General features: G+C 43.3%; 46 protein-coding genes (2 of these 46 running past the window's edge). 42 read left to right on the top strand and 4 right to left on the bottom strand.

Annotated elements, in window-relative coordinates:
- The 20 genes from NSQ58_RS02370 to metK form a co-directional block, all read left to right on the top strand.
- Positions 1 to 22 carry the 3' portion of a M23 family metallopeptidase gene (locus NSQ58_RS02370; RefSeq protein ID WP_341056832.1) on the top strand. 719 nt of this gene lie to the left of the window's left edge, so 22 of the gene's 741 nt are visible here — the last part of the coding sequence; its start codon lies beyond the left edge, outside the window; it ends in the stop codon at positions 20 to 22.
- A gap of 201 nt (positions 23 to 223) precedes the next feature.
- Complete coding sequence (gene spoIIID / locus NSQ58_RS02365) at positions 224 to 511, top strand: sporulation transcriptional regulator SpoIIID (protein WP_007432737.1); 288 nt, start codon at positions 224 to 226, stop codon at positions 509 to 511.
- Positions 512 to 682: 171 nt separating this feature from the next.
- Positions 683 to 1,681, top strand: a complete 999-nt coding sequence (locus NSQ58_RS02360) for a rod shape-determining protein (protein ID WP_013312317.1) — start codon at positions 683 to 685, stop codon at positions 1,679 to 1,681.
- A 121-nt stretch (positions 1,682 to 1,802) separates the two neighbouring features.
- Positions 1,803 to 2,687: a flagellar hook-basal body protein gene (locus NSQ58_RS02355; protein ID WP_023990702.1), complete on the top strand. Its 885-nt coding sequence runs from the start codon at positions 1,803 to 1,805 to the stop codon at positions 2,685 to 2,687.
- Between the two features lie 13 nt (positions 2,688 to 2,700).
- On the top strand, positions 2,701 to 3,528 hold the full coding sequence (locus NSQ58_RS02350; RefSeq protein ID WP_341056831.1) for a flagellar hook-basal body protein: 828 nt from the start codon (positions 2,701 to 2,703) through the stop codon (positions 3,526 to 3,528).
- A gap of 10 nt (positions 3,529 to 3,538) precedes the next feature.
- Positions 3,539 to 3,751 carry a DNA-directed RNA polymerase subunit beta gene (locus NSQ58_RS02345; protein ID WP_341056829.1) on the top strand — a complete coding sequence of 71 codons (213 nt, stop codon included), beginning with the start codon at positions 3,539 to 3,541 and terminating at the stop codon, positions 3,749 to 3,751.
- Positions 3,752 to 4,654: 903 nt separating this feature from the next.
- Positions 4,655 to 5,101, top strand: a complete 447-nt coding sequence (gene fabZ, locus NSQ58_RS02340; protein WP_013312312.1) for a 3-hydroxyacyl-ACP dehydratase FabZ — start codon at positions 4,655 to 4,657, stop codon at positions 5,099 to 5,101.
- Positions 5,102 to 5,199: 98 nt separating this feature from the next.
- On the top strand, positions 5,200 to 6,918 hold the full coding sequence (locus NSQ58_RS02335; protein WP_160788471.1) for a phospho-sugar mutase: 1,719 nt from the start codon (positions 5,200 to 5,202) through the stop codon (positions 6,916 to 6,918).
- Between the two features lie 259 nt (positions 6,919 to 7,177).
- A complete protein-coding gene (locus tag NSQ58_RS02330; protein ID WP_025724240.1) occupies positions 7,178 to 9,193 on the top strand; it encodes a DUF5693 family protein in 2,016 nt (671 codons plus the stop codon).
- On the top strand, positions 9,169 to 10,305 hold the full coding sequence (gene csaB / locus NSQ58_RS02325) for a polysaccharide pyruvyl transferase CsaB (protein WP_028542170.1): 1,137 nt from the start codon (positions 9,169 to 9,171) through the stop codon (positions 10,303 to 10,305). Before NSQ58_RS02330 ends, csaB begins: the two co-directional genes overlap by 25 nt.
- An 8-nt stretch (positions 10,306 to 10,313) precedes the next feature.
- Positions 10,314 to 11,075: a WecB/TagA/CpsF family glycosyltransferase gene (locus tag NSQ58_RS02320; protein ID WP_025724242.1), complete on the top strand. Its 762-nt coding sequence runs from the start codon at positions 10,314 to 10,316 to the stop codon at positions 11,073 to 11,075.
- Positions 11,076 to 11,212: 137 nt separating this feature from the next.
- Positions 11,213 to 12,343 carry a glycosyltransferase family 4 protein gene (locus NSQ58_RS02315; protein ID WP_013312307.1) on the top strand — a complete coding sequence of 377 codons (1,131 nt, stop codon included), beginning with the start codon at positions 11,213 to 11,215 and terminating at the stop codon, positions 12,341 to 12,343.
- A gap of 190 nt (positions 12,344 to 12,533) precedes the next feature.
- Entirely contained in the window at positions 12,534 to 16,553 is a 4,020-nt protein-coding gene (locus NSQ58_RS02310; RefSeq protein WP_341056826.1) for an S-layer homology domain-containing protein, read from the top strand.
- 352 nt (positions 16,554 to 16,905) lie between these two features.
- Positions 16,906 to 20,043: an efflux RND transporter permease subunit gene (locus NSQ58_RS02305; protein WP_023990691.1), complete on the top strand. Its 3,138-nt coding sequence runs from the start codon at positions 16,906 to 16,908 to the stop codon at positions 20,041 to 20,043.
- Positions 20,044 to 20,062: 19 nt separating this feature from the next.
- Positions 20,063 to 21,409, top strand: coding sequence for an efflux RND transporter periplasmic adaptor subunit (locus NSQ58_RS02300; RefSeq protein ID WP_341056825.1), 1,347 nt, complete (start codon positions 20,063 to 20,065; stop codon positions 21,407 to 21,409).
- A 543-nt stretch (positions 21,410 to 21,952) separates the two neighbouring features.
- The gene (locus tag NSQ58_RS02295) at positions 21,953 to 24,346 is read left to right on the top strand and encodes a copper amine oxidase N-terminal domain-containing protein (RefSeq protein WP_341056824.1); all 2,394 of its coding nucleotides are present in this window, start codon (positions 21,953 to 21,955) and stop codon (positions 24,344 to 24,346) included.
- A gap of 99 nt (positions 24,347 to 24,445) precedes the next feature.
- Positions 24,446 to 25,984 carry a stalk domain-containing protein gene (locus NSQ58_RS02290; protein WP_341056823.1) on the top strand — a complete coding sequence of 513 codons (1,539 nt, stop codon included), beginning with the start codon at positions 24,446 to 24,448 and terminating at the stop codon, positions 25,982 to 25,984.
- Positions 25,985 to 26,030: 46 nt separating this feature from the next.
- Positions 26,031 to 26,609, top strand: coding sequence for a hypothetical protein (locus NSQ58_RS02285; RefSeq protein ID WP_264454449.1), 579 nt, complete (start codon positions 26,031 to 26,033; stop codon positions 26,607 to 26,609).
- Positions 26,610 to 26,750: 141 nt separating this feature from the next.
- Positions 26,751 to 27,041, top strand: coding sequence for an alpha/beta-type small acid-soluble spore protein (locus NSQ58_RS02280; RefSeq protein WP_023990686.1), 291 nt, complete (start codon positions 26,751 to 26,753; stop codon positions 27,039 to 27,041).
- Positions 27,042 to 27,374: 333 nt separating this feature from the next.
- Complete coding sequence (metK, locus tag NSQ58_RS02275; protein ID WP_013312298.1) at positions 27,375 to 28,577, top strand: methionine adenosyltransferase; 1,203 nt, start codon at positions 27,375 to 27,377, stop codon at positions 28,575 to 28,577.
- Positions 28,578 to 28,706: 129 nt separating this feature from the next.
- On the opposite strand, the gene NSQ58_RS02270 is transcribed toward metK, so the two are convergent.
- The 3 genes from NSQ58_RS02270 to NSQ58_RS02260 are packed head-to-tail and all read right to left on the bottom strand — an operon-like array spanning position 28,707 to position 34,188.
- A complete protein-coding gene (locus tag NSQ58_RS02270) occupies positions 28,707 to 29,609 on the bottom strand; it encodes a TetR/AcrR family transcriptional regulator (RefSeq protein WP_028542162.1) in 903 nt (300 codons plus the stop codon).
- Positions 29,610 to 29,665: 56 nt separating this feature from the next.
- Positions 29,666 to 32,782 carry an efflux RND transporter permease subunit gene (locus NSQ58_RS02265; protein WP_341056822.1) on the bottom strand — a complete coding sequence of 1,039 codons (3,117 nt, stop codon included), beginning with the start codon at positions 32,780 to 32,782 and terminating at the stop codon, positions 29,666 to 29,668.
- Complete coding sequence (locus NSQ58_RS02260) at positions 32,779 to 34,188, bottom strand: efflux RND transporter periplasmic adaptor subunit (RefSeq protein ID WP_076295816.1); 1,410 nt, start codon at positions 34,186 to 34,188, stop codon at positions 32,779 to 32,781. The genes NSQ58_RS02265 and NSQ58_RS02260 overlap by 4 nt, the downstream gene beginning before the upstream one ends.
- 266 nt (positions 34,189 to 34,454) lie before the next feature.
- Between NSQ58_RS02260 and NSQ58_RS02255 the strand changes: the two genes are divergently transcribed.
- The 14 genes from NSQ58_RS02255 to csrA all read left to right on the top strand — a co-directional run bounded on the left by NSQ58_RS02255 (position 34,455) and on the right by csrA (position 49,219).
- Entirely contained in the window at positions 34,455 to 37,172 is a 2,718-nt protein-coding gene (locus NSQ58_RS02255; RefSeq protein ID WP_076264496.1) for a stalk domain-containing protein, read from the top strand.
- Between the two features lie 47 nt (positions 37,173 to 37,219).
- Entirely contained in the window at positions 37,220 to 38,380 is a 1,161-nt protein-coding gene (locus NSQ58_RS02250; protein ID WP_013312293.1) for a sensor histidine kinase, read from the top strand.
- Between the two features lie 4 nt (positions 38,381 to 38,384).
- Entirely contained in the window at positions 38,385 to 39,107 is a 723-nt protein-coding gene (locus NSQ58_RS02245; RefSeq protein ID WP_007432713.1) for a response regulator, read from the top strand.
- A gap of 169 nt (positions 39,108 to 39,276) precedes the next feature.
- On the top strand, positions 39,277 to 39,717 hold the full coding sequence (locus NSQ58_RS02240; protein ID WP_025719114.1) for a hypothetical protein: 441 nt from the start codon (positions 39,277 to 39,279) through the stop codon (positions 39,715 to 39,717).
- Positions 39,718 to 39,917: 200 nt separating this feature from the next.
- On the top strand, positions 39,918 to 42,032 hold the full coding sequence (locus tag NSQ58_RS02235) for a helicase-related protein (protein ID WP_341056821.1): 2,115 nt from the start codon (positions 39,918 to 39,920) through the stop codon (positions 42,030 to 42,032).
- A gap of 86 nt (positions 42,033 to 42,118) precedes the next feature.
- Positions 42,119 to 42,946: a ComF family protein gene (locus tag NSQ58_RS02230; RefSeq protein WP_341056818.1), complete on the top strand. Its 828-nt coding sequence runs from the start codon at positions 42,119 to 42,121 to the stop codon at positions 42,944 to 42,946.
- A gap of 382 nt (positions 42,947 to 43,328) precedes the next feature.
- Positions 43,329 to 43,796 carry a LysM peptidoglycan-binding domain-containing protein gene (locus NSQ58_RS02225; RefSeq protein WP_341056817.1) on the top strand — a complete coding sequence of 156 codons (468 nt, stop codon included), beginning with the start codon at positions 43,329 to 43,331 and terminating at the stop codon, positions 43,794 to 43,796.
- A 733-nt stretch (positions 43,797 to 44,529) separates the two neighbouring features.
- Positions 44,530 to 44,940: a TIGR03826 family flagellar region protein gene (locus tag NSQ58_RS02220; RefSeq protein ID WP_341056816.1), complete on the top strand. Its 411-nt coding sequence runs from the start codon at positions 44,530 to 44,532 to the stop codon at positions 44,938 to 44,940.
- Positions 44,941 to 45,136: 196 nt separating this feature from the next.
- The gene (gene flgM / locus NSQ58_RS02215; protein WP_013312286.1) at positions 45,137 to 45,412 is read left to right on the top strand and encodes a flagellar biosynthesis anti-sigma factor FlgM; all 276 of its coding nucleotides are present in this window, start codon (positions 45,137 to 45,139) and stop codon (positions 45,410 to 45,412) included.
- Between the two features lie 10 nt (positions 45,413 to 45,422).
- Positions 45,423 to 45,920 (top strand): flagellar protein FlgN, encoded by a 498-nt coding sequence (locus tag NSQ58_RS02210; RefSeq protein WP_341056815.1) that lies wholly within the window; start codon positions 45,423 to 45,425, stop codon positions 45,918 to 45,920.
- 15 nt (positions 45,921 to 45,935) lie between these two features.
- A complete protein-coding gene (gene flgK, locus NSQ58_RS02205) occupies positions 45,936 to 47,516 on the top strand; it encodes a flagellar hook-associated protein FlgK (protein ID WP_160788488.1) in 1,581 nt (526 codons plus the stop codon).
- A gap of 23 nt (positions 47,517 to 47,539) precedes the next feature.
- Entirely contained in the window at positions 47,540 to 48,448 is a 909-nt protein-coding gene (flgL, locus tag NSQ58_RS02200) for a flagellar hook-associated protein FlgL (RefSeq protein ID WP_160788489.1), read from the top strand.
- A gap of 79 nt (positions 48,449 to 48,527) precedes the next feature.
- Complete coding sequence (gene fliW / locus NSQ58_RS02195; RefSeq protein ID WP_160788490.1) at positions 48,528 to 48,977, top strand: flagellar assembly protein FliW; 450 nt, start codon at positions 48,528 to 48,530, stop codon at positions 48,975 to 48,977.
- Positions 48,977 to 49,219, top strand: a complete 243-nt coding sequence (gene csrA, locus NSQ58_RS02190; protein ID WP_160788491.1) for a carbon storage regulator CsrA — start codon at positions 48,977 to 48,979, stop codon at positions 49,217 to 49,219. The genes fliW and csrA overlap by 1 nt, the downstream gene beginning before the upstream one ends.
- A gap of 112 nt (positions 49,220 to 49,331) precedes the next feature.
- Here the strand turns inward: csrA and NSQ58_RS02185 are convergent, their stop codons facing one another.
- On the bottom strand, positions 49,332 to 50,732 hold the full coding sequence (locus NSQ58_RS02185; protein ID WP_160788492.1) for a carboxypeptidase-like regulatory domain-containing protein: 1,401 nt from the start codon (positions 50,730 to 50,732) through the stop codon (positions 49,332 to 49,334).
- Positions 50,733 to 51,004: 272 nt separating this feature from the next.
- On the opposite strand from NSQ58_RS02185, the gene NSQ58_RS02180 reads away from it, so the two are divergent.
- The 8 genes from NSQ58_RS02180 to NSQ58_RS02145 all read left to right on the top strand — a co-directional run.
- Positions 51,005 to 51,772: a flagellin N-terminal helical domain-containing protein gene (locus tag NSQ58_RS02180; RefSeq protein ID WP_341056812.1), complete on the top strand. Its 768-nt coding sequence runs from the start codon at positions 51,005 to 51,007 to the stop codon at positions 51,770 to 51,772.
- Positions 51,773 to 51,951: 179 nt separating this feature from the next.
- A complete protein-coding gene (locus tag NSQ58_RS02175; RefSeq protein ID WP_160788494.1) occupies positions 51,952 to 52,323 on the top strand; it encodes a flagellar protein FlaG in 372 nt (123 codons plus the stop codon).
- Between the two features lie 12 nt (positions 52,324 to 52,335).
- Positions 52,336 to 53,850 (top strand): flagellar filament capping protein FliD, encoded by a 1,515-nt coding sequence (fliD, locus tag NSQ58_RS02170; protein WP_160788495.1) that lies wholly within the window; start codon positions 52,336 to 52,338, stop codon positions 53,848 to 53,850.
- Between the two features lie 17 nt (positions 53,851 to 53,867).
- Entirely contained in the window at positions 53,868 to 54,251 is a 384-nt protein-coding gene (fliS, locus tag NSQ58_RS02165; protein WP_160788496.1) for a flagellar export chaperone FliS, read from the top strand.
- Positions 54,251 to 54,595, top strand: coding sequence for a hypothetical protein (locus NSQ58_RS02160; protein ID WP_160788497.1), 345 nt, complete (start codon positions 54,251 to 54,253; stop codon positions 54,593 to 54,595). Before fliS ends, NSQ58_RS02160 begins: the two co-directional genes overlap by 1 nt.
- 114 nt (positions 54,596 to 54,709) lie before the next feature.
- Complete coding sequence (locus tag NSQ58_RS02155) at positions 54,710 to 56,500, top strand: motility associated factor glycosyltransferase family protein (RefSeq protein ID WP_341057732.1); 1,791 nt, start codon at positions 54,710 to 54,712, stop codon at positions 56,498 to 56,500.
- 21 nt (positions 56,501 to 56,521) lie between these two features.
- A complete protein-coding gene (locus tag NSQ58_RS02150; RefSeq protein ID WP_341056811.1) occupies positions 56,522 to 57,517 on the top strand; it encodes a UDP-N-acetylglucosamine 4,6-dehydratase family protein in 996 nt (331 codons plus the stop codon).
- Positions 57,518 to 57,543: 26 nt separating this feature from the next.
- Positions 57,544 to 57,671, top strand: the start of a protein-coding gene (locus NSQ58_RS02145) for a glycosyltransferase family protein (protein WP_341056810.1). Its footprint extends 607 nt past the window's final position; 128 of the gene's 735 nt are visible here — the first part of the coding sequence; its start codon is at positions 57,544 to 57,546; its stop codon lies beyond the right edge, outside the window.

Below are 57,671 nucleotides of genomic sequence, written 5' to 3'. Positions count from 1 at the left end.
TGGTCTGCTTCCTAAAAAATAAATTTGGTCATGGCTTTGCATGCAAAGCGGGGAATCCACATTCCCTGCTTTTTTCTTGTGTAGTTTTTGTGCATAAGGTAAACATAAGCTGCTTTTGCCAAATAAATAGGCCTTCGGAAGCATGTCTTCCCGCCAAACCGCGAATATATAGGCACGCTCCTCATATAATGTACCAAACTATCCACAGTAGGGAGGCGGGAGCGTGCACGATTACATCAAGGAACGGACCATCAAAATCGGTCGCTGTATCGTGGAAACAAGGAATACGGTCCGTACGATTGCCAAGGAATTTGGTGTCTCCAAGAGCACGGTGCATAAAGATCTGACCGAACGGCTGCCTGAAATCAACCCGGATCTTGCCGATCAGGTGAAGCACATTCTCGAATACCATAAATCCATCCGCCATCTGCGGGGAGGAGAAGCGACGAAAATTAAGTACAAAAAAACGAGTGGCAAACGAAGGGAGATTCTCGTTTCTGGCAAGTCCTAAAAATATATAGTGAATTGGCTGGCAAAGCCATTGAATCAACCCCCTGAAGTATGATATGTTAAAAGATGGTACAAGACGAAAAATGACATGTAACCGTAGGTTTATACATATATTTGCCGCTTCTTGTCGAATCTTAGCTTTTTAAAATATCACTTTGGGGGCCTTTTTAATATGTTCAGTAATGATATCGGTATCGACCTCGGTACGGCCAACGTGCTTATCCACGTCAAAGGGAAGGGGGTTGTTCTTGACGAACCTTCCGTTGTCGCGATAGAAAGCGATTCAAAAAGAGTTCTGGCTGTCGGAGAGGAAGCGCGCCGTATGGTGGGACGTACTCCTGGTAATATCATAGCCATCCGTCCATTACGTGATGGTGTCATCGCCGATTTTGAAGTAACAGAAGCGATGTTAAAATATTTTATCAATCGGGTAGGGGGAAAAAGCTGGTACAGCCACCCTCGTATTCTAATTTGTGCGCCGACGAACATTACCTCAGTGGAGCAAAAAGCGATTCGTGAAGCGGCGGAGCGTAGCGGGGCCAAGGAAGTATTTTTGGAGGAAGAGCCAAAAGCGGCTGCCATCGGAGCAGGAATGGATATTTTTGAGCCTAGCGGCAACATGGTAGTGGATATTGGTGGCGGAACGACTGACGTTGCAGTCCTCTCTATGGGGGATGTCGTAACAGCTTCTTCCATTAAAATGGCAGGGGACAAATTTGATACAGCCATCATGAAATATGTAAAAACGAAGTACAAGCTTCTGATCGGCGAACGTACGGCTGAGGATATCAAGATTGCTATCGGAACCGTGCATCCGAGCGGACGTCGTGCAGAGATGGACATCCGTGGACGGGATATGGTATCCGGATTGCCTAAAACATTAAGTATTTCTGCGGATGAAGTGCAGGATGCGCTTAGAGATCCTGTATCGGCGATTGTTGCTGCGGCCAAGTTTGTATTGGAGCAGACCCCACCGGAACTGTCAGCTGATATTATTGACCGTGGTGTTATTTTGACTGGTGGCGGTGCCTTGCTTAGCGGATTGGACGAGCTGCTTGCTGAAGAACTGCGTGTTCCAGTACTGGTTGCCGAAGATCCGATGCATTGTGTTGTTAAAGGTACAGGAATTATGCTGGATAATTTGGATCATGTGGTTAAGAAAAAGTTCTAATCTGCCGATAGTGACTATAAGAGACTCGTGTGCGGTCAGACAGGTTGCCTAGCATTTTGGCTTTCGTGCCTCCGCGCGAGCATGTGATTTTAGCAGAGTATAGGATTGGGGTGCACGATACATGTTGAGAGGTTTATATACTGCGGCCGCCGGATTGATGACACAACAACGACGCCATGACACCGTGACGCAAAATATTGCTAATATGAATACGACGGGATACAAACAGGAGAACAGTGTTCAGCGTTCTTTCCCCGAAATGCTTATTTCCATGACGGGTGGTAACCCTGATAACCCGGACCGTACGGTCGGCAAGCTCAATACTGGCGTTTTTGCTGAGGAAAGCCTCTCCCCTTACATTCAGGGAGCATTAAAGGACAGTGGACAAGCGACGGATTTTGCGATACAGTCCAATATTAATGTGAACGACCCAGCTACTGGTCAACCTATGGCTTTTGATCAGGCAGGGAAATTCATCAATGCTAACGGTGAAGTCACCTACCGTCCAGAAGCGTTTTTTACGGTGCGGGACAGTAATGGTAACGTTCGTTATACACGTGATGGACATTTTCAAGTAAATGGAGCGGGAGCATTGCTTTCATCGACTGGCTCAGCGGTGCTGGATACGAATGGAAACCCGATTCAATTGACGGGGGCTGTCTCAGAGCTTAAAGTAAATGAGCGGGGCGAATTGGTAGATAGCCAGTCCAACCAGACATTGGGGACGACGCTCGGTATTAGTGTCATTGATCGTCCGTACCAGCTCGTTCGTGAGGGCAATGGGAATTTTCGCCTGAATGATACTGACGGTGCTACAGCTAGAATGATGACTGCTAACGATGCTGTATCCGTTCGTCAAGGTTATCTGGAGGTATCTAATGTAGATGCTTCACAGTCCATGGTGGATATGATGGCTGCGTTAAGAGCGTATGAGGCGAATCAGAAGGTAATTCAATTTTATGATAAAAGCTTGGACAAGGCCGTTAATGAAGTAGGCCGTGTATAACAGGGGGTAAGTGATGAACAACTCCATGATTGGCGCAATGGTATCTATGGCCAGTGTGCAGCAGCGTTTGGATTTAATTGCCGATAATATTGCTAATATCAATACAGTGGGTTATAAGAGTAAACAGGGTTCCTTTGAAGATGTATTGGCCAATGTGCAGCAACAGCCTTCAACGTATCTCCAAAATGGACGGGCCATGCCGCTCGGCTATAATTTGGGCTACGGAGTTAAAACGGCCGCAATCATGAAAAATATGGAGCAAGGTCCGCTCAAGGAGACGGGACTTCCTACCGATCTGGCGATTCAAGGTAATGCCATGTTTGAAGTTCAGGGAAATGGGCAAAAAGCTTGGACCCGTGACGGTAGCTTTCATTTTGTTCCTGATCCGAATGATAGTGCGACGATGATGTTGACCACTGCTGAAGGTTATTCCGTGCTGGATAACAATGATGTTCCTGTGACTGCTCCAGCGGGTTCCAAGGTGGCTATTAACTCGGATGGCGAATTGCTGATTCGTGCTAATGGAACTGGGGCTCCGGCAGTTGGTCAGAGAATCAAGCTAATGGATGTACAGCGTCCAGAAGGACTGGAACAGCGGGATGATAACCTATTCGTGTTGTTGAATGGTGTAACAGAGGCAAATGTATTCGGAGCTGCAGGTGTGGCAGGTGCTGTTCCAGCGGACGTATCTTTGCGTTCCGGTTATCTTGAGGAATCTAATGTGGATTTAGCGGGCGAAATGACGGATATGATGCAAGTTCAGCGGATGTATCAAATGGCGGCACGGGCATTAACTTCTAGTGATACGATGATGAACCTGGCCAACAATCTGAGGGCTTAAGGATTTGGTGATGAAAGAAGAACAATCTGATTCCCGTCTGGTGCCTGAAAAGACGAAGTCCCGCTGGCGTACTGCTCGTTATTTCGTAGTTCCGTTGCTGCTCCTGTTCTCGCTGTTAGGCGGCTTAATTGCAGGATATGTAATTGTAGGTAAGCAAGGGTTGTCAGGCGTATTCGAATGGAAAACCTGGCAGCATGTGATTGATCTTATATTTGCGCCTTAGTTTACTTTAAATGAGTGGGGGCGGGAAAAGGTCGCTCCGCGAATGATTTGATCATACGATCGCTGTTGCAGCGGGATTTTCTTATTTGATAAATTATTCAGATGTAAAAATCCCTTTGCAAAGGCGAACGCTCGCGCTTCTCCAGATTCAAATCCTTCGCTCCGCTGCTACCCGCCATCAGGGCCACTTTTATTAAAATAACCCCCCCGCAATTTGTGTGGGGAGTATAGAATAACAAAACCCTGTGCCAGTGGCGCAGGGTTTTGTTATGCCTTCAGGCAGGAGCCTTCAAATGCAGTGACGGGCAGCTTGCAGCCATTGGACACAATCGCAGAGGCCTTCGGTTGTTTCACTGCCCTTCACGGCAAGCGAGTATTATTGAAGCGAGGCTTTCCTTTTGAGCCAAAAGTAACTCGGCGGAGGGGTTTATTTGAATCTGGAGAAGCGATAGCGTTCGCCTTTGCCCCTAAATTTTAACCTTGCAGGTATTATAAAATGAAAAAATTTAGGGGCAACAGCGATCGGAAGATCAAATAAATCACGTAGCCCTTCCCCCCCTTGGCTCAAATGAAACTTCGCTTCACCCCCATAATAGGAGCACCCAATATGGTACTTCCGCGTAATTTTCTTTTTGTATCTGATAACTGTATAATGATGGGGAAGTTTATAACACTGCGGGGTAAAACCAAGCACGGGCAAAAGGGCTTCTTCGCGCCTCAGGTTGCATAACCGGCGGAAAAAGCCCCTTATCTCAACCTCCACTTCTGCAGTAGGTGAAGGATATCTAACATTGTTGCCGCCAAGAGCTGTTTTTATGCAGCGCAGGCGGGGTAATATTATGCTTGCAGTAACTCATGACTGATACAGAGTCAAACCTGCAAGCGGGAGGAGTTATTAAGGTAAATGGACAAATTGCAATTGGATGTTAATCAAATTCAGGAGATTATCCCACATCGAGCGCCATTTTTATTGGTGGATCGTATTATTGAGCTGGAGGAAGGGAAAAGAGCAGTGGGCATTAAAAATGTAACGATGAATGAGCCTCATTTCATTGGACATTTTCCGGGGTATCCCGTTATGCCTGGTGTGTTGATCACCGAAGCACTGGCTCAAGTTGGGGCTGTCGCATTACTGCATCTAGAGAGCAATCGTGGCAAAATCGGGTTCTTGGCAGGGTTGGATGGTTTCCGTTTCCGTGGACAGGTGGTTCCTGGGGATACGCTTACGCTTGAAGTGGAAATCACTCGTTCCAAAGGCGCATTTGGCAAAGGGAAAGCTACGGCTAAAGTAGGCGATACGGTAGTAGCTGAGGGCGAAATTATGTTTGCTTTATCTGACCCTCCCCAATAAATAAAGCTCTGCCGACATAAGCACGACGTCTGAACTGAGTGCATGTGTACATAGAAATCCTGTTTTGACAACCCAAAAATGGAGAGGGGAAATTCCGTATGACGCAGTTGAGTAAAAAAGCATTAGAAGGCATTGAGAGCTGGCTGCAAGACCCTTATATTGATGAAGAGACCAAACAGGAGTTGCGCGCATTGGAAGGCAACGAGCAGGAACTGGAGGATCGCTTTTACAAAGAGCTGGAATTTGGTACAGGCGGTCTGCGTGGAGTGATCGGGGCAGGAAGTAACCGGATGAACCGTTACGTCATTGGACGTGCGACTCAAGGGCTGGCTCGCTATATTTTAGAACAGCATGCTGGTAAAGAAGGCAAACCTTCGGTTGTCATTGCACATGATTCGCGTCATTTTTCACCAGAATTTGCTCTGGATGCAGCTTTGGTGCTGGCAGGCAATGGTATCGTGGCTAAGTTGTTCCCTTCCTTGCGTCCAACGCCACAGCTTTCGTTTAGTGTACGTCATTTGGGAGCCAGTGGAGGGATCGTTGTGACAGCGAGTCACAATCCTCCTGAGTATAATGGATACAAGGTATACAACGATGAAGGGGGTCAGCTTGTTCCAGATCAGGCTGAACAGGTAATTAGTTATATCCGTGAGGTTCCTTCTTTTGCCGACATTCGCAGTCTGACACGTGAGGAAGCAGAGGCACAGGGATTGTTGGTTTGGCTTGGAGAAGAGGAAGATGAAGCGTTTGTAGATACGGTAGCCAGTGTGAGTGTGAACCGTGAGCTGATTGCAGCCGGACCAGGCAAAAACTTCAAAGTTGTGTTTACACCTCTCCATGGTACTGGAAATGAACCGGTTCGTCGTGTGCTGAAGAAGATCGGTTTTGAACAGGTGCATATAGTGCCTGAGCAAGAGCTGCCAGATGCTGAATTTTCGACTGTCAAGTCGCCAAACCCGGAAGAACGTGATGCGTTTAAACTGGCAATCGCGCTGGGTGAGAAAATTGGTGCGGATCTGTTGATCGGAACAGACCCTGATGCTGACCGTATGGGTGCAGTTGTGAAAAACCGTGATGGCGAATATGTGGTATTGTCCGGTAATCAGTCTGGCGCGATCATGGTTTACTACTTGTTGAATCAGCTGAAAGAAACAGGCAAGCTTCCGAATAATGGGGCGGTTATCAAAACCATCGTAACCAGCGAAATGGGCGCAGTCATTGCCGAACATTTTGGAGCAACTGTGTTTAACACGCTAACTGGCTTCAAGTATATTGGCGAGAAAATGAACCAGTTTGACGAAACTGGCGAGTACACCTACCTGTTTGGCTATGAAGAGAGCTATGGTTATTTGGCAGGGAATTATGCTCGCGATAAGGATGCTGTCTTGGCGGCTATGCTGATCGCTGAAGCTGCTGCTTATTACAGCACACAAGGTAAGACGCTCTATGATGTTTTACAAGAGCTGTATGAGCAGTTTGGCTACTTCCTTGAGAAGCTGGAGTCTCGTACCCTTAAGGGTAAGGATGGAGTGGCACAAATTCAGGGCAAAATGACCGATTGGCGTAGCAACGCGCCTCAAGAGATTGCAGGCGTGAAGGTAGACAAGGTACTGGACTACTCACAAGGTCTGGACGGACTTCCACAGGAAAATGTACTCAAATTTTTACTGGAGGACGGTTCGTGGTTTTGCCTGCGCCCTTCGGGAACGGAGCCAAAAATCAAAGTATACTTCGCGGTACGCGGTTCATCGCTGTCAGACGCGGAGCAAAGAATCAGCCACCTGGTCGATGCTGTTATGGCTCGCGTAGACGCTTGAGAAAAATCCCTTTATAATAGAATAGGTTAAGGTAATTGGATAAGATATAGTAATCGGTGACCTCTCACGGCAAAGGGCAGTACGCCGTGGAGGTCATTTCTGTATTGCAGAATAACCTGGAAGAGGCTTTGGGAAAATAGCCTTATTCCGGCAACGGAGGATTTTGCAAAATTCAATGAGTGACCTACCAAAAGGCTGAGTACGGCAAGGTGGGCAGCATTGAATTTTGCAAAATCCCGAATATTAAGGAGGTTCTTTGGTGTATCAGAAATGGCAGTATTGGAATACGGCTTCTCGAAAATGGTTATGGATTTTGGTGGCTGTCGGCTTGCTGGCTTCCATTCCGGTCATCGCCGATCGTGTGAAGACAGAATCCTCGAGTAAAAAAGTAGAGATTGTATTCGATTATCGGGATTTGACGGAGGCAGCCTCGTATCAGGCTCACCCGCAGGACTATCTGAATGAGCAACTTGACCGCTTACAGCAAGCGGGTGTGAACAGCATGGCTATGTATGAAAGTACGTTGGATGATTTCCGTAAAGCGGGTCGCGTCGTAACCTATACGACTCAGAACGTTGCCGATATGGAAAAACGGCTTTCACCTGCAAATGAGAATTTTACGTATATTGTTTTCGCTGATAAAGAAAATGCCGAGGCATTAAAGCCGTTAATTTTACGTACGTTTACAAGCCTGGACATCAATGTAAAACCTTGGACTTATCAGGGACAGGAAGGGTTAGTTGTGGAAACATCTCCAGAGGATGCGTATCTCAAGCCCATGCAGCCTGACCCGATTGCGATGAAGCAGCTTCGGAGCAAAGGATTTTTTATTGTTCCACGGATGAGCGACAGTCTTCCTTACAACCAGGAGTTGACGGAAGAGATGCTTGCTTCCTTTCAGCAGAATGGTGTAAAACGCATTTTGTTTGAAGGTGATTCAGTCAAAGGCTTCACTGATAACGAGAAAGAGCATAGCTTGGCGGCATTTGCTAAATTGCTGAACAAATACGATATTGGCCTAGCTGCTATCGAAAACTTAAAAAAACCGCAAGCAGGCTTCAATAAGCTCGCTTACGATATCCACTATAACGTTGTGCGTTTATACTCATTGAGCGATAAAGATTCAACGCTCGATGTGGAAACGTTGGCCGATCGTTTTGCATTGGCTACCAAGGATCGTAATATTCGCATGTTGTATCTGAATACCGCGCCTAGCCGTAGTATTGCTGAAGCCAAGGTGAAGGATTCGGTAGATAACCTAATCCACAGCTTGGACAAGCCGGGTAACGCTGTACAACGGATGGAGAAAAAGGGGTTTGAACTTGGACAGGCTGAACCGTTCCAAGTCGTCGATTCGTCCATTCAGCGCTATCTGAAAATGATTGTCGTACTGGGTGCACTGGCATTCTTCTCCATTATGGTGTCCTATTTCGTCCCGGCATTGACTTTGCTGGCATTTTCACTCGGTTTGGTAGGTTCAGCAGGACTTTATGTTTTGAACTCCAGCTTGATGGAGCAAGGTCTAGCCCTACTCGCGGCGATTAGCGGACCTACGGTTGCAATGATTATCGCCGTGCGTACGATTAGAATTAAACGTGAACAGGGGTCCGAACTTTCTGTAGGTCAGCGTTTGATTCAAACGCTTATACTGTACGTACAGACAGCGATTTTGTCGCTGGCTGCAGTGCCTTTTGTTATTGCTCTGTTGAATAGTATTGCTTACAGCCTTGTGCTGAACCAATTTAGAGGTGTAAGCTTGCTTCACATTCTGCCGATCTTCTTAGCAGCGATATATATTTTCTTTTATCGTGGTGTTTCTATACGGGAGGAAATTTCCAAGCTGCTACGTACGCCGATTACTGTATTGTGGGTGATCGCACTGGCTGTTATCGCAGCCGCAGGCTATTACTATTTGACTCGTACCGGAAATGCGGGTACGGTGTCGAACACGGAGCTGGTTTTCCGGAACTTCCTTGAAAATGCGTTTGGTGTACGTCCGCGCAATAAGGAATTTTTGATGGCTCACCCACTGTTTATTGCAGGGGCGTTCCTGGCTTTGAAATATCGCAAAGCAATCTATTTACTGATTATAGCTGCTATTGGCCAAGCCTCTATGGTGGATACCTTTGCTCACATTCACTCTCCAGCGGCACTGTCGCTTAGTCGCGGGCTGTTAGGATTGGGCTTCGGTCTGGTGCTGGGAATCATCGCAATTGTCGTGTGGCAAGTGCTGGAAGGGTGTTGGAAGAAATGGTCACCACAGCTCAAACGATAATCATCTCGGGTTATTACGGCTCTCACAATAGTGGAGATGAGGCCGTGCTTAAGTCGATTTTGACAGCTTTAGAGGAGGAGAGTCGTCAGGCGGGGATTACAATCAAGCCTGTTGTTCTGTCTTCTGACCCCGCTTGGACACAGAAAATGTACGGAGTAGAAGCTGTACCGCGGATGAGTCTGGGGGAAGTTCGTAGAGCGATTAAAAACAGCGATGGGCTAATAAGTGGCGGCGGGAGTTTGCTCCAGGATGCAACAAGCCCTAAAAGCATTCCGTATTATCTGGCAATTCTGAAACTGGCCCAATGGGCTGGAAAGCCGACGTTTGTATATGCTCAGGGCATTGGTCCGGTACAACGGAAGATATTTTATCCTATGATCCGTTCTGTGTTTCAGCGCTGTGAATATGTTTCTGTAAGAGATGAGCAGTCTGCCGCACTGCTGGGTACTATGAAACTGAAGCGCCCGGTTGTCAAAGTTGTTCCTGATCCGGTAATGGGGCTTCCATTGCCCGCGGGTTCCGAGCTGCATAAAGCAGCATTTGAGACTGATATGGATAAAATTCCAATCGTTGGCGTATCTGTACGTTACTGGGATAAAGAACGTCGCGATTTAACGGCTATTGCGGACGGCTTAAAAAGATTAGCTGCTGAGCGCCGTGTACACTTACGCTTTTTACCTTTCCATCTGCCTGATGACGAGCAGGCTTCAAGGATGGTAATGGATTTGTTGGGGGATATTAGGGGGACGGGGAGCCTTGTCAGCATGTGTGATCAAGTCACCGATCCTCAACAGATGCTTTTGGAAGTCAGCCGTTGCAGTTTGATGATCGGGATGCGATTACACAGCTTGATCTATGCAGCATCCCACCAGGTGCCTCCGTTGGGGATATCCTACGATCCTAAAATTGACCATTTCCTCAGCCGTGTCGGTAGCCAGCCTGTAGGCACTACAGAGGCACTGGATGGACAAAAACTGGCTAATGAGTCTATGCGGTTGCTAGATCAGCGAAGTCAATGGATCGAGAGCCAGGGAGCGGCCATTGCTTTGTTAAAAAGTGAGGCTCGCTTACCGGCACAGCATATCGTTAATTACTTGTGTCGCAAAGGATGATGGATACAGTGACAGTTGATAAGGTTACGAATGTGCCTACCGTCCCGATTTTCGGTGTTCCGGTATCAAGGCTTAATATGAAAGATACATTAAATGTATTAGTTCAAGCAGTGGAGTCTCGCCAGCCCCATCAAGTGATCACTGCCAATCCGATTATGGTAATGGCTGCATTGGAAGATCCAGTGTACATGAACGTGATGAAACAGGCAGAGTTGATTGTTCCGGATGGGACTGGCGTGGTCTGGGCTGCAAACTATGTAGGACATCCTGTACCTGAGCGGGTAGCGGGCTTTGACTTGTTACATGAATTACTTGCAGCTGGAGAAAACTATCATTGGAAGGTTTATTTACTGGGATCAACATCTGAGGTGATTCAAGCGACCGCAAAGCGGGTACATGAGCTTTATCCCGCAATTACGGTTTGTGGCAAGCGTGATGGTTTTTTTGGACCTAAAGAGGATGAAGCCGTGATTGCAGCCATTCGTGAAGCAAATCCTGATTTGTTGTTTGTAGCACGTGGAGCGGACACGCAGGAACCCTGGATTGGTAAATATAAGGAACAGCTGGGTGTACCGGTGATGATGGGGGTTGGCGGTAGCTTCGATGTTATATCAGGCAGAACCAAACGCGCACCTAAATTGTTTCAAAAGCTACGGGCTGAATGGTTATATAGACTCCTTAAAGAGCCAAGCCGTTACAAAAGAATGCTTGCGCTGCCGAAATTCGCCGCGAAAGTGATGCGCGAAAAAGAAAACGTCACAAAAGTGTGATAAATAGCTTGAATCTGCCTACAAAACCCGCTAATTTGCCAGAATATGAAGCTTGGTATTTATTTTTGATCAGAGTATAATTCAATGCGGTTACATCTGAAAAGGGATTGCTTTAAAATTGGGGGTCGAATGATCAAATGTTATTGATCTATATTATTGGGTTCATCATGGCACTGGGACTTGCGCTGTTACTGACACCGCTCGTCAAGAAATTCGCTGTGAAGGTTGGAGCCGTCGATGTACCGAATGCCCGAAAAGTACATACCCGAATTATGCCGCGTCTTGGCGGACTGGGGATTTTCTTGGCATTTCTGTTGTCCTTATTGGCGGTGTTACCTTTTGTGCCTGACGGAATGCTGTCCTCTCGGGATATTAACTTTATTGCAGCCTTTCTGATTGGCGGTACGCTGATTACACTGATTGGTGCTCTCGATGATCGTTTTGATCTCAATGCAAAATTGAAATTTTTGGCTCAAATTGCCGTTGCGTGTATGGTCGTGTTTGCTTTTGATATTCGTGTAGATTTTGTAAATGTACCTTTTCAGGATGCATACTCATCTTTGGAAAGCTGGATTTCCATTCCGCTTACGATTTTCTGGATCGTAGGTGTAACGAATGCCATCAATTTGATTGACGGTCTGGATGGACTGGCTGCAGGTGTCTCAGGAATTGCGATTGGAACTATCTTTGTGATGTCGGTATTGATGGGCAATTACATGGTAGCTATGCTTTGTCTTGTGCTGCTGGGCAGCATTATCGGATTTTTATTTTTCAACTTTCATCCTGCGAAAATATTCATGGGTGATACAGGGTCATTATTTTTAGGTTTCTGTCTGGCCATGCTATCCATGCTTGGTTTCAAGCAAATTGCTATCGTATCTTTTATTACGCCATTGATTATTATCGGTGTACCTTTGTCAGATACATTCTTTGCTATCATTCGTCGCAAGTTGCAGAAAAAACCGATTTTCTCTCCGGATAAAGGTCATTTGCATCACTGCTTACGCGAACTAGGTTTCAGTCACAGACAGACGGTGTTGATTATCTACGGTATTGCTGCATTTTTCGGTGTATTGGCCGTGATTCAATCGTCTGCTGCGCTTAATGAAGCGAACTGGGTCACCTTTGTCGTGATTTGTATTATGATGTTCTTCCTACAGATCGGTGCAGAGGTTATTGGTCTTGTTGGCAAGACCAAACGCCCAGTTATTAACACACTGATTCGGTTGCTGGCTAAGCCAGATTCCCAAACACGTTCGAAATTATAATTTTAATTTAAAAGTAAGCCTTCAAGCTTGGCGGTATACCGCGGGTTTGAAGGCTTTTTTGATGTTTGCTGTAAAAAAACTCCCTCCTTTTTTGAGAATTTACTAATTTTTTGTATGTTTACTACCGATAAAAAAAGTATTGAATGATTACGTACCCCAAGGTGCGACAGAATCAAAGGAGGACAATGATTTGAAACGATTGCTATCCATGTTGCTGACGGTTGGTCTCATCATTGGCTTGGTGCCGGCGGCCCTGGTAGGTACGGCTCATGCTGCGACGGGAACTTATTTTATTTTTCCAAGTGAAAAATATGATGTGGATTCGGCTAGAATGGTAAACACTGACCGAGTTACAGTTAACGGTACGATTAACGGAGTGAACGGAAGTACTATATCTTATAGTGTATTCCAACTCTCTAAAAATGGAACAAACCTTAACGTAGTTAATAAGAACGAGAGTCAAAAAGGCGGAATTACGGTCAGTGGCTCTACGCTTAAAGTTACAGACATTAAACTGTTTCCTGGTTTGAACCGGATTACATTTCAAAGTAGCCAAAATTCGGCTGATATGAAGGACTCCATCTACATTGAGTATCAGGATGGACCTAAGCTTTATGATCTATCTGCTACGCTGAATGGTGCAACCGAGCAGTTGCTAGAGAATCAGACAGCGGTGCTGACAGACGCACGCAATAGCGGTACGGATGATGTAAAAGTAGTCATTCAAGGTACGGCTCCTAATGCTGACAGTGTAACGCTCACGTCTGCAAAAAGCAGTAATACGTACACAGTTAACTCTTATACCGCATATAAATTAACAGGTAGTGTGGTACTCAGTCCAGGTAAAAATATAGTGACTATTAAAGTGGGCAACGGAACTCAGGCCCTCACAGTTACACGTGAAATTACGATTTATACGGGTAAACCGGAATTCTCTGATTTGACCTTGAACAAGGATGGGAATGTTTCTGCCGATCTGACCACTTCGCCTGACTTTACCGTATCGTCTACAAGTGGTGTGGTTTTAAAAGGTAACGTTTTGGTACCAGCTGGTGCGACCGATCCAGGAGTGGCCACAATCAATGCACGTTTTACCGATGTGAGTAACAATGGTAGTGCTGTGGGTAGTGCAACTGGGGTTGATGCCACAATTGATACTGCAAATATAGTTACATCAAATGGCTATAAAGTATATCCATTTCAGGTGACTGTACCTTCGGAAGCTGTACTTGATCATTTGACCAGGGCATCCCTGGGCATAACTTATACGGATAGCAGTACACCTCCAGCTCCATCGGCTGTCCAATTTACATTGCGCAGTAGCACTCAGCCGTATATTGATGATGTTAACTATCTTCCTGATTTTAATACTCAATTGTTGAACAGAATTAATGGAAGCGGGTCTGATCAGGCAGCTGCTCTAGATGAAGCTATGAAATTAACAGGTAGCTCTATGAAGAACAAGACTACAGATGCTGCATCTGTACCTGTAGGTATGGAGTTTATCGTTGTTAATGGTGCACCTTCTTCAATTAGTGAGCTTTCCGGAGTAGCGGTTCATACTGTTGGGCAGCCTCAAGATGTAATTCGTACAATTAATGGTAAGTCAACGCAAGTAAAGAAAATTGTTGCTTATGTAGACACTTTACCTAAAGAAGGACAAAATGTACTGAATTTTTATCTGAATGGTGACTCGACTAAGTTAATTAAAGCAACAGTGAATCTGTTGCAGGGTCCGTTCATGAAATACGATACGATTTATGATGGGCAACAAATTCCGTTGAATACATCCAGCTCAAACTTGAATACCTATAAATTGACTCAGCTGGGCAACTTTAAAGGTAAATTACTTGATGTGAGTAACGCAGCAGATATTCATTACACTGGAAGTAACCGAAATGTATTCCTGTATGTTAATAATGTATTGGTTGATTTGGATGGTTCAGGAGCGGACTTCAAGCTTGCTGCTTCCTCGGAAACAGCCGCAGCCAATGCCTTGGCGAACGGGAATAATGAAATCAAGTTTGTATACAAGCCAGGTATTGAGTATAGCAATACGGTAAAAGTAAACTTTACACAGACGAATATTCCAGTAATTCCTGTTCCGAATACACAAGGAATCATCCCTTTTACACCAGTTAGCGGCTTGAGCAATACGCCGAAATACAGCGAAATTGCTCCGAAATCAAAAGATGCTAATTTCACCAAAGTGGATGACACTAACTACAATACATCTCTGAAAAATATCAATGTATTTGGTACTTTCAGTATTGCTGATTTGGGTAAAGCAGATCAGGTAAATGGTTCGTTAAGTGATATTGCTAATAAAGATCAATATATTTTGGAGATAAAGGGATCGGATGACAGTGAAGTCAATTGGACACTGAGTAACGAGTTTTTCTCAGCAGAAGATGCTAAGACAACATACAATTCCGGTTCTACTACAGATAAATTTACAAATAAAGATTTAAAAGACCTGCTTGTGTACTACCATCCGGACAAAAAGTATTTCAGCTTTGTGTTGAAAAACCAAACTATTTCGCAAGATGGAACACCAGTAGCTTATAACATTACCTTGTACAATAGCGGCAAGAGCGGACCATTTGCTACTTTCCGACTGCAAGTATCAGGTCAATCCACATCTTTTGATATTTTGCGTCCGCTCCCTGAAAAGAGAATCGTGAATCAAAACTTTGTGCAAGTTGTTGTAAACGCAGGTAATGCAGATAGTGTTACGGTAGGTAAAGAAACAGCAGTTCAAGAGGGATTCGACTCTGATTATGATGGTACCATTGATTATCCATCAACTTACAAAGCCATCGTTACAGGTCTAAAAGCCAACAAAGATAATAAAATTGACGTAGTGGTTACTGTAGGCAAAGAAAAACTGAAACAGACCATTACTGTTAAATATGTGCCTACTAATATTCCTGGCGAGCAGTACATGGAAGCGATGAAAACATCGCACAAAGTGTTCGATGGTAATCTTACACTTGCTTTTGCAAAGGGAACGAGTCTGATTCGTCGGGACTACGATCAACCGCAGCAGTTCAAAAACCAGGTTTTCTCTGGTCACAATTTGTACTTTGCAATAGCAAATAGCGAAGATGGTGTGGTCGACCGTCATGAATTTGAAACTGAAAAAGCATTATCGGATATGCAGAGCTTGATTGCAGATGGAAGTAGATACTTCAACAGAGAATTCCCAAATCGTTTTACCAAGTCAAGTCCAGTATTCTGGATTGACCCGGGTACTGCAGATGATATCAAAACAGATGCTTACGATCCGGTAACTTATGGTGCCGATCCTTATCAATTGGCTAACAAGTCGCAAAATGACAGTAGCAAGATTAAAAACTTCTACTGGCGCGACCCATCTAACGAGTTAGTACCATCCAAGCGCGCTACATTGACGCTGACGTATGATAGCAGTATTGCTCAGGATGCAGGGAAACAAATGACAGTGTTCTATTTCGATTCTGATCTTAAAGATTGGCAGAACATTGGTGGTGTGGTGGATCCGAAAAAACATACCATTAAGGTACCGTTTGATCGTTTCGGCTACTATGTAGTTGCTAAGGTTGGAGAAACGTATAGTGATGTCATTAAGCACAAATACGCTAGAGATTACATCGAAGCCATCTTGGCCAAAGGTGTCATGAACCCAATGGATCCAATTAATAGCTTTGGACCTGACAGCTACATTAAAAGAGGCGAATTCACGTCTATGATTGTCAAAGGTCTGCAAATTCCGCTTAATTTCAGTGGAGCGAAGCATTTCGACGACGTGTCTATTCCAAATACGATATCAGCAGATGCTCTATACGATTATCGTTATATTGAAACAGCTGCGCGTGCCGGTATTGTCAAAGGTTCACAACCAAGAATCTTTATGCCGGAAGATGTAATCACACGTCAAGATGCAGCAGTCATTATTGCCAAGGCATTGAATTTGAAGTTGGAAACAGATCATGACAAGATCATGAAGAACCTGTCTAAGACCTTTAAAGATGCGGACAAGATTGATTACTATGCGCAAGCATCTATATTGGCTATCGCCAAGAAAGGCTTTATCACAGGGTCACCTTTGGATGCAAGTGATCTGAAAAAAGGATATATGTTTAATCCTACTTCCTTGACCTTGCGTGGAGATGCAGCCATTATTGTAGCTAAAGTTATGGCTGATAAAAAGTTGCTTCCTAAAATCTAATCAACAAAACACCTGAAATTACTAAACATCCCTCCATGCGAAATGGTAATTCCCTTTCATATACATGAGAGGGATGTTTTTTATAAATCAGCTATTTGACTGGGATTAAGGGCCTATGCCATAATATCAATGAGGTAAAAACTGTGGATTAGCCTTACAACGTTTTTTATTTTGGATTTGGCTTAAATGTCTGTAATTAATTGCTTTTTTTTAAGCTTTTATCTCAAAATGTGTTTATTATTTTTTTATATGTTTTTTTTGCACATTTATCTGAAACTTTACGCCTATTTCATCGTAGTAGAGGATGTGTGTGTTTTAATATTACATAGAGAAGTGAGTGGGGAGTGATGAGATGTCTCAGTTTTCAATACGCCGTCCTGTAACAGTATTTATGTTAATTATTGCTTTGTTAATCGGGGGCGGTATTTTTGCGTTAAGACTTCCTGTAGAGCAAATGCCGGATATGAAGCTGCCATTCGCTGCAGTGGTGACTAGTATTCCAAATGCAACGCCTACAGAAGTTGAGGAATTGGTTACTAAACCTATTGAGAAAAGTCTGGCTTCTATTGAGAACGTGGACACAATCATGTCCGAGTCTTCAGAAGGAACATCTATGGTCATGATTCAATTTAACTGGGGAGTAGATATCAATCAAGCAACCCTCGACATGCGAGATAAAGTTGATGGGGTTAAAGGGTCTCTTCCCAAGGCGGCTAATTCGCCGCGTGTCCTTAAGGTGGATCTCAACGCAACGCCGGTTATTACGCTCTCTCTTACAGGAGACCAGGATATTAACAAGTTGAAGCCTATTGCTGAAGATATTATTGAGCCGCGGCTTGAAAGAATTGCGGGAGTAGCTGCAGCCAACATGTCAGGTGGGCAAGCTCGGCTTGTGAAGATTACTGTAGACCAAGCCAAACTTCAAAGCTATGGCATTACGCTAGATCAAATCAGCCAAGCGCTATCGTCTAATAACGTAGCGGGTTCTGCTGGTTCGGTGTACCGAGGTAATACAGAAATCCAACTTCGGGTTCAAGGTGAATACAAAGCTGTTTCAGAAATGGGTGAAACGCCAATTCCAGTAGGGAAGGGAAGCATTAAGCTAAAGGACATCGCGACAGTTGAAGATTCCTTGGATGATGTTACAACCATTTCTACCTATAACGGAAAGCCAAGTATCAATATTTCTGTTACTAAAGCCACAGGGGGGAATACCCTTTCAATCGCCGATTCTGTAAAGGATAGTTTAGATTCGATACGGAAGGAATTGCCTCCGGGAACTCAATTGGAGATGGTAACAGATGCATCCAAACCGATTAGCGACTCCGTACACTCACTAGTAGAGCATGCTATATTGGGACTTATTATCGCAGCTATTGTGTTGCTGTTATTTTTGAATAGTATACGTTCTACCATTATTGCTACTATCGTTATTCCAATTTCCTTCGTAGCTACGTTTATGATGATGTATTTCACCGGACAAACCATTAATATTATTTCACTGAGCGGTTTGCTTCTGGGGTTAGGATCCTTTGTCGATTTTGCGGTTGTTATTATTGAGAATATTTTTAGACAGCGACATGAAGGGAAAAGCATGCTACAAGGGGCTATTGATGGCTCCAAGCAGGTGGGTAATGCCGTTATGGCATCTGCACTTGCGCAGATCGTAGTATTTTTACCAGTTGTTTTTGTTGACGGAATTGCGGGAGTTCTATTTAAACCGTTGGCGTTAACAGTTATTTTCTCTCACATTGCAGCCTTGCTTGTATCCCTTATGATTGTGCCGATGCTGGGATCACGTTGGCTACCTACCGTGCCAGATGAATCCATTTATTCTTCAGGTACTTATAAGGGTGTTAACCCTATTGTGTGGTTTAATATTGGTTTCGAGAAATTTAAGAGTGGGTATCGCCGTATACTGAAGTGGGGAATTAACCATAGAAAATCTGTGTTAATTATTACTTTATTAATGTTTGTGGCAGCTGGGGCTCTAGTTCCTTTCGTTAAGGCTGAATTTATCCCAGCATCCGATACTGGGGAATTCACAATTAACGTGAAACTTCCTAATGGAACGGTCTTGGAAGAAACGGAAAAGGTTGTTCAAGATATAGAAAAAGAAATTTTGAAAGTTCCGGATCTAGATAAAATGACAGTGACTGTTGGTTCTGGTGGCAATTCTGGTTATTCAGGGGCAGCTCCAACCAACTCAGCAGATCTAAGTGTAACACTGAAGGATGGACATCAGGCAACAGATGTTATAGTTGATGGCCTTCGTAAGAAATTTGATAGCATTCCAGATGCAGAGATTACAATGGCGTCTACAACAGGCCTTTCAAGCGGAGCGGCTGTTAATATTAACTTAAAAGGTGACGATATTGACGTCCTGAGAGAACTCTCGGACAATCTCGTTGCGGACGTAAAAAACATACCGGGTACGGTCAATGTGAAAAGTACCTTGAGTGCTGTTCGCGAAGAATATGAGATTACCGTTAATCGGGAACTTGCAAGTCGATATGGCTTATCAGCGACCCAAATCTTATCTGCAGTGAATACTTCTTTTAATGGATCAGTCGCCACAAGCTATCGTACAGGTGAAGATCAGATTGATGTGAAGATATCGTTGCCAGAGAAAAACCGCCATGATTTGTCAAATCTAAAAGCCTTACGGATCACCACTTCGCAAGGTATTGATGTACCTTTGTCTTCCGTAGTAAGTATTGATAAACGGACTGTACCCGATACTGTTACTCGTGAAGACCAAACGCGTCAAGTGCAGATTACAGCTGATATTGATGGAACAGGGGATATTCTTACTATTAATCAAAAAATAGATGCTCTATTGAAGACTACTCACTTCCCAGAGGGCTACAGTGCAGATACGGGTGGCGGCCAAAATGAACAAATGATGGAGTCTTTCATGAACTTAGCGATAGCTATTTTGCTATCTGTCGTGCTCATTTATATGGTTATGGCAGGACAGTTCGAATCGTTGCTCACACCGTTTGTTATTATGTTTTCCGTTCCACCTACGGTAATTGGTGTGCTTATCGGTTTAGCTGTAACCGGGGCGAGTCTCAGCGTTTCAGCTTTGACAGGTTACATCATGCTCGTCGGTTTGGTCGTCAACAATGCCATTGTTATGATTGACTTTATAATTCAGCTCCGAAAAGACGGCCAAGATCGGGATGAAGCTATTATTCATGGAGCGTCTGAGCGGTTGCGTCCGATTTTGATGACCACGCTGGCTACTGTACTAGCTTTGCTCCCAATGGCATTTGCTACAGGCAGTGGTAACGAGACACAAGCACCGATGGCAGTTGTTGTTGTGTTCGGGTTATCCTTCGCAGCTGTTATTACATTGATTCTTATTCCGGTAGTCTACGTCATCATGGATAATATGATAGAAAAACGTAAGAATCGGAAATTAAAAAGACAAGCGAAGAGAGAATTAAAAAAAGAAGCGAAACTACAAAAAAGTGTTCATATATAAGGTGAGGTGGAGAAACATAATGAATAAAAAAAGTGCTCTGATTGCTACAACTTTGCTTTTATCAGTTGCATTAGCGGGTTGCGGTGGGGGGGAGGCTCCTGCCGCACCGACTACGGCGCAGCAAGCCATTCCGGTCCAAGTGGCAAAAGTGACCAAAGGTAGTATTAACGATTCAACAGGTATTATTGGAAGCTTTGCTCCTAAAGAGACGGCTCAGGTGTCTCCGAAAATTAGTGGCAAAATTCAAAGCATTAACCTTACAGTGGGGCAAAAAGTAAATAAGGGTGACACATTGTTTACTATAGACCAAAAGGACTTGCGGGACTCGATTAAGCAATCCCAGGAATCGTACCAGGTTGCCTTAGCTAATTTAAAGCAGGCTGAGTCTGGCGCAGCACAATCGGTGCAGCAGGCAGAATCCAGCGTGGATCAAGCCAAAAGTGCGCTTGTCCAGCAAGACAACACCATCACCCAAGCTCAGACCAGTCTGGTTGATGCTCAGAGTTCAGTGCGTGATGCTCAAAATACGCTCAATCGCAACCAACAGTTGTTTAGTGCGGGCGCTCTATCTCAATCCGAGTTAGAGCAGTCTCAAATAGCGCATAGAAGAGCTTTGACTGCGGTGGAGAATGCACAGATCACACTTCACAATGCGCAAACATCCAAGGAAAGTGCACAAACAACATATAATAATGCTCTTAAATCATTACGTCTTGCACAACAGAAAACGGGCATTGACGTAGCACGTGCTTCTGTCAATCAGGCTAAGTCCAGTTTAGACACAGCTCGTAGTCAACTGGTGGATGCTGTAGTCAAAGCTCCAATTTCCGGCACGATATCGGTAGTAACAGGAACCCAGGGGCAAATGGTTAGTGCACAATCCGCGGTTGCTACAATAGCGAATACCAATCCTATTATTGCTAAAGTTAACGTTTCTGAATCTGAGCTTCTTAAGTTGCAGGTGGGTTCATCTGTGACTGTAGGTGTGGACTCCTTAGATAAGCGAATTGAGGCCAGAGTATCGGCCGTCAATCCGGTAATGGATAATGATCTCAAGGCATATCCTGTCGAGATCTCAGTTCCTAATGGTTCTGGTGAATTAAAATCAGGGATGGTTGTAACTGTATACATGAAATCAGAAGCTCCTAAAAATATTTTGGTATCGCAGGATGCTATTACGGAGCAGGCAGGGAAAAAGTATGCTTATGTAGTGGAAGGAACAGTGGCTAAGCGGGTAGAGGTGCAGACAGGCCAGGAAAGTGCCAAACAGATTGAGGTAACCAAGGGGCTTGCTGAAGGACAAAATGTTGTCGTTAAGGGCGTTAGTCTGCTTACGGATGGCGCGAAGATTAATGTAGTGAAGTAATTTGTCTCGGTTATATTTACCGTAAATCACTGTTACTCCGTCATTCCTACTACTTAAAGTGTATTAGAGTATTAGATTTCAAGGGAATCTATAGACTTTATGTGCTTTATATATTCTATGGATAATTCTTAACGAATATACTCCATTAAAGACCGACTTAAATGTACGAAAATAATCTTTGTACATTTAAGGTTGATAAGGTAAAAGTTGTAGGATGACGGAGGAACAGGTTCAATAGTATAATTATTACTGTGGGAAGCGGAATACATAATCAAAAAAAATAAAAATTTTTTTTGAAAACAGACGCAACTTTTTGAACCTATGCTACGTCTAATTGGGTGAGTATGAAACAAAGGGGTACAAAAGCGTAAAGACAAAATTCGCTAAAAAAAATCTTTACTGCATTGTTATCACATTGTATAATACTGGAGTACGTCATAAATGGACGCTTTCTTTCAACTAGTTTCCAAGCTTCTGTGATATTGTCACAGATATCATTTTATAAGGGTTCTCATAAAGCTCGGAAAGGAGGTGTAACGACTGATGAGTGACAAGATCCGACAAAAAGACAAAAATAATATTTCTGGTTATATTCAAGGAGGAGAAAAAAAGGTTATGACAAAGTTTAACAAAAAAATGATCAACGTGCTGGCAACAGCAACATTGGTTGCTGGTGTAGCAGCTCCAATCGCAGCATTGACTGCACCAACTGCTATCCATGCATCTTCTAGTTTCACAACTGTGAACACTCCTACTATTAGTGGAAATGCTGAAAATTTCACTAATCTTGATAGCAGAGTGAAAGTTACAGTGAGCAAAGCTTCTGTAAGAGAGGGTTCTTCTTTTACTGTTACTTTGCCTAAAGGTTTTTATTTCAACAGTAGTGATGTTGCGAAAATTGCTGGTGTAACAGGCACAACTAATGGTACGGGTAGTGTAAGTGATGCTACTTATGGTTTGGGTGTATACGCTGATTTTGATGATAATAAGGATACTGGTATTAAAGTTGATCCGATCATCAATAATTATGACACTGATGGTAAACCGGTTAACGTAAACTCCGCAAAAATTACTTTTACGGGTCAAGACAACATCAAAGATGATGTTATTCTTTTCTTGAACTTTAGTAGAATTAATGTAGCTGGTCCAAGTAATGGTCCAGTTAAAGCAGCTATTGATGCTGCTTCCAATAGTGGTTTGACTAGTGGTGAAATTACAATCGCAAACGTTGTTTCTTCTGGCCAAGTTTCTCTTGCGGCAAATGATACAGTTTCCAGTGAAGATAACTTCACAGCAACGTTGAAAGTTAAAGAAGAAACTGCTGGTTCTTTGACAGGTAGTAACTATATCAAGTTGAAATTACCAAGTGGTTTTAAATGGGATGCTTCTGGTACAGCAGCAATTCTTTTTGGTGATATCGCTGCTGCTGACATTGATGCAAAATCAGATGGTGATACTCTTACTGTAAGATTGAAAGATACTGTGAAAAGCTCTAAACAAAATTCTTTCCAATTGCCAGTTAAATTCCATGTAGACGATGAAACTAACGCTAAACAAGGCGACGTTACTGTTAGCGTTTCCGGTAATGCAACAACTGATGTTAGTTCCCTTGTTGTTGGTAACTATGGTGAAATCGGTGGTGGTGTTACTGTAGCTACTCCAACAACTATCCTTGCTGGGCACGACGAACAAAAAGTTGGCGACATCGTAATTAAAGAAACTGTTGCTAAATCTTTTGTAAAAGGTCGTACTGTAACTTTGCGTCTGCCTGAAGGTGCTCGTTGGCAGGAAACTTTCAAGAGTAATAACCCAGGAAACAGCTTTGCTGGTTCTATGGAAAATACTAACGGATTGGGTGGAGCAGAAGTATCTTACACTGACTCTGACAAGCGTACTTTGAAACTGACTTTCAACAACCCTAACAGCACAACTGATGCTGGTACTTTGAAACTGAGAAACGTTGAAGTTGCTACGCAACCAGGTTTCTCTGGCGATCTGAACGTTGAAGTTGCGGGTAGCCAAGGTCTGAGCGGTAATGTTAAGGTTGCAACTGTGAAACAAGCAGTTACTCTGGCTGCTGCTTCCAAACCAACCCTGACAATCGGTCTGGGCGATCAACAAGTTGGCGATATCACAATCACTGAAGCTGCTAAAGAAGCTTTCGTTAAGAAAGACGGTAGCCGTGAAGTGATCTTGGAATTGCCAACAGGCGTACGTTTTGCTTCTACTCCAGAAGTAAAAGTTACAGCTGGTGACGTTAAAGTGAAGAGCGTGTCTACTGATACTTACGGCGAAAGCAACAAAGGCCGTCTGAGCTTCTACATCGACAGCGAAAGTGCTACTCCAAGTACAATAACAATCTCGGCTCCTAAGCTGACTGTTGACCGTACTGTAGCTCAAGGCGACATCGTTGCTAAGCTGAAAGGTAGCGCAGTTTCTTACACTGCATACAAAGGCGCAACTGACAACACTCAAAACTGGAAAGACAACAACACTGCAGCTGCTGAAGTAGCAATCGCAACTGTTGGAACTCCAGCTCCAGGTGCTACTAAAACTAAAGCTGTCTTCACACTGGGAAGCACTTCCTACACTGTGAACGGCGAAAGTAAAACTTCTGATGTAGCTGCTTATGCTGAAAACGGACGCACTTACTTGCCAGTACGTTATGCAGCTGAAGCTTTGGGTGTATCCCCACAAAACATCCTGTTTGACAAAGCAACTTCCACAGTTACCCTGATTAAAGGTGACCGCGTTGCTCAAATCAAACTGAACACTAACCTGTTGACTGTTAACGGTTCTGTGATTCGTATGGACGTTAAAGCTGTAACTAACAAAAACCGTACTGTACTGCCTATCTTCTGGGTGAGCAGAGCGTTGGATGCATCCATCAACTATGATGCAACTGCTAAAACAGTAACTGTTGAAAACAACAACTAATTTAAGAGCAACTCTTTTGAGTTAACTGAATTAGATTAGAAGAGGGTTCCTTTTGGAGCCCTTTTCTTTTATTAGTCTTATTGACAAAGGAGAGAAATTATGAAACGTTTTGGAGTGGCAGCACTTTCTACATTGGTTCTTTCTTCTGCATTTGCCAATTTTGCAGGAGCTCAAGCAGGTGATATAAAGGTTATTATTAACGGTGTAACTCAGCAATATACGCAAGCTCCTATAGTTAGCCAAAATACCACTTTGGTGCCTCTGCGTGGAGTCTTCGAAAGCTTGGGTGCGAAAGTCGATTGGGACAGCAAAGCTAAAAAAGTAACTGCTTCTAAAAATGAAGATATGTTGACTTTGAATGTTGGTTCTAAGCTTGCTTATAAAAATAGTAATCCTGTACAACTGGATGCAGCAACTCAAATTCAAAAGGGTCAAGTACTCGTTCCTTTACGTTTTGTGAGCCAATCATTAGGCGCCAAAGTAAATTGGGATCAGACTACACGAACAGTAACCATTTCCAATCAAGCTAATGGTAGCACTACTGGTGATCAAACCAATAGTATGTCCAGTAAGCCACTCGCAGCTCCTGTGACCAAAGTTACTTACGATACCTACTATAATGATTCTTTGACCTATGAAGATGCAGTGAAACTGGCTATTGCTGATAGTGCTTCTGTTAAAACAGGAGAAGTGAGTATTGATCAGGCAGGAAAAATTTTGAAAGAGACAGGCAAAAATATTGACTTTGTTCCAGCAGAAGCAGGTTATGAGGGGCAAGATAAAGCTTACAAAGGTTATGCCCAAACGAATCTTAATTATGAGGCTACCAAAAAGAATCTGGAAATGACCAAAGAAAGTATTGAATATAATGTAAAAGATCTTTACAATAAGCTCCTTCAAAAGCAAAATGCCGTTAAGCTGGCTGCATTGAATATTGAAGATACCGAGCGCAAACTGAAAGTAGCACAAATTAAACGAGATAATCAGATGTCGAGTGACTATGAGGTTACGCAAGCAACTAATCAGGTGACTCAAAATCAAGCTGCTTTAGAGAAGGCAAAAAAAGATCTAGATAGTGCATATGTATCTTTGAACCAAGTGATTGGTTATAAACCAGAGCAACGTTATGAATTAAAGGATAAGCCTGTTTATTCTGAGTTCAAAGATAATGTGGAAACTAAAGTAAGCCAAGTACTTACTAGCAGCACGGCCATTTGGCTGAGCGAGCAAAAAGTGGATTTAGCTGAATTGAGCCTGAAGCTCTACAATTTTAGTACGCCAGGAAACACACCTTACGAAGCTGAGCAACTTAATGTCGAGAAAGCTCAGTATGCTACAGAAGGCACAAAGAGACAACTCGAAGAAGCAGTAAGAACAATTTATAATAACATCAAAGCATTAGAAAGCCAGTACTCACAGATTCAAGCTGGTTTGGTGAGTGCTAGAAGTGCGGCTGATATGGCTAAGAAGCAATTTGATGTTGGGTTGGCTACAGAGCTTCAGGTTTATGAAGCTAATTTGAAAGTCACTACTGCTGAGCAACAGGCCGAAGATATAGTTACAAATATTGATACTTTGAAGTTGGCTTTTGATAAGCCTTGGGCTATGCAGGGTTCTTCTGGAGCTAGCGCACAATAATTAAAGCTTAACCTATACTTGCTATAACCTGCTGTAGGAGGACTTCATGAAATCACGCTATAAAGTATCGTTGGCTGCTGTTTTACTTGGAGGAGGAATTGTTGCTGGTTCCTTAATGAACAATTCAGTTAATGGTGCCTCCAGTTCTGGACAACCTGGTACAGCTGATGATCCAGTCGTAACCAAAAGCTATGTTGACCAAAAAATTGCTCAGGCAATTAAAGGTGGAGTACCAGCAAGTAACACTAGTAGTAAAACGACTAGTTCGAATGCTCCAGCAACAAACACTACTTCTAACACAACGGCGTCAGGAACTTCTAGTGCAGGAAAAACTTTCACACCAGAGCAGACAGAGGCTTTAAAGGTTGTTGATGTAAAGCCTGGTCAAAAACTGATTGCCAAAGCAGGCTCGGAATTTATTTTACGTAATGGTTATGCCGTTGTGTATAGTATGGATGCCAGTGGTGCTATTGATATTACTTCTGGAACGGAAATTGTTCATAATCAGGCTGTCGAGAAAAATCATTTATTATCGTTTCCTAGAGAAGGAAGAGGTATTCAAGTAAAAGAAGGTCAGAAGTTTGGTCTGGTCGTTATGGTACGAGGCGGTTATACTGTTCAGTAAACTGTTTTGTATATAAGTTGCTTTCGGTGGCTCTTTTTCTTAAATACTGCTTGGGATAGCAAATTGTTCTTGGCTAAGTTGAACCTAATCGCTGCACACTACCCCCATGAAAGACAATACTTTTAGTGGAGGGTGTATACGATGGCATCAAGAGGTCAAAGACGATTAATTCCTGAAAGCCGTGCCAGGTTAGATGATTTGAAGTATGAGATCGCTGCTGAATTTGGGCTGCCTGTTTATAATCCCCAATATGCACATATACAACCTAAGGCTGACAGTGAATTTGCTGCAGAATTGGGGGAGTTTGCGGGGAGCGAAAATGTAGCATGGCGTGATTTAACTTCAAGACAGAACGGTTCAGTTGGTGGTGAAATTACTAAGCGATTGATACAATCTGCTGAACGTAGCTTATCTGAATATGGTACATTGTAAATTGCAATAATTTTTACAGTTTTTGATTATATAGTAGCGTATAAACTGGGGTTATTTACATGTGAATTGAAAATGGTTTGCATGTAAACTTACCTCAATTTCGAAAGTTGTAATTGGGCTGTATGAATTGACACCTTGTTTTAAATAGGATATCATGGCATTTGAGGCTTGTACGCAACCTTTTCCTACCGGAAAAGGTTCATTTTTTATTAATCAGGTGTAACAAGATATCTCCCGCCAATTGTTGGCTTGAAGGTATCTGAATAATACCATTGCCATGTCAGGATTTTTTTATAAATCCTCATGTATTTTAATTGTGGGAGGTTGAAATTCATGTCTGTAAAAGGCCGTCATTTGTTCACGTCCGAGTCTGTAACAGAAGGCCATCCGGATAAAATCTGTGATCAGATATCCGATGCTGTTTTGGATGCCTTTCTGGCTAATGACCCTAATGCACGGGTAGCATGTGAAGTATCGGTAGCTACTGGTCTCGTTCTCGTCATTGGTGAAATCAGCTCCAAATCGGAATACGTGGATATTCCATCCATTGTACGTAATACGATTAAGGAAATTGGCTATACACGTGCGAAATACGGTTTCGACTATAATACTTGCGCTGTATTGACTTCTTTGAATGAACAGTCGCCGGACATTGCTCAAGGGGTTAATGCTGCCTTGGAAAGCCGTGATCCTGCTGAAGTAGATAAAGAAACGGAAAACATTGGGGCTGGGGATCAAGGATTGATGTTTGGTTTTGCTACGAACGAGACACCTGAGTTGATGCCTTTGCCTATCGCTATGTCTCACCGTATTGCACGACGCTTGTCTGAAGTACGTAAGGATGGAACACTGAATTACCTTCGTCCAGACGGTAAAACCCAAGTAACGGTAGAGTATGAAAATGGTAAACCTGTTCGTATTGATGCTATTGTGGTTTCTACGCAGCATGCAGAGGATACTACTTTGGAGCAAATTCAAGCAGACATCAAAGAAAAGGTTATTTTGCCAGTTGTCCCTGCCGAATTACTGGATGAGCAAACCAAGTATTACATTAATCCGACAGGACGCTTTGTTATCGGTGGCCCTCAAGGAGATGCAGGTCTGACAGGCCGCAAAATTATTGTGGATACGTATGGTGGTTATGCACGTCACGGCGGGGGAGCATTCTCCGGTAAAGATCCGACCAAAGTGGACCGTTCCGCTGCTTACGCTGCTCGTTATGTAGCGAAAAACCTCGTAGCAGCAGGATTGGCAGACAAAGTGGAAATTCAGCTTGCTTATGCCATCGGTGTCGCTACGCCTGTTTCGATTAACGTCGATACATACGGTACGGGTAAAGTGAGTGATGAGAAGCTGGTTGAATTGATCCGAAATAACTTTGATCTGCGCCCAACAGGCATTATTCGCATGTTGGATCTGCGTCGTCCAATTTATAAGCAAACTGCTGCCTACGGTCACTTTGGCCGTACAGATTTGGATGTACCATGGGAGAGCGTAGATAAAGCTGAAATTCTAAAAGAACAAGCGGGGCTGTAACTCCTCGTATGTTATCAAAATAAAAGTAATAACCCAAAAAGACTGTTTCATGCTTTGCATGAACAGTCTTTTTTTGATGTGTTTCACTGTTAAGTATGAATTTGCTCAGATGTACCGAATGCTGAGTGACTACTCGGATATCGGTGCATGGTCCAATAAATTTTTAAGTAAACGACAAACCTTTTGCAGTTCCTTGTACTGCTCCAAATACGCAAAAAGGGCTTTCAGGAGGCCTTTCTGAGGGTTCGATTTCAGAGCCTCTTCCTTTAAATGAGCGTAGATTTGCTGACACTCCTGTTTCTCCTCTGAACTCCACGAAGACAGCAGTATACTGTCTTCCAAGGAGTGGAGAAGGCTGTTAATTTGACGGCCTTGGTCAAAGGGATTACTTAGAGCACTTTCAGGCAACCAGCCTTGCTTGCTCCAGAACAAATGTGGAGCTGAATCAGCATTGTTCAGGCTGGTTGCCAAGGAACTGGATAAGAAGATGATAAACTGCGTTAGATGTTCAATCGTTTCATCATTCATCCGATCGGCAAAGAAGCGAATATATTCAAACACAATGCTTTTAAGTACAAAGGTCATATCCCATGCATGATCTTCAATGCTCGGTCCAAAAATATCAATCAGGCAGTCGCGAACCCATTTGTACAATTTGTATTCATGATTCTCGAACGCGTAATTGAGATGTTCATTCTGAAAAATAAGCATGGAAGGCTCAGGAAGATCCATCATGAGATACACTTTGTTTTCAACGAGATTTTTCAAGTAAAGTACAATAAAACCATGTAGTTTATCGTGCTTAGAAAGATCAGGTTTACTGTAGAGAGCCCGGATGTCTTGTTCAATGTTATTTTCCAGAATGATACACATTTCTAGAGGGAGTTCTTCTTTTCCTTGAAAATATTTATAGAAGGATGCCTTCGCCATCCCACTTTCTTTGGCGATTTCTTCAACAGATGTTGAATAATAGCCTTTTCTGGAGAACAGCCGAATGGCCGCCTGTAAAATATCATTTTTTTTACTTTCCATACATACTTCCCCCTAGGGACCGACCAACTCGACAGCATAAGAATTCACTTCATACCTCACAAAGGTTGGTCACGTGTGATAACTGTGTGCTGCTGTCTTTTGAGTTGACGGCGCATCTTGTACTTGGCCATGATCATATACAAGGACGGCACGACAAACAAGGTTAACAAGGTCGAGAATAACAAACCGAAAATGACGGTAAACGCCAGTGGCTTAAAGAGCAGGCTTCCCAATAGTGCTAACGGAATCATACCTACAATTGCTGCCAAAGATGTCAATAAAATAGGTCTGAAGCGAGCAGCGGCCGCCTGTATTACGGCTTCCTTTAATTCCATTCCTTCATGTCGTGCATCCTCGATAAATTCAATTAACACAATCCCATTCCGCACAACAATGCCCGCGAGAGCAATAATTCCCATGATGCTCATAAAACCGATAGGCATACCGGTCAAGAAAATACCAATAATCCCGCCGGCTGCTGCCAGATACACGGTCGTCATAATAATAATAGGAATGGAGAGGGAATAAAATTGCATGGTAATCAAGAGTAAAATGAGCAAGACTACAACGATCGCCAGCTGTCCTAAGTCCTTGAATATGGTCGATTGGTCAGAGGTTTCTCCACCAACCTCCCATTTGTAGCCTTCTGGGAACTTCATTTGCGCCAGCTTACTTTCAACGTCAACCATCGCTTCGCTTGCAGTTCGTCCGTTCAAGTCGGCTTCCACCGTAATCGTCCGCTCCATATTGTAATGCTTGATTTGCTGAATAGCAAATGAAGGCTTAATCTGGACGAGCTGGTTTAATGGTATTTGCTTACCAGCTGTATTAACTACACTTAATTGTTGGAAAAGCTTACTTGGCTCCTCGTCACTGTGATTCAAATACATTTTAATATCAACCAGACTGTTTCCAGTATCAAATTGGCTGACTTGAGCTCCTTCTTTTAATAGAAGCAGGGTACGAGTCAAATCTGTGTAGCTTACCAGGTACTGATCCATTGCTTGCTTGTTGACCTCAAGCTCCAGTGCATATCGTTCAATTCCTATATCATCCACGATGCCTGTTGTGCCCTCTACTGTCGCGATCTGCTCCTTTGCTTTTTGGGCAAGGGTTTGCAGTTCATTCAGATCCTGACCTGAGATACGAATAGAAACGGGCTTACCCACTGGAATCCCGAGACGAGGAACATACATCGTCACTGTAACTCCAGGGTAGGATTTCTTAACATGTTGTTCCCAAGCATCCACTGTCGTATTGAGATCGAATACGTTTTCTTTGCCGACGACAGCAATCTGCCCCACCGTTTCGTTATAACTAATATCTCCACCCATACTATTAATGTCACTAAACAGTTGTGGGGCAGTCCCTCCAGCGCTGTAGACGACCTTGGAAGTTTCAGGTTGCTTTTTCACCCAGCCTGCAAGGTCTTTAACGACCTGGTCGGTTTCCGCAATTGAAGTGCCTACAGGCATTTTTACATTTAGTGCAACATGAGGATCTTCCGACTCAGGAAAAAGTTCAACTGAGGTAAAGGGGACTAATCCATAGGCGGCTGTTCCAAGCATGAGTCCGACCATGGCTGTCAACAAGGGACGCTGAATGACCTTAGGCATCAGTTTTTGTGAATAGAGCTTGTTTAAAGAATGAATCTGCTGGCCGAGCAAGCCTGCTGGTTTAGACTTACCCTGAGGGTGACGAGCCTGTCTGCGCTTCTCATACCATTCTCGAAAAATAGGGATGATGGTGAGCGACATAATCATAGAGGCAAGCATGGTCAGGGAGACAATAGCAGGAATGGGTTTAATAAAGGCACCTACATTTCCAGGAAGAAACAACAATGGCGCGAAAGCTGAGATGGTGGCCAGAGTTGCAACCAAAATAGAAAGCATGACCTCTTTGGTACCTTTTACAGCTGCGACTGAGGGTGATTCTCCTAATTCCGTAAGTCTACGCTCAATATTATCATTTACAACTACGGCATCATCCACGAGTATGCCGAGTACGATGATCAGACCGACAACGGAAATCTGATTTAGAGTGATGCCGAACATAGGCAAAAAGATAATGGCAATCGAAACCGAAATAGGAATGGCCAGTGCAACAAATGCAGAGGTGAGCAAATTCAGCCCCAACATACAAACGAGAATAACGGCCGCAATCGCAAGAATCGTTTCACGCTTTAAGTCGTCAAAGATATGGCTTACCTGATCCTTTTGTGCAAAAAGAGTTTGAAAGTGGACACCTGCGGGGAGTGTTTTCTCCAGCTCTTTGAGCTTGGTATTGACCTTTTCACTCATAGAAGGGATGTCTGTGCCTGTTTCTGCTCCAATACTTAGCGTAATGGCCGGTTTACCCTCTACATAGGCAAAGTATTCTGCATTAGGATGTGCTAGCTCCGTTGTGCCGACATCTCTCAAATATACAGGATTACCTTCTTTGGTGCGTGTCAAAAGGACCTGATTCAATTCATCAGCTTTTTCGGTCTCGCGAACAATAAGTTGATAGGTACGTCCGTTGTATTCAATATTACCGGTAGGAACCCGATCAATTTGAGACTGGATCGCTTGAGCTACTTGTCCCCATGACAGCTGGTATTGCTGAAGCTTCTGGTTGTCAATATGGACACGTACTTCTTGATCAGGGAGACCATTGAATTTGACGCTAGATACGCCAGAAATGGTATTAAGCTGATCTTTCCAAGTTGTTGTTAAATCATTTAGTTTATACAGTGGTGCGGAAGAGTCAGCTGTTAGGGCATAGGAGCCAATAAAAGAGCTGGTTAGTTTGTCATTTACAACAGGCACTTCAGCACCTTGAGGAAGATCAGCTTGTGCATCTTGCACTTTTTTACGCATATCATCCCAAACCGTTTGAGGATCAACTCCGTTTTTGGATTCGATTAAAATTGAGGAGAATCCGTTACCAGAAGTCGAACTAATCGTTTTAACACCTTCAACTTCCTTAATGCGTTTCTCCAGCTCTTTAGTTACGGTTTGTTCTACTTTTTGTGGTGAAGCACCAGGGTAGACTGTTGTTACCATAGCATTCTGTATGGTGACATCCGGCATTTCCTGCTGTGGTAACTGGAAAAAGGCGAAGATTCCGACCAAAATCAGCATGACAAAAAACAGCAATGTAATTTTTCGCTTTTTTACGATGTACTCAATCATGGGCGTCCGCCTTCCTCCGACTGAATCGCATTTCCATCAAACAGGTTTTCTGCCCCTTTAACGATAATACGTTCGCCTTCACGAAGTCCCGATACGATTTGCAACTGATTATCTACAACCTGATTACCAAGCTCCACAGGGGTTTTAACAGCTTTTCCTTGAATGTCTTTGAAAATAAAAGGCTTGCTTCCCGTGTTAATGACTGCTTCGGCAGGAACGAGAATCCCATTCTTGTCGGTCACCTGTTGAGCAGCTTTAATGACCTGACCGGGTAACCAGTCTCGCTGTGGATTGTTTATAACAATCTCTACGTTAACCCTTCCCGTGTCGGTGCTGGTTGAAGGATAGACGTTAGACACCGTACCTTGACGAGTCTCTTCATAGAGCGCCAATTCTACTTGTTGACCCTTTTTCCAATCCTTAATTTCACTGTCTGGTACAGGAAGCATTACTTTGAGGCGGTCGATGGAGCCTATGCGATAGACGGCTTGCCCTGACGCGACCAAATCACCTGTATTCACGATTTTGTCTAAGATTACGCCGTTCACGGGAGAGGTTAAACGGGTGCGTGATAGTGCTAGCTCTGCCTGACCCTTGGCGACAAGGGCTTTTTCGTAGTTGGCATGGGCTTGTTTTTGGGAAGCCGCAGCCTGTTCACTGGCCGCAAGGGCTTTGCTTTTACCTGCAAGCGCATCTTGAAAGGAAGCTTGGGCGGATTGATGATCTTCGGCTGTGGCCCCTTCCAGCAAAAGGGACAGGGATTCCTTGGCTTGTTCCAGGTCTTTCAGGGCTGCGGTAGCATTCAGGCGAGCATTTTCATTATCTGATGCAGTAGCAGCGCCTGCCTCAAACAGCTTCTGTGTACGCTCGCTATCCGTCTTGGCCTTGTTATAAGCGCTTTGTGCCTTATCTACAGTAGCTTGCGCTTGTTGTTTCTCTTGAGCACGTGCGCCTTTATTGACCTTGTTAACATTCGCGCGAGCTCCTGTAATGCCTGCATCGGCGGATTGAATCGAGGAGGTAGCAGCCTGTAAATTAGCCTGTGCGTTATCAATACCAGCCTGTGCTTCCAAGATGGAGGCTGTCGCCTGTGCCACCTGAAGTTTGTAGTCAGCGTCATCCAGACTAGCAATAACGGCGCCCTTCTGTACAGCAGTACCGACAGTGAGATATGCACTGGCTACAGTGCCTCCATTTTGGAAAGCCAGTGTGTTCTCCTCATAAGCCTGAAGAGTGCCTGACAAGTTATAGACGGTATGAAGGGGTGTGGATTTGACGATTGCAGTGCGCACAACGGTTGGCTGTGCTGATGAACCTAGAGCGGCATCTTTTTTTTCTGTAGAACATCCGGTGAGTGCGATGCTCAGGGATAAAGTGAATATGATGATGGCCCGTTGTTTATTCATGATTATCAATCCTTCCGATAGGGTCATAATTGGAGTTGTGAACTAACCAGTATTATTTGAACTAATAAGTTCAAATGTATTATAGTGCGCCGATATTGCATTCGTCAATTCATCGTTTTAGATTTTATGAATTAGTTGACGGGATTTTCGTAACTTTTGCCTATATAATAAGTCTATTAACATAAGAGGATTTTTTTGTTTATTGATAGAGTACACGCGCGGAACAAAACCGTTTGAATACATTGAAGATGGGAGCTATTATCCAAATGTTTTTAAGTAATAAGAAACAGAGTGAAGTGAAAGTTAATGGCAGAGGAATGGCTAAAAGATGGGCCGTGTTAACACTGGCAGGGGTATTATGGGTCGGTCCGGTTGCTGGAACTGGGGCTCTAATCCCCTTGAATGGTTGGATGTCTGCTCCAATCGCAAGTGCAGCCTCTGGTTCAACTGTAAAATTGGGCGAAGAGATCATTACTTCGGGTGCAACATTATTGAAATATCGTTTTAAAGGTTCCAAAGGAACAGCGCTGGCTGATATCATTCGAGTGGACTTGCAAAATCCGTACGTTAAGCTGGATGTCATGACGGGGAAGAATGGACAGTTTACGACCCGTCAGAGCACAGGTGGCATGGCAAAAGAGACCGGGGCGGTTGCTGGTGTAAACGGGGATTATTTTAATACTTCCAGCGAGGGAGCGCCGATCGGTGGACAAGTATCCAAGGGTGTGTTGATGTCTACTCCGTCTGATTTAACGGGTATGTATGCCTTTGCTGTAACCAAGGATGGTTCTCCGATGGTGGAGCAGTTTACTTTTGAAGGTACAGTGAAAGCTGGAGATGGGTCGTCCTTCTCTTTGGCGGGGATGAACAAGGCTTCGTATTCCCCTGAGACGAGTGGGGGCAACTATAGTCACTCTAATGCTATGTATATTTATACATCTGCTTGGAAAGCAATTGAGCGCCCCAAAAACAGTTCGACAACGCCCACCGAGATCTTGGTACAAAATGGTGTAGTTACACAAGTCTCCGACAATGCTACGTTGAATATGACCGTTCCGCAGGATGGCTATATTTTACGTACTCATGGTAAAGCCGCTGATTATGCCAAAGCGCATCTGACCGTGGGACAAACCGTAGAAACGAGCTATCATCTTCGTGTTAAATCGACAGGGAGTGAAGTAGATCCTTCTAACCTTCAGATGATGATTGGTGGACATACCATATTAGTAAATGACGGCCAGAAAACCTCTTTTTCCCGGAGCACAACAAGCATAGGCGGGACACGTGCGCGTACAGCTCTGGGATATTCTCGTGACAAGCGTTACGCTTATGTCATTGCTGTTGAGAAGAATGGGAACAGCGTTGGTGTATCCCTGAGCGAGCTGCAAACGCTGATGAAGGATATTGGCGTCTGGAAGGGGATGAACCTTGACGGGGGCGGCTCTACCACTATGGTGACACGTGATTTGGGAGATACGACAGCGGGGCTTACGTTCAATACAGAATATGGTACAGAGCAACGTAGTATTGTAAATGGAGTAGGGGTATATACCAATGCTCCTAAAGGAACGCTCAAAGGCTTCACCATCAAGGGCAATAAAACGCTGCTGATTGGACAGACCGGAAGCTATTCCTTCAAAGGCTATGACAACTACTACAATCCATTTGATACCTCGAAAGTACAAGTGACGTGGAAATCCAGCAATCCGGCTGTTGTATCAGTGAGCGGCGGCGTTGTAAAGGGAGCCAAACCAGGAACGGCTACTTTAACGGCATCCAGTGGCTCAGCCAGCGCTACAACCAAGGTCACGGTGCTTGGAGCAGATGAAATTTCATCACTTACCGCAGGCACTGGAACTGGCTCGCTTACCGCTGGAGCTAAAATCGCTGTACCGGTAACGGCAAAGACAAAAGATGGACAGAGTGTCAGCATTACGTCCGATGCGCTCAAATGGGAGTTCATCGGCTTTAAGGGAAGTGTCAAGGACAATCAGCTTACGGTAAATACGGTGGATGCAGGCGTAAAAACGGGCTATGCCATCGGTCGCTATGATGGTTTCAGCGCTGTCGTCTTCCTGTCTGCTGGTGGAGCAAGTACAAACAACTGGGAGAACTTCGAAAATGTTTCGTATCCGGTTGATTTTACTTCGAATGTGGAAGGTGTTACTGGCACAGCGGCTGTTGTACAAGGAGATGGTGACCATGCCAATTCCAAAGTGCTAGAGCTGAACTACGATATGACGAACGGCAGTGGTAAAATGTATGCTTACGCTCAATTGAACGGCACATCCGGGAAAACGCTTGAACAGGCGGCTACTTCCATCTCGATTGATGTCAGAGGGGATAAGAGTCTGAACTGGCTGCGTGCAGAGCTAGAGGATGCTCAAGGCAAAACAGCATATATTGATCTCGCTAAAGTGATCGACTGGAACGGCTGGAAAACCATTAATGCAGATATGAGCGGTTTGAATATTTCGTATCCGGCGAAGCTGAAGCGTCTTTATGTGGTCAATGTGGCAGAGGGTCAGGACGAGCGCGCTAAAACAGGCAATGTTGCTTTTGATAATATTTCTTTTAATACACCGGGAACGGTCGGTACAGAAGGACTCAAAAAGGGAACAGCTCAGATGACGATCGGACAAAAATCAATGACGGTGAACGGAACGCCTACAACAATTGATGCAGCTCCGATGACCCGCAATGGCTCAACGTATGTTCCGATTAAGTATGTGCTGGACGCATTTGGCGGACAAGCTAAATGGAATGCGGGCGATCAGCGGATCACCATTATGCGCGGCGGTGTGCTGATGGATTTGACCGTAGGGAAAAAAGAAGTTGTTCTGAACGGGAAGCGTCAAAGCACTGATGTTGCACCCGTTGTGCTAGGAGGTAGGACTTTAGTCCCGTTAAGACTCGTGTCTGAGCAGTTAGGAATGACTGTAAAATGGGAACAAGAAACGAAGACCATCACCCTTCAGTCATGATATGGTATGATATATACTTGAAATGCTAGGATTGGAGTAGAACATTTGTGGACTTTCAAGCCGATATCATAGACCGAGTCATTAAAAATGCCATCCAGGTGATGGAGAACAGCAAATATCAGATGTTCGAAATATTGGACACGGCCCGGACCGAGCTGGTCACGTTAAATCAGGAGCTCCAGAGCGTCTTGAAAGAAACGGCAGAAACGATCGAAAAGGTGGACCAGCTGGAAATGAACTATCGGCGGTCCCGCATTCGGTTGACTGAGGTCAGCCGTGACTTCGTTCGCTATTCGGAAGAGGATATCAAGCAGGCTTATGAGAAGGCAACACAGCTTCAACTCGATGTGATGATTTTCCGTGAGAAGGAAATGTATCTCAAAGCCAGAAGAGATGATCTTCAAAAGCGAGCCAAAAGTGTCGAGGCTTCTGTCGAGCGTGCCGAAACCATCGGTTCGCAGATGGGGGTCGTGCTGGAATATTTGTCGGGCGAATTGGGACAAGTGACGCGGATCATCGAATCGGCCAAAAACCGGCAGTTTATTGGTCTGAAAATTATTTTGGCTCAGGAAGAGGAGCGCAAACGCATATCCCGTGAAATTCACGATGGACCTGCGCAGCTCCTTGCGCATCTAGTGCTTAGGACGGAAATTGTGGAAAGAATGATCGCTAAGCAGGAATTTAAGATGGTTCAGGACGAAATAGTAGACTTGAAGAAACAGGTTCGCTCCAGTCTTGAGGAAATGCGAAAGGTCATTTTCAATTTGCGTCCTATGGCCCTGGATGATCTGGGACTTATTCCGACGCTCCGGAAATATGTGCAGGATTTTGAAGAAAAAACGAAGATTAGATCGCTTTTTGAAACAAGGGGCAAGGAACACCGTCTCTCTTCCGCGATGGAAGCAGCCATTTACCGTCTGATCCAGGAAGCTTTGACCAACGCTGCCAAGCATGCTTATCCTACCTATGTGCTTGTTGAGATTACCTATCAGGCGCAGCTTGTAAAAATCGTGGTGCAGGATAATGGTTTGGGCTTCAAGCCAGAGCTTTTTCAGCAAAAAAGCAAAGATCATGGGCATTTTGGTCTGATTGGTATGCGGGAAAGGGTTGAACTGCTCGAGGGGAGAATGGAGATCGAATCAGCTGAGAATCAAGGCACCAAGATAGTGATTCATATCCCAACCAACGTGGAAAAGGGAAAGGAGTAACAACATGGAAAATCAGGAAATTAGCAATGCACCCATTAAAGTTCTCTTAGCGGACGATCATCAGTTGTTCCGTGAAGGACTTAAACGTATTTTGAATATGGAGGACGACATTGAGGTCATCGGAGAATGTGGCGACGGTATTCAAGTGTTGGAATTCTGTAACGTAGAGAAACCGGATATTGTTCTGATGGACATTAATATGCCAATTGAAAATGGTGTAGAGGCAACCGAAAAACTGCGTGAGATGTTCCCGGATGTCAAAGTTATCATTTTATCCATTCATGATGATGAAAGCTATGTATTCGAGACGTTGCGCAAGGGAGCCAATGGTTATTTGTTAAAAGATATGGAGGCCGAGTCCCTCATTAATGCAATTCGTTCGGTTCATGAAGGATATGCGTTTATCCATCCGAAGGTAACGGGTAAACTCATTCAGCAGCTTCGCCGGATGACCTACTTGAACGAAACAGGGGCTATGGCTGAAGGTCACACCAAGGAAGCCGGCGTGAAGTTTGTCGCAGGTGAAAATAATCCATTGACCCGTCGTGAAGCTGAAGTGCTGCGTCTGATGGCTGAAGGTAAGAGCAACAAGATGATCGGTGAATATTTATTCATTAGTGAGAAAACGGTCAAAAACCATGTCAGCAGCATTCTGCAAAAAATGGAGGTTGATGACCGTACACAAGCAGTTATTAACTCAATCAAATATGGATGGGTTACGCTGTAAAGTGTAGTTTTTCCATGCATTAGACGATGCAGCTGCTAATAGATATGAATGCTGTACCGCCTTTCTTTTGGAGCGATATGTCCGCTCATACGGAAACCCAGTACATAACCGTGACACCTCTTCCTGTTATACGGCATATATTGTCGCTATAGGAGGAGGTGGAACCCTCGTGACGGCTCACTTGGTTTGGATATTGCTTATATACGGTGTGGGAGCCGCAGTCGTTCATCTTATGTATATACGACAGGCGGTTCAGGCTTATCACAATGGTGAAGATTCACGCGCAATATCTCCGGGTCATCGTGCGACTCGCTATATTGTGATTACGTCCAATGACGGAGATCGTGTGGAATGGGTGATGCGTTCGCTGAACATACTTGCCTGGCTACACCGGAGGCCGCTACATGTGACAGTACTGGATGATGAATCTATGGACGATACGCTACCGATTCTGACACGGTTAGTGCGCTATAGTCATATGGATGTTTCAGTCATTTCAAGTCGTTTTTCACCGGGGAACCCGGTCTTACCGAAGTCAGGCGGTGAAAAGCAGGTTGTTATTGATCTTAGAACGGTCAAGTCGTTGGCGGACGCCCCACTTGTTCCTTAGCGACAGGGGATTGTGGACATCGTGGTCAAAATCGGATATAAATGTTTATAAACAGTTGCATAGGCAAGACGACAGGGATCTCATTGAGATCTACTTGATGTGAAGCACACTTCAGGCTATTAGCCATAGGAGTGTGCTTTTTTGCTGTTCTCTGGGGTGACAAGAACCGCAAGAATCATGAATGGGAGGAGAAGCGGAAGGTGAAAATTGCAGTATATGCAGTGAAGTATAAAGGGAATTGGACTCTCCGATTATCTGTGGATATTCGAGTAGATATGACATGGTGGATGAATCAAGATGAGGGACAAGAGAATGTTGTCGAAAGATGGGTGTTATTAGGAGATGAGCTTCCCTTGTCCTGGGGGACAAAGCTGTGCGAAACATTTAAGGAATTAGCAGATATGGAGCGATGGGGAAAACGGCAGTGGTGGGCTTATATTCTCGCACAGCTAAAAAGTGAACTGGCTCCTGAGCCTTTCAACGGAGAACGGATTTTATCTGGAGGAGTAGAAAATATATGCATTTGGGATGGTGGACAAGGGTGGACTTCTCGCACAGAAAGTAGAAATGAGGGACGAGAAACAAACGGAGGTTTACGTTCTATTCAAAAAAGGAGCCTCGTCACGGGAATTGATGGATTGGATAGGGAGTGTTTAACACGACAAGCGAATGAGCTGGTTAATTTGTTGTCAGGACGCCAGTTACTCGTTCCGGAAGCCGAAGCGCTACTGGCAGAGGCAGCGCCAGGTTTGGAGCGTACTTGGCGATCCGCTGCACAGCTTGCATATCTGCAAGGCCGACTCAGCTTTGCTGCTGGCCTCGCTCCAGCACCACGTACGCGATGGTCTGCCGCGCGTACGAATGAACTCCGCTGCAACCGTTGTGGCAGCGGGATAGTGCACCGCACGAGCTGTGCGTCGTGCGGACGTAAGGCGTGCGCTTACTGCGAGACATGTCTCGCGCTGGGGCGCAGCCGTGAATGCTCGCTGCTGCTGCGCGGTGCAGCGAAACCCGCCCTGCCACACACAGCAGGCATAGCCCCGGCGACGGAACTCGACCGCTGGGGGCTGAGCCCTGCACAGCGTGCCGCCGCCGAAGCGGCGCTGCGCTTTTTGGCCGCACCGCACGGCGAAGTGCGGGGACGTTTTCGCCCGGAAGGCCGTGGGCTCCGGGCGTTGTTCCGGCGCGATAGGGTTGCGCGCCGAGGATCAGATGCTGCCGCTTCGCATGGCAGCACCCTTGTCCAAAGCAAGCAGTCTTCGCCGAAACCTGGCGAAGGTGTAAGATATAGCGCTGATCGGCAGGTGCCCAGTACTACGGTAGAACGTTTTCTGCTCTGGGCTGTAACAGGCGCAGGCAAGACGGAAATGATGTTTCCGCTATTGCAATATGTGTTGGACCACGGAGGAACGGCACTTGTGGCAACACCGCGCCGCGATGTGGTACTCGAGTTAGCCCCTCGTTTGGCCATTGCTTTTCCCGATGTGAGCATGGTGACGCTCTACGGGGGGAGCGCAGAACGCTGGCAAAGGGGACAGCTGACACTGGCAACGACACATCAGCTATTGCGTTATCGTCAAGCCTTTGACTTGGTTGTGATTGACGAGATTGACGCGTTCCCTTATCACAATGATCCTATGCTTGCCTTTGCTGCACGAGCAGTATGTAAGCCGAAGGGAAAGTTTATCTATTTGTCTGCTACACCACCCCATGCTTTGCAGAAAGAGGCTGCACGCGGTCTACTGCCACACGCCAAGGTTCCCGTTCGTTTTCATCGTCATCCCCTACCTGTCCCATTTCGCCTGGGGACTGCTTCAGTGCAACATTGGCTGCAAAAAGGTCGGCTTCCCGCATCCTTTATTCAACGCCTACGCGTATCCATACAACGTGGAGCACAGGTTTTCCTGTTTGTGACACGAATCTCACATATTCAGGGACTTGTGGAGCTGCTGATTAAACAATTGCCTGATGTACCTATTGCTGGAACCTCCTCACAGGATGAAGAAAGAACCGCTAAAGTGCGCTTATTTCGAGCTACTGAAATACGAGTTCTGGTCACAACGACTATTTTGGAGCGAGGGGTGACTGTTCCACGGAGTGATGTGTATGTGTTAGACGCGGACAGCAGTCTTTTTGATGAAGCCTCTCTTGTCCAAATGGCTGGTCGCGCGGGAAGGTCCAAGGATGATCCATGTGGAGGTGTTATTTTTACATCGCCCCAATGGACTCGAGGCCAAAAGAGAGCGATTAGACAAATTAAACGAATGAATGCATTGGCTCGGAAAAAAGGATACCTGAAGGAGTTGAAGCACTAAATGTATTAAATAAAAAAAGTTTTTTTGGAAATGTGAAACCTGAAACAATGTCAGTACGTAAACTACCAAGAAAGGTGCATTCTGGTATGGGGATGATTCCAAGAACCCGTCTTTTTTTGAATTGGTTATTCCAACGTCAGTCCCAAGCATGTATCGCTTGCGGCACTTTCACAGGACGTTTTTCTGAATTCTCTGGGATATGTACTTCTTGTTCGCTTCAAATTCCTTGGGTTTACAACATTCGTTGTGTTCATTGCGGACGTCCGACGTTTTGCCCGGATTGCGTAAAATTTGACCGATTAGTACGTTACTTTGTATGCAATCGGAGTGCAACCAGCTATACGCCGATGATGAGAGAATGGATTGGACAGTTCAAATATCGCGGGAATGAAAAGTATGGTTCCCTGCTGGGTGAGATCATGAATCGAGCCTATCAGGCGATGAGGTATGAGTTTGCAAGTCTTAAACATTCTCGTTTCAAGCGTTCTTTGTGGAGTGTGGATGTAGTGACCTGTGTCCCGGTAAGTAAGAAGAGGCTGACAGAGCGAGGCTTCAATCAGGCTCGGATCTTGGCAGAAGAGATCGCTAGGCGGAATAATCTCCCCTTCCTATCATTACTTGCTCGTCCACAAGATACAGGCAAACAAAGCTTTAAATCAAAAAAGGAACGCATGAACACAATGAATAATGCGTTTTCTGTCCACCCCAATATGACAAATTTGCTGAAGTCTTTTATTTTAAAAGCTGAATCTCAATGTGTTACGAAGGATAAGCTTTCCGTTACCGTTTTGCTTGTAGATGATATTTATACAACGGGGAGCACATTGCAGGCGTGTGCACGTGTATTGAGAGAAAAGGCATTAGAGCAAGGAATACATTTGACTATTTTTTGCCTGACTTTAGCCAGATCATAAGTCCAAATCTCTAGTATTTCTCATGATTATTTTGCTTGAAACTATGAAAAAAGGGTATAATTCCCTTAATGGAAGAATTAGATGATAGAGCAAAAGTCTTTTAAGCCGTACAATCAGCAGGATTTGACAACGAGCTAGAGAGAGGTATATAATAAAAATATAGAGACAAACAAAAAGTAAGGAAGTGAGGGATGGAAACAGAATATTTCAATTTAGAGGTTGATTTTTTTGGAAAAGAGGAGTACAATTTCTATCTGTTGATAGCTAACATGATTGGTAATAAGTGATTAGCTAATGACTAAAGAGCGGACATTGGGAGTGTCTCGCTCAGTAGTAAAGCAGTTAATTAAAATTTAAAGCTAAAAAGAGGAGAGAAAAAATCATGAAAAACGTAATGAAAAAAGTAGCAGTATCTAGTATGTTGGCAGTTAGTTTAGGTGCAGTATCTTTGTTGAGCCCACTTGCAACAGGCAGTGTATCTGCGCAATCTAATTCCGATTACGAAAAACAACAATTGGAAGACCAAATCATGAGAGAGCAACAAGAAGCGGCACAAAAAGCATTTGAAGCTAAGTTTTTTAAAACTGAAACTACTGAAAATGCAGCAACTACAACACCAGTTCAACCAGCTACTGAGAACAATAATCAAGCAACAACCACAAAACCAGCAACGACTACAACTGAAACACCAGCAACTGTAAATACAATCACTGTAAATGTTCAAGAGGGTGACACATTGGCTTCTATTGCTAAAAAATACGGTGTAACTGTTGAAGAATTGGTTAAAATTAACAACCTGGTTAAAGTAGGCCAAGAACTGCAAGTGCCGCAAACAAACACAAATAAATAATATCATTATAAATATTTAACGACATGTGTTTTTTAAACCAAGCGTTTGACTATAGTATACGGGAAGGCCACTATTAAAACAATGCTTTTTTGAATAATTATTTGTGAAATAGCTTGTTTTTGGGCTGCAAATTTCCACTGGTGCATCTAGCTTAATTTCAGATAGGTTATAAGTTGAAATGATGTTAGGTCCATGAGATTTATGAATACCCACACTCCATGTGCGGAGCATTCGTATGGGCACCGTTCCCCCGGATTTACAGGGCTTTCTTGATGTCATTCGGGGCACAGGTGAACATGAATTCTTCTGAGGATTGTTTCGCCCGGTTTTTCCCTCATCTTGATATTTAATTTCTACATTTAATCATATTCATATATAGCTATTTTAATTGTATAATGAAGCGCTATTCCCGAAAATAACTGGAATGGCGCTTATTTTATTTCTATCTAAAGTATGGAGCAATGTTTGACGATAAATAAACACATGCAATAGGCTGAACTATTAGCTTCCATGAGCTTTCTTTATTTTATGTCATTGCATATAGATGTAGACAAACTTTTACTGATGGATCATTCTCTCTTATACTTTTTATATGATAGCTTATAAGATGTGCAATTGTGTAAAATCTGAAAATCTTTTTTGAAATATTTGCTAGACGAGGCTCTTCATTATAAGTTAATGTAAGGATAAAAGTATTTTAAAGATCGGAAATTGGAAAGGGGCGCTACAGAGGATGAATTTGGATAACTGTCCTCGCTGTGGAAAGCTGTTTATTATGAACGTCAGGGGAATTTGTCAGAATTGTATAAAAGCAATCGAAATTGAATACGAACGCTGTGTCAAACATATACGTGAGAATAAGGGCATTCATATGCATGAGCTTTCGGAGGCTACTGAGGTATCCGTAAAGCAAATCACGACATTTATACGTGAGGGACGTATTTCCATTGCTAATGCGCCCAATATGACGTATCCTTGCGAGGTATGCGGGATACCGATTCGTGAAGGGCATATGTGCGATTCTTGTCGAACACGTCTGACTAAAGACCTGCATCAGGCTGTACGCGAAAGTAGTAATCAGGATCAAAGTAATAATATGGGCTCAGGTACCTACAGCGCGATTGATAAACTTCGTGGAAAGTAGTACAGGGGAATTAAAAACGCATTCAGCTATTCAAAAAGTTTCAAATACCGCCGATAATCTTTATAGAGCTTATCGGTTTTTTTATTTTTAGCAACCATGCACAAAATAAAGAAGTGAGGCATAATACGAACCATGTTCGACGCTATGTCGTCTGATACATTCTGACCATATCAAATAACTAAGGAAGGTGGAAGTTATGAAAATTAACGAGACCAACCGCATCGGAGCTATTAATCCATATCAGCGAAATATTGAAACAGGACGTCAAGAGGAGCAAAAGAAATCCCGCCGCAAGGACGAGGTTTCGATTTCTCCGGAAGCAATGGAAATGCTGAATCGCAGCAGTGATGCAGACCGCGTTAAGAAAATTCAGGAGCTTAAGCAGCAAGTAGCTTCTGGTACTTATCGTGTTGATGCCGATAAAATTGCAGAGAAGCTGTTACCTTATTTCAAGCAGTCTTCTGAAAGCTAGGTGAAGGAATATGCCTTTAGATCGATTGATTGATGTGCTGGAGCAGCTTAGAGAGGCTCACGAGCAGTTGATTACATTAGGGAATCAAAAAAAAGAAGCACTGATATCAAATAAGGTAGATCAGCTCATTTTAGTCATGAACCAGGAATCGAAGATGTCCAAACTCATCGATCAACTTGAGGAACAACGTATTTCCTCTGCATATAAATTTTTGCAGGGACGCGGAATTAAATCTAAGTTGAACTTAACCATTTCAGAGTTGTCACGTCTTGTGTTCGACCTTCAAGATAAGCAGAGGTTGTTAAGCATTCAAGCACGGCTTTCGGAGACGTTGAACGAACTTAAGCAACTTAATGAGTTAAATCGTCAGCTTATAGAACAGGCGCTCTCTTACATTGATTTTTCCGTAGAGACGATGTCTTATTACGAGGAATTTGAGACAACGTATCACCGCCCAGATGAAAAAAATTCTACTATCCGCTCAGGGTTATTCGACACTCGGGCCTAATTGCAGGAGGAAAATATGACCTCGACATTTCATGGAATAGAAACAGCGAGAAGAAGTTTAAATACCCAAACCGCAGCATTAAATACGACAGGGCACAATATTGCTAACGCTAACACAGCCGGTTATTCAAGGCAAGTTGTTAGTATGAAGGCTTCCGAATCTATGGAGGCGTATGGTTTGAATCGTTCTGTAGTAAGGGGACAACTGGGGACAGGGGTCGAGTTCAGTGCAATTGAGCGGGTACGTCAGACTTTTCTGGATGATCAGTATCGTAATGAAAACTCTTCTCTAGGTGGATGGAGTATCCGCTATGATACTCTGGATAAACTAGAAACGATTATGAACGAACCATCTGACACAGGAATGCGCAAGGTTATGGATAATTTTTGGAATGCTTGGTCGGATTTAAGTCAAGATCCTCAAGATGTAACTAACCGTAAAATCGTAAAAGAAACGACGCTGGCATTGACGGATGCATTGAATCAGGCAAGCAAGCAACTTGATGCGCTAGATTCCGATTTAACCAATAATATTACATTAAAAACAACAGAGATGAATTCTCTATTACAATCTGTAGCCGATTTAAATGGGAACATTACCAAGTTGGAGTCATTGGGAGATAATCCAAATGACTTGAGAGATCAGCGAGATTATGCGATCGATAAATTGTCTAAACTGGCTAATGTGCAGGTTACTCAACTGGATGATGGATATCAAGTAACAGTAGCTGGACAAATAGCTGTAACTGGTAATGTGGTTACACCTTTAACTGCAGATGGTCTTCAGGCAGCTTTCACAGGTGGTGCCTTGACTGGCGGCGAAGTTTACGGGATGGTATTCTCACGTGACAGATATGTTGTGGATTACAAAAACCAGATGAACCAATTGGCCAACACACTGGCCAATGGAAATATTGAAGTTACCCTCCCTAAAGGAACTGTGCTTCCTGAAGGAACAGTATTGAATACGGGGCCGAATAATACAGCGGTTACTTACTCTAATGCTAATAATAACCGGACTTTAACAAGCGATTTGAAAGTTACTGTCCAAGGTATCAATGGACTTCACCAGTTGGGTTATACAATTAGTGGAACAACTCCTACCAAAGGGGACGCTTTTTTTACCTCTAAAGACGGAGTAGCAATTACAGCAGGTAATATTACCCTAAATCCCGACATACAAAATGACCCTAATAAAATTGCAACTTCTTTACGGGTAGAGGGTACGGGAACGACAGATGAAAAGGTAGTGCTTGGGAATAATGCCTTAGCTATGGCTATGGCTAACTTGAAAAATATAAAGTTTGATTTCGGAGCAGCTTTGTCTACTCCAACGTCAGTAGATGACTACTTTAGCTCTATTGCCGGACAGCTTGGGGTTCAGACTCAGGAAGCGGAACGTCAATCGAAGAATGCACAGCTACTGACGGAGCAGGTGGATTTAAGCAGACAGTCTGTTAGTGGAGTATCGTTGGATGAGGAAATGTCCAATCTTATCAAGTTTCAGCATGCTTATAGTGCGGCTTCTCGTTTTATGACGACATTCGATCAATTGCTGGACAAGTTGATTAATAGTACAGGCCGTGTAGGGCTCTAATTCAAATTAGTAGGAGGTAGCGTATGGCGATTCGAGTAACCTCGGGGATGATGAGTATGCAGACGCTCAGTAACCTGAATCGTAATTATAGCAATATGAGTAAAATGGAAAATCAAATCACAACCGGACGCAAGCTCAATAAACCTTCAGATGATCCTGTGGGTGTGACTTATGCCCTTCGTTACAGAGCTGAGCTGGCCTCCAATGAGCAGTATTCCAGCAATGCTGATGCAGCCGTAAGTTGGTTGGATTTTACGGACTCCACTATGCAGCAGGCTGGAGATGTGATGAAAAGGCTAAAAGAGCTAACGGTTCAAGCCTCAAGTGGTACTGTTCCTCAATCTGGATTGGATGCCATTAAGTTAGAGGTAGATCAGCTTAAGGAGCAAATGACCAATATCGGGAATAGCCAAATCCGTGGTAAGTATATTTTTAATGGTCAAAAGTATGATCAAGCTCCTTATGAGCTTACGGGTACAATCACCAGTTATGACCAAGTTGATACAGATCAAGGTAGTGTGAATTATGCAATTGGAGATCAATCCACATTTCAGGTGAATACTTCTGGAAGCGAGTTTTTTGGAGCTTCAATAGATGCGGATAATATTTTTAAAGTTATGGATAACTTGAGTGCAGCTTTGGCAAGTGGAAACCAAACGACAATATCAAGCCAACTTACAAATATTGAATCTCGTTTTACCAAAATGCAATCCAGCCTGTCCGAAGTTGGAGCTCGCACGAATCGTGTGGAGCTTGTGCAATCGCGTCTAGATGATCGTAATTTAAATTTAACAAATTTGCAGTCTAAGACTGAGGATGCAGATATTGCAAGCCTGATGATTCAGGCTACCTCAGCCCAGACTATATATCAAGCTGCTTTAAAATCATCGGCTCAGATCATGCAGCCATCTCTTATGGATTTTATGAGATGATATTTTGTTTTCTTTGACATTTTGAAGCTATGGACGTAGGTCCGTAGCTTTTTTGTTACTATTTTTAGGAGGATGAAGTATGAACCAAAAGCATATAATAGATGAAAAAGAACAGTATAAGGCAGAATCGATTTTTATTTTCCCTAAAGGATTACCCGGTTTCGAGCATTTACGTGAATTTAAGTTACAGGCGCATAACGAGTTGTTTAGTATTTTCAGTGCTGTAGAAGAAGCTGCGATCTCCTTTATAACAATCAACCCTTTTGACTTTGTCCATAATTACGAATTTGAGTTATCTAACGATGCACTTGCAGATATTGATGTAACAGACCGAAATCAGATTGAAATACGTTGTATTGTAACCTGGCACAGTAATAGAGAAAAAATAACAGTCAACTTAATTGCCCCTATCATTTTTAACACGGAAGATCTAAAAGGTAAGCAGATCGTTCTGCAAAGTTCGGAATATACGACCAAACATACATTGTGGCCCAATTTAAAGTCGGAAGAGCAAGGCGGTGAAGCCTGATGCTGGTATTGTCCCGCAAGAAAGGCGAGTCTATCGTTATTCAGAATAATATTGTATTAACGGTGCTTTCCGTTGAAGGAGACAACGTCAAAATTGGAATATCTGCCCCCAAGGATATAGATATTTATCGTAAAGAGATTTTCGACGCAATTCAGGATAATAATCAAAGCGCAGCAATGGATCTTAAAACGCTTCAAACCGCCATATTGGAGATGGGAAAGGAAAGTGATGGCATAGAGTAGCTCGCTGTTAGATTTGATAAAAAAGCTGACCCAACGAGGGTCAGCTTTTTTTATATTATTTATTATGGTTGAAACGAAAAATGGATTTTAAAAATGTTCACTCTGCATTATGTTATCTAATTTGGTAAGCGAAATGATAGAGGCTGTTGATGTCGGAGTTGAGCAGTTTGCCGCCACTGTAAAAATCGATTGGAATAATATCGAAATAATGAGTGCTGACGCCGTTGTAGAAAGAGTACTTACCTGCAGCCGAGGTCAAACCATTTACTGGAATCGTAAAAAATCCTTGCTCATTAGTTGTTCCGCTTGCGGTGAATACCTTATTGTTTATTGTCACAATAATTCTGGTGGTGACAATAGCATTTGCAACAGGGGTGCCTTGGGCATCAAACGCTCTGCCGCTAATGGTGATATTATTTTTTATTCTCCATTTTTGTCCATAACCATAGTTTATAAAACCGTATACTCCACCGTCTGTTGTAATGTTGGAGGTTACCACCCTTGCAACATCAGCATTTTGATAACTCACTGTCAAAGTATATGGAGTGGTAAGATCGAATTTGGACGGTGCGATAACACGAATATAATATTCCCCTGCGGCCAGCTTCAACTGTGCGGTAGTGTTCTGACCAAGATATCCGAGACTGATTAAATTAGAATCATATAGGTCCAGTCGATATTCGCCGTAAGCTGAGGTGTTGTTGAGGTTGAGACGGACGGTGCTATCAGAGGGAATCTTGATTTTACTCCAATCCTCATCCAGGATATTGTCGATCGTTTGGCTGCTGCTAAAGGTGGCTGAACCACGGTCTTTAGCAAACCAGGGATTGTCATCTGGTTCAATGCTGTCATAGCTGTCGGATTGAATAGAATGAACGGTAAATGGCTGGGTGACATCAAATCCCTTATATGATTGGACGAGTATGAAATAATAGCCGGTCCCTGCTACATAGCTGACCTGTTCATATTGACCAGCCCCCTTTGTGGAATATGAAACTTTGTTTAGCGTTCCTGTGCTTTCATCAAGCTTGTATAGATGAAGATCGTAATCATTAGTTGTGGATGCTCCTGGATTTAGAAATACGGTCAGCTTATTGGGAGTTTCGACACGTGTGAAAAACCAGCGGCTTTCACCCTCCGCAGTAATATAACCTTGCGCGGAATTACCTGATTTAATAAAGATTGCCCCATCGGGTGTAGTGTTATAAACATCATATGTGACTGTGGAGACGGAAAATTTACTGTTAGACGAAGTCTCTGGCAATGCATTTAACTTTGGAGATTTTAAAATTTCCTCCTTGGAGATTGAAAGTGATTTAGATTGGGTCAGCGGTGTATGTAGATCACTTAGAAGTGTGTTTGTGCCTTTCTTAACCATGGAATTTAGAAATTGCGCTGGCAACTGAATAGGTTTGGCTTGAGAAGAACCCGCAAGTGCCTGATTAAAAGAAGCTGAGAACCAACCGACCGCAAGAGTCAAAGCGCATAGCAAACGAAAAGTTTTTCGAAGCATAATTGAAACACTCCTTCAATTAGTATATTTTTTACCACAAGCTTAATATAAGATAGAGTTTAAAAAGTGTCAATTATTGGACGATATTAAAAAAAATACGATTTTTATTGTTTTCCGAAATAGATTTTTAAAAATTTTCAAATGCTATAAACAATACAGTGGCAGGTGTCGATATATAATTTAGAGCGGTAATTCTTCAGGGCGGCCGACCTGTGAAGACGCTCATACCACAAGGACGTGGGAATTAAACCATTTCAGGGAGGAAATTTAAAATGATTATCAACCACAATATTCCTGCATTAAACACTCACCGTAACATGGGCATGAATAATGCTGCAGCAAGCAAAAACATGGAGAAACTGTCTTCCGGTCTGCGTATCAACCGTGCTGCTGATGACGCTGCTGGTCTCTCTATCTCCGAAAAAATGCGCGGACAAATCCGTGGTTTGGAACAATCCCAACGTAACGTTCAAGACGGTATTTCTTTTGCACAAACTGCTGAGGGTGCAATGAACGAAGTATCCTCCATGCTTTCTCGTATGAAAGAATTGAACGTTCAAAAGCTGAACGGAACATACTCTACTAGTGATAAGAGCAACATCAACATGGAGCTTAACGCACTGGGATCGCAAATCGACAGCATCATGAAAAACACAACATTTAATGGAATCAAAATCACTTCTAACGTAAAAGTACAAGCTGACGATAAAGCCTTCACGATTACAGTTAGTGGTGTTGCTACAGTAGGATTTACTGGCTTGAAAGACGCTTCCACATTGACAAACGTAAGTGATGCTATTGAAAAAGTTGCTACACAACGTGCTAAACTGGGTGCTGTTCAAAACCGTTTGGAATATACTTCCAATAACTTGGGTACTACAGTTGAGAACCTGACAGCTTCCGAATCTCGTATTCGTGATACTGACATGGCTAAAGAAATGGTTACTTTGTCCAAGAACAACATCTTGCTGCAAGCTTCCCAATCCATGCTGTCACAAGCGAATTCTGCACCACAAGGCGTACTTTCCCTGCTTCGTTAAGATTTTGGAAAGCAAGCTAATTATTAAAGGCTCTGCATCTTGCAGAGCCTTTTTTTGTTTTTTTGTATTATTTTTCATAAATAATCTAAATCATTAACCGATATATAAAGTAGGACATCTAATATGAGTAGAAGAGATACAGTGTGCGACATACCATTTTATGAGCGAGGGGTTATGTTATGGAACCGTTGATACCGGCCAATGCAGGAGGTATAACACCGATTCACCTTTCTGCCGGAACTCCAAAGGAGGAGACAGTTACTGATCCTCCAATAACTTCTGAAGAAGGTGTAGTCCAGTCTGTAATTCCTGCAAAAACACAGCTGACACACGAGCAAACCATTCAGCAGTTGCAAAAAGCAATTGATGCGATTCAAGGTCCGCAAAAAATGTTTGAAATATCTGTGCACGAAAAAACCCACACCATTATGATTAAAGTTTTGAACAAGGAAACAGGTGATCTCATTCGTGAAGTTCCGCCAGAAAAAATTTTGGATGTAGCAGCAAGAATGATGGAGATTACCGGGATTATCGTCGATAAAAAAGGATAGGGAGGAACGTTCATGGTAACGAGAATAACTGGTTTAGCATCTGGTATGGATATAGATTCAATGGTTAAAAAGTTGATGACAGCTGAGAGCGCTCCACTCGACAAGCTGAATCAACAGAAACAGCTCATGGAATGGAAGCGTGAAAACTATCGGGAGACCAGTGTGAAACTGGTTACCTTTTCACAAGAACTAAGTAAGCTTGGCATGAGTAGCTCGATTAGCGCTCAGAAGGCGAATGTTACCGGAAATACGAGTGCAGTTAGTGCAAGTGTTTCTTCAACGGCCAGTGGGGTGTTGGATGTAAAAGTGGCCTCGTTGGCAACAGCATCAAGCGCTACTTCTTCTGCAGCTATTGAACTCAATGCTTCTGCACCGACTGATTGGGGAACTGTTAAGCTACAGGATATTAAAAATTCGGGAATTTCAGGAACCGTCCCAGTAATAGTCAAAATAGGTTCAGGAGCCTCAGAAGCATCTATAGAAATTGATCCTGTCAATGAAACGATTGATTCCTTTGTCGAAAAAATCAATTCAAATAAGCAAGCTGGTGTGAGTGCCATCTATGATTCCGCCACAGGTAAGGTTTCTTTAACAAGTAAAACGACTGGGGCCAAAGATATTGAACTTAGTGGAGATATATTCACAGCTTTAAAGCTGGGGAGTACCATCACAGGTGGCGAAGATGCTAAACTCACTGTAAATGGTTTGGATATTACAAGGTCCTCCAATACCTTCACGATGAATGGTGTTGAACTTACGCTTAATAATGCCAGTGGGAGTACTTCAACACGCATTGAGGTTGCCAAAGATACGGATAAGCTGGTTGAATCGGTTCAGAAGTTTGTTGATGCGTACAATGATGTTCTCTCTACGTTGAATAATAAAGTTAGTGAAGAACGATACAAAAAATATGCACCTTTAACAACTGCCCAAAAAAAGGACATGAGTGATGATGAAGTTAAACAATGGACTGATAAAGCTAAAAGTGGAATGCTTAAAAATGACAGTATTTTGCAGAGCGCAGTAGCGGATATGCGTAGTGCAATGGTTCAGGGAGTTAAACTGGATGACGGTACAACAATTAGTCTTGCTCAGCTCGGTATAACTACAGGTACGTATCAAACAAAAGGGAAACTTGTTTTAGATACAGATAAGCTGAAAGCTGCTTTAGATAAAGATCCTGATATTGTGACCAACTTTTTCAGCAAGCAGGATTCTGCTACAGCACAAAGTAATAAATATACAGATCAAGACGGAATTTTTGCGCGTATGAAAAAAATCTCCAATACTGCGCTGCAAAAGTTAGCTGACAAGGCAGGAACTTCAAAGGTAAGCACTGATCTTAGTGCTTCATTCATTATCAGCAGCACGATGGGACAAGAACTAACGGGTATTGACAGAAGGATTACCGATATGACAGCCCGATTGAATATGATGGAAACGAACTACTACAAAAAATTCACAGCTATGGAGACGGCAATTAATAAATATAATAGCACTTCTTCTAGTCTGTCCAGCTTTAGATAAATAAGGAGGTCATACATTTGATTCAATCCCCTTACCAGAAGTACCAGCAGGCTCAAGCCCAGACTGCCTCCAAGCCTAAACTTCTGATTATGCTGTATGATGGGGCAATCCGTTTTACTCGGGCAGGTATAGACGGGATTTTAGATAAAGATTTCGGGAAAGCGAACTATAATCTTTGTAAATCACAAGCTATCATCCATGAATTAATATCTGCATTGAATTTTGACTATCCGATTGCACAGGAGTTATTAAGAATTTATGAATATATGTTGCATTGTCTGATTGAATCTAACGTTCATAAAGATGTGTCTAAAGCCCAGGAAGTAGAGGAACATCTAACAGATCTACGTGAGGCTTGGGTCGAAGTGAGCAAACTTCCAAGCTCGGTCACAGGTAGCTAATGGACAGTAACAATATTCAAGACCTCATTCAAGCACTAAAAGAAATGACAATAGAGACAACTAATCGGCTCTCAATCATAGAAGAGGAAGAGTTGGTCGCTTTTGTCGATCGTAGACAGGAAATTGTGCATTCAATGGAGAAATATCGTGCTTTACTCACTGAGGAAGACAAACAAGAAATTGGACTGATCTTAGATATGGATGGACCGATATTAATGCGCATGAATAAGTTGAAAGATGAAGCGGGTAGTTGGATGGAGAAAAAAGGGAACATTCGTGTTCAACAAAATGCTTACCAGCGTGCTTATTCCGTTGATAGTCTTTTTATAGATCACAGGAAGTAAATGGTGTTATAATCTCTCTCAGGCATTACTGGGAGGGATTTTTTTATTTGAAGGTTCAATCCTTCATGCTACAGTCCGATATACTAATTAAGAAGAATCATTATGAATGGTGGTATGGTCTTGACAATTTTATCATTAAATCTGACTGCTATACAGAATCGTTTTCCACATGTTGCTAGTACAATACTCTCACTTGAACCAATTGGGACCAAGGATCACAAGACTTATAATGAGCCTATAGAAAAAGATCATATTTGGCTAGAGGCGGTTCAGCAATCGGTAGAAAATATAGAATGTGTTTTTGTTTATGGATTTGGACAGGGTCTTGGCATTGCTGACATCCTTGAAATGTACCCTGACCGCTTGCTTTTTGTATATGAGCCTGATGAATACCAGTTTCTAAACTCCATTAGCAGTTATGATATGCGGAGCCTTTTAGAACACCCCAATTTGTACTGGCTGGCTATTGGTGAGTCGCAATTGAATTCACTATTTTATATGGCTTCTGTCCATATGCAGCGTGAACTGGCTTTCGTAGCTCTCCGTCATTATCTCGAGGTTGAGATGGATGTATTACGTGATGTTAAAGAAAAATTGGAAGAATACAATCACACCTATGAATCAAATCAAATTACTCTTCATCTTTTTCGACAGGACTGGATTCGCAACAGCATGTATCAGATGGCTGGAATGCTATCCTCGTACTCTATTGATGATTTTAAATTTTCTTTTCCTGGAAGCACGGCGTTTATTATTGCATCGGGGCCATCGCTTCAGCAAGATATTGAGTGGGTTAAGCGAGTGCAACCTCATGCGCTTGTTATAGCAGCAGGCTCTAGTATTCAAGCACTAGTTAAAGAGGGAATACAGCCACATTTAGCGGTCACGCTGGATGGTGGTATTATCAATGATAAGGTGTTTTCTCAGCCTGGGACGCTGGAAGCACCATTATTATATGGGTCTACCTCTTATTATGGTATTACGGATCGTAAGCAGAAAGATACCATCCATTTTGTATTAAGTAATGATCATATTTCGCAGTATTATTTAGGAATTGATCGGGCACAGGTGGCTATAACGGCGACACCAACCGTAGTGGGTTCTGCTATACAAGCGGCTGTATGGCTGGGGGCTCGACGTGTTGTACTGATGGGGCAGGATTTATCCTTTCCAGGTAATAAGTTCTACGCTGATGGAGTAGGGCATATTGAAGCATCCCGCAATGCATCCATCGTGGAGAAGGCACCACAGCAGGTATTGAACGTGCACGGTGAATATAATGCCACGAACGAAAGCTTCTTGTTTATGAAAGACGCACTAGAGAATTTGTTTGTAGTCTTATCCAATATTGAATTCATTAATACGACTCGTAATGGGGCAGCGCTAGAGGGAACTATATGGAAGCCGATTGAGGAAGTATATGATATGATTGCCGATGAACATGTTGAGTGCGATGCAATAGCCAATATTCAACGTAATCAACCCTTTATTATAAATGACAATCGTATCGAAGAGGTTAAAGGGAAAATACAGCATACGCTCAATGATTTTTCTCAATTCCGGGATGAATTGAAAGTCATGTTGAAAACGATTGGGAATATTAGAGAATGGAGCCGAATGAAGCCGCTGAAATGTCATAATGCGATTGTTGAGATTGAACAACGCTGGACCAGTATTGTAAGTAGAGATTGGTTTGTTCCTATTATAGAAACCGTGCTTCCGCTGGAGATTGGCTTATTTGACCAGCAGCAACCTCTAATCGCTATAGAGCAAAATCTTTCTCGCAAAGCTGATATGATATATGAACATTTAGGAAAGCTAGCGAATGAGGTAGTGAGTAAAATTCCGATGCTTGAAGAGTTGTTTGTAGAATCGATTCGTAGAATAGATGATATAAAGAGTTAAAGGACAAGGGACGTGTTCAACATGCAGAAGGAAACCTACAAAGGGAAGAAGATATTAATCACAGGTGGAACGGGGACAATAGGGCGCCAACTGGTACAGAGACTTTTGAAAGACGAGCCGAGTGTAATTCGTATTTTCAGCCGTGATGAGCATAAGCAGTATGAAATGAATATCGATTTTCAGGCTCATTCTAATCAATTGCGTTATCTGATTGGTGATGTGAGGGATCAGCAAAGATTAATGAGGGCAATGGAGGATATTGATTATGTTTTCCATTTAGCCGCAATGAAGCACGTTCCTTCGTGTGAATATAATCCGTTTGAGGCTGTACAAACCAATGTAATAGGTACACAAAATGTCATTCAGGCTGCACTAGAGAATGGAGTGAAAAAGGTTCTTTTCACAAGTACAGATAAGGCCATTTCTCCGACCAACACTTATGGCGCGACTAAATTAACCGCGGAGCGCCTGATTTCGGCTTCTGAATATCAAAAGGGTTCCAAGTCTACTGTGTTTTCTTCGGTTCGGTTCGGAAACGTGATGGGTTCTCGCGGTTCCGTTATCCCGTTATTTAAAAAACAAATTTTAGAAAATGGTGTAATTACCATTACCGATCCTGAGATGTTGAGATATATGATGACTCCTTCGCAAGCGATTGAGTTAATCCTGCAGGCTAATGAGGCAGCCCAGGGTGGTGAGGTATTTGTCCTGAAGATGCCAGTTGTGCGAATTGCGGATCTGGCGGAAGCGCTTATAGAGACGGTGTCGGAGAAATACAAGCTAAATGATAAAGTAGCTATTAAATATATCGGTCTCCGTCCTGGAGAAAAACGTTATGAGGAATTAATGACCATCGATGAACAGTTAGTTGCGTTAGAATCGGAAAATATGTTTATCATTCCACCTGCTTTTCAAGGGAAAAATCAATCTATAAACAAAGAGATTACTGAGTTAGAGATGAATCCCATTAATAAAGCGGTTGTTGTTGATTGGTTATATGATGAAAGTCTTATATAAGAATACAACAGAAAGTATGGGGACTTATGAATATTGTAGCGATCATTCAAGCAAGAATGGGATCTACTCGCCTTCCAGGAAAAGTTGATTTGAATTTACTGGGTGTAACAGTACTTGAGCGGGTTGTAGAAAGAATAAAGAAAGTAAAACAAAT

Origin of the sequence: Paenibacillus sp. FSL M7-0134 (assembly GCF_038007865.1) — a bacterium.
GTDB lineage: Bacteria > Bacillota > Bacilli > Paenibacillales > Paenibacillaceae > Paenibacillus > Paenibacillus polymyxa_B.
This window is presented reverse-complemented; position numbering and strand designations above follow the sequence as displayed.

Coding starts and splice junctions, on each gene's coding strand:
- NSQ58_RS02360 (WP_013312317.1), top strand. CDS start 683: ATGTTCAGTAATGATATCGGTATCGACCTCGGTACGGCCAACGTGCTT.
- NSQ58_RS02355 (WP_023990702.1), top strand. CDS start 1,803: ATGTTGAGAGGTTTATATACTGCGGCCGCCGGATTGATGACACAACAA.
- NSQ58_RS02350 (WP_341056831.1), top strand. CDS start 2,701: ATGAACAACTCCATGATTGGCGCAATGGTATCTATGGCCAGTGTGCAG.
- NSQ58_RS02345 (WP_341056829.1), top strand. CDS start 3,539: ATGAAAGAAGAACAATCTGATTCCCGTCTGGTGCCTGAAAAGACGAAG.
- fabZ (WP_013312312.1), top strand. CDS start 4,655: ATGGACAAATTGCAATTGGATGTTAATCAAATTCAGGAGATTATCCCA.
- NSQ58_RS02335 (WP_160788471.1), top strand. CDS start 5,200: ATGACGCAGTTGAGTAAAAAAGCATTAGAAGGCATTGAGAGCTGGCTG.
- csaB (WP_028542170.1), top strand. CDS start 9,169: ATGGTCACCACAGCTCAAACGATAATCATCTCGGGTTATTACGGCTCT.
- NSQ58_RS02315 (WP_013312307.1), top strand. CDS start 11,213: ATGTTATTGATCTATATTATTGGGTTCATCATGGCACTGGGACTTGCG.
- NSQ58_RS02305 (WP_023990691.1), top strand. CDS start 16,906: ATGTCTCAGTTTTCAATACGCCGTCCTGTAACAGTATTTATGTTAATT.
- NSQ58_RS02300 (WP_341056825.1), top strand. CDS start 20,063: ATGAATAAAAAAAGTGCTCTGATTGCTACAACTTTGCTTTTATCAGTT.
- NSQ58_RS02295 (WP_341056824.1), top strand. CDS start 21,953: ATGAGTGACAAGATCCGACAAAAAGACAAAAATAATATTTCTGGTTAT.
- NSQ58_RS02290 (WP_341056823.1), top strand. CDS start 24,446: ATGAAACGTTTTGGAGTGGCAGCACTTTCTACATTGGTTCTTTCTTCT.
- NSQ58_RS02285 (WP_264454449.1), top strand. CDS start 26,031: ATGAAATCACGCTATAAAGTATCGTTGGCTGCTGTTTTACTTGGAGGA.
- NSQ58_RS02280 (WP_023990686.1), top strand. CDS start 26,751: ATGGCATCAAGAGGTCAAAGACGATTAATTCCTGAAAGCCGTGCCAGG.
- metK (WP_013312298.1), top strand. CDS start 27,375: ATGTCTGTAAAAGGCCGTCATTTGTTCACGTCCGAGTCTGTAACAGAA.
- NSQ58_RS02270 (WP_028542162.1), bottom strand. CDS start 29,609: ATGGAAAGTAAAAAAAATGATATTTTACAGGCGGCCATTCGGCTGTTC.
- NSQ58_RS02265 (WP_341056822.1), bottom strand. CDS start 32,782: ATGATTGAGTACATCGTAAAAAAGCGAAAAATTACATTGCTGTTTTTT.
- NSQ58_RS02260 (WP_076295816.1), bottom strand. CDS start 34,188: ATGAATAAACAACGGGCCATCATCATATTCACTTTATCCCTGAGCATC.
- NSQ58_RS02255 (WP_076264496.1), top strand. CDS start 34,455: ATGTTTTTAAGTAATAAGAAACAGAGTGAAGTGAAAGTTAATGGCAGA.
- NSQ58_RS02245 (WP_007432713.1), top strand. CDS start 38,385: ATGGAAAATCAGGAAATTAGCAATGCACCCATTAAAGTTCTCTTAGCG.
- NSQ58_RS02230 (WP_341056818.1), top strand. CDS start 42,119: ATGGGGATGATTCCAAGAACCCGTCTTTTTTTGAATTGGTTATTCCAA.
- NSQ58_RS02225 (WP_341056817.1), top strand. CDS start 43,329: ATGAAAAACGTAATGAAAAAAGTAGCAGTATCTAGTATGTTGGCAGTT.
- NSQ58_RS02220 (WP_341056816.1), top strand. CDS start 44,530: ATGAATTTGGATAACTGTCCTCGCTGTGGAAAGCTGTTTATTATGAAC.
- flgM (WP_013312286.1), top strand. CDS start 45,137: ATGAAAATTAACGAGACCAACCGCATCGGAGCTATTAATCCATATCAG.
- NSQ58_RS02210 (WP_341056815.1), top strand. CDS start 45,423: ATGCCTTTAGATCGATTGATTGATGTGCTGGAGCAGCTTAGAGAGGCT.
- flgK (WP_160788488.1), top strand. CDS start 45,936: ATGACCTCGACATTTCATGGAATAGAAACAGCGAGAAGAAGTTTAAAT.
- flgL (WP_160788489.1), top strand. CDS start 47,540: ATGGCGATTCGAGTAACCTCGGGGATGATGAGTATGCAGACGCTCAGT.
- fliW (WP_160788490.1), top strand. CDS start 48,528: ATGAACCAAAAGCATATAATAGATGAAAAAGAACAGTATAAGGCAGAA.
- csrA (WP_160788491.1), top strand. CDS start 48,977: ATGCTGGTATTGTCCCGCAAGAAAGGCGAGTCTATCGTTATTCAGAAT.
- NSQ58_RS02185 (WP_160788492.1), bottom strand. CDS start 50,732: ATGCTTCGAAAAACTTTTCGTTTGCTATGCGCTTTGACTCTTGCGGTC.
- NSQ58_RS02180 (WP_341056812.1), top strand. CDS start 51,005: ATGATTATCAACCACAATATTCCTGCATTAAACACTCACCGTAACATG.
- NSQ58_RS02175 (WP_160788494.1), top strand. CDS start 51,952: ATGGAACCGTTGATACCGGCCAATGCAGGAGGTATAACACCGATTCAC.
- fliD (WP_160788495.1), top strand. CDS start 52,336: ATGGTAACGAGAATAACTGGTTTAGCATCTGGTATGGATATAGATTCA.
- NSQ58_RS02160 (WP_160788497.1), top strand. CDS start 54,251: ATGGACAGTAACAATATTCAAGACCTCATTCAAGCACTAAAAGAAATG.
- NSQ58_RS02155 (WP_341057732.1), top strand. CDS start 54,710: ATGGTCTTGACAATTTTATCATTAAATCTGACTGCTATACAGAATCGT.
- NSQ58_RS02150 (WP_341056811.1), top strand. CDS start 56,522: ATGCAGAAGGAAACCTACAAAGGGAAGAAGATATTAATCACAGGTGGA.